52 protein-coding genes, 4 tRNA genes and 1 pseudogene (1 of these 57 running past the window's edge) are annotated in these 57,671 nt (G+C 61.9%); 14 read left to right on the forward strand and 43 right to left on the reverse strand.

The genetic code is table 11. The features are described 5' to 3' along the window. From JNK74_20360 to JNK74_20385, 6 genes and pseudogenes are all read right to left on the reverse strand, one after another. Nucleotides 1-61 (reverse strand): elongation factor Tu (locus JNK74_20360; protein ID MBL7648540.1); only part of this gene is annotated, 61 nt, incomplete at its 3' end. Nucleotides 62-134: 73 nt separating this feature from the next. Further along, nucleotides 135-210, reverse strand: a tRNA-Thr gene (locus tag JNK74_20365). Between the two features lie 15 nt (nt 211-225). Then, nucleotides 226-301: transfer RNA gene (locus JNK74_20370), tRNA-Gly, on the reverse strand. Between the two features lie 42 nt (nt 302-343). Then, nucleotides 344-429, reverse strand: a tRNA-Tyr gene (locus JNK74_20375). A 20-nt stretch (nt 430-449) separates the two neighbouring features. Beyond that, nucleotides 450-525: transfer RNA gene (locus tag JNK74_20380), tRNA-Thr, on the reverse strand. A gap of 2,000 nt (nt 526-2,525) precedes the next feature. Then, a pseudogene (locus JNK74_20385) lies at nt 2,526-2,846 on the reverse strand (PKD domain-containing protein). Nucleotides 2,847-3,249: 403 nt separating this feature from the next. On the opposite strand from JNK74_20385, the gene JNK74_20390 reads away from it, so the two are divergent. Beyond that, nucleotides 3,250-4,521, forward strand: coding sequence for a tyrosine--tRNA ligase (locus JNK74_20390; GenBank protein MBL7648541.1), 1,272 nt, complete (start codon nt 3,250-3,252; stop codon nt 4,519-4,521). 116 nt (nt 4,522-4,637) lie between these two features. Here the strand turns inward: JNK74_20390 and JNK74_20395 are convergent, their stop codons facing one another. Next, nucleotides 4,638-5,510 (reverse strand): AraC family transcriptional regulator, encoded by an 873-nt coding sequence (locus JNK74_20395; GenBank protein ID MBL7648542.1) that lies wholly within the window; start codon nt 5,508-5,510, stop codon nt 4,638-4,640. 845 nt (nt 5,511-6,355) lie between these two features. Between JNK74_20395 and JNK74_20400 the strand changes: the two genes are divergently transcribed. Then, nucleotides 6,356-6,553, forward strand: coding sequence for a hypothetical protein (locus JNK74_20400; protein MBL7648543.1), 198 nt, complete (start codon nt 6,356-6,358; stop codon nt 6,551-6,553). A gap of 67 nt (nt 6,554-6,620) precedes the next feature. Here the strand turns inward: JNK74_20400 and JNK74_20405 are convergent, their stop codons facing one another. The 4 genes from JNK74_20405 to JNK74_20420 form a co-directional block, all read right to left on the reverse strand. Further along, on the reverse strand, nt 6,621-8,810 hold the full coding sequence (locus tag JNK74_20405) for a DUF1343 domain-containing protein (GenBank protein ID MBL7648544.1): 2,190 nt from the start codon (nt 8,808-8,810) through the stop codon (nt 6,621-6,623). Nucleotides 8,811-9,066: 256 nt separating this feature from the next. Further along, nucleotides 9,067-9,339, reverse strand: coding sequence for a histone H1-like repetitive region-containing protein (locus JNK74_20410; protein MBL7648545.1), 273 nt, complete (start codon nt 9,337-9,339; stop codon nt 9,067-9,069). A gap of 1,362 nt (nt 9,340-10,701) precedes the next feature. Further along, a complete protein-coding gene (locus tag JNK74_20415; protein ID MBL7648546.1) occupies nt 10,702-11,688 on the reverse strand; it encodes an endonuclease/exonuclease/phosphatase family protein in 987 nt (328 codons plus the stop codon). Next, a complete protein-coding gene (locus JNK74_20420) occupies nt 11,685-12,155 on the reverse strand; it encodes a hypothetical protein (protein ID MBL7648547.1) in 471 nt (156 codons plus the stop codon). Before JNK74_20420 ends, JNK74_20415 begins: the two co-directional genes overlap by 4 nt. 156 nt (nt 12,156-12,311) lie before the next feature. Here JNK74_20420 and hslV point away from each other — a divergent pair, with 156 nt between their 5' ends. After that, nucleotides 12,312-12,854, forward strand: a complete 543-nt coding sequence (gene hslV, locus JNK74_20425) for an ATP-dependent protease subunit HslV (protein ID MBL7648548.1) — start codon at nt 12,312-12,314, stop codon at nt 12,852-12,854. Nucleotides 12,855-12,936: 82 nt separating this feature from the next. Here the strand turns inward: hslV and JNK74_20430 are convergent, their stop codons facing one another. The 3 genes from JNK74_20430 to JNK74_20440 form a co-directional block, all read right to left on the reverse strand. Continuing rightward, entirely contained in the window at nt 12,937-13,656 is a 720-nt protein-coding gene (locus tag JNK74_20430) for an SDR family oxidoreductase (protein MBL7648549.1), read from the reverse strand. A 2-nt stretch (nt 13,657-13,658) separates the two neighbouring features. Continuing rightward, on the reverse strand, nt 13,659-15,191 hold the full coding sequence (locus tag JNK74_20435) for a YihY/virulence factor BrkB family protein (protein MBL7648550.1): 1,533 nt from the start codon (nt 15,189-15,191) through the stop codon (nt 13,659-13,661). 71 nt (nt 15,192-15,262) lie between these two features. After that, the gene (locus tag JNK74_20440) at nt 15,263-16,789 is read right to left on the reverse strand and encodes a L,D-transpeptidase family protein (protein ID MBL7648551.1); all 1,527 of its coding nucleotides are present in this window, start codon (nt 16,787-16,789) and stop codon (nt 15,263-15,265) included. 146 nt (nt 16,790-16,935) lie between these two features. Here JNK74_20440 and JNK74_20445 point away from each other — a divergent pair, with 146 nt between their 5' ends. Then, the gene (locus JNK74_20445) at nt 16,936-18,036 is read left to right on the forward strand and encodes a hypothetical protein (protein ID MBL7648552.1); all 1,101 of its coding nucleotides are present in this window, start codon (nt 16,936-16,938) and stop codon (nt 18,034-18,036) included. A 163-nt stretch (nt 18,037-18,199) separates the two neighbouring features. Then, nucleotides 18,200-19,123 (forward strand): hypothetical protein, encoded by a 924-nt coding sequence (locus JNK74_20450; protein ID MBL7648553.1) that lies wholly within the window; start codon nt 18,200-18,202, stop codon nt 19,121-19,123. Here the strand turns inward: JNK74_20450 and JNK74_20455 are convergent. The 16 genes from JNK74_20455 to JNK74_20530 all read right to left on the reverse strand — a co-directional run bounded on the left by JNK74_20455 (nt 19,120) and on the right by JNK74_20530 (nt 37,058). Continuing rightward, complete coding sequence (locus JNK74_20455) at nt 19,120-20,436, reverse strand: glycosyltransferase (protein MBL7648554.1); 1,317 nt, start codon at nt 20,434-20,436, stop codon at nt 19,120-19,122. The genes JNK74_20450 and JNK74_20455 overlap by 4 nt on opposite strands. A 30-nt stretch (nt 20,437-20,466) precedes the next feature. After that, nucleotides 20,467-21,162 (reverse strand): metal-dependent transcriptional regulator, encoded by a 696-nt coding sequence (locus tag JNK74_20460; GenBank protein MBL7648555.1) that lies wholly within the window; start codon nt 21,160-21,162, stop codon nt 20,467-20,469. Nucleotides 21,163-21,360: 198 nt separating this feature from the next. After that, the gene (locus tag JNK74_20465; protein MBL7648556.1) at nt 21,361-21,678 is read right to left on the reverse strand and encodes a flagellar biosynthesis anti-sigma factor FlgM; all 318 of its coding nucleotides are present in this window, start codon (nt 21,676-21,678) and stop codon (nt 21,361-21,363) included. A 204-nt stretch (nt 21,679-21,882) separates the two neighbouring features. Beyond that, nucleotides 21,883-23,034: an iron-containing alcohol dehydrogenase gene (locus JNK74_20470; protein MBL7648557.1), complete on the reverse strand. Its 1,152-nt coding sequence runs from the start codon at nt 23,032-23,034 to the stop codon at nt 21,883-21,885. A 40-nt stretch (nt 23,035-23,074) separates the two neighbouring features. Next, nucleotides 23,075-23,446, reverse strand: coding sequence for a PilZ domain-containing protein (locus tag JNK74_20475; protein ID MBL7648558.1), 372 nt, complete (start codon nt 23,444-23,446; stop codon nt 23,075-23,077). A gap of 80 nt (nt 23,447-23,526) precedes the next feature. Next, nucleotides 23,527-24,456, reverse strand: a complete 930-nt coding sequence (locus tag JNK74_20480; GenBank protein MBL7648559.1) for a radical SAM protein — start codon at nt 24,454-24,456, stop codon at nt 23,527-23,529. A gap of 841 nt (nt 24,457-25,297) precedes the next feature. Continuing rightward, the gene (gene nadE, locus JNK74_20485; protein ID MBL7648560.1) at nt 25,298-27,220 is read right to left on the reverse strand and encodes an NAD(+) synthase; all 1,923 of its coding nucleotides are present in this window, start codon (nt 27,218-27,220) and stop codon (nt 25,298-25,300) included. A 39-nt stretch (nt 27,221-27,259) separates the two neighbouring features. Next, on the reverse strand, nt 27,260-27,787 hold the full coding sequence (locus JNK74_20490; GenBank protein MBL7648561.1) for a hypothetical protein: 528 nt from the start codon (nt 27,785-27,787) through the stop codon (nt 27,260-27,262). A 239-nt stretch (nt 27,788-28,026) separates the two neighbouring features. Then, nucleotides 28,027-29,421, reverse strand: coding sequence for a nicotinate phosphoribosyltransferase (locus JNK74_20495; protein ID MBL7648562.1), 1,395 nt, complete (start codon nt 29,419-29,421; stop codon nt 28,027-28,029). Nucleotides 29,422-29,486: 65 nt separating this feature from the next. Continuing rightward, complete coding sequence (locus JNK74_20500; protein ID MBL7648563.1) at nt 29,487-30,059, reverse strand: nicotinamidase; 573 nt, start codon at nt 30,057-30,059, stop codon at nt 29,487-29,489. 331 nt (nt 30,060-30,390) lie between these two features. After that, nucleotides 30,391-31,185: a prolyl oligopeptidase family serine peptidase gene (locus tag JNK74_20505; GenBank protein MBL7648564.1), complete on the reverse strand. Its 795-nt coding sequence runs from the start codon at nt 31,183-31,185 to the stop codon at nt 30,391-30,393. Nucleotides 31,186-31,190: 5 nt separating this feature from the next. Further along, nucleotides 31,191-32,096 (reverse strand): metallophosphoesterase, encoded by a 906-nt coding sequence (locus JNK74_20510; GenBank protein MBL7648565.1) that lies wholly within the window; start codon nt 32,094-32,096, stop codon nt 31,191-31,193. A gap of 155 nt (nt 32,097-32,251) precedes the next feature. Then, on the reverse strand, nt 32,252-33,205 hold the full coding sequence (locus tag JNK74_20515) for an amidohydrolase family protein (GenBank protein ID MBL7648566.1): 954 nt from the start codon (nt 33,203-33,205) through the stop codon (nt 32,252-32,254). Nucleotides 33,206-33,243: 38 nt separating this feature from the next. Beyond that, nucleotides 33,244-33,576, reverse strand: coding sequence for an XRE family transcriptional regulator (locus JNK74_20520; protein MBL7648567.1), 333 nt, complete (start codon nt 33,574-33,576; stop codon nt 33,244-33,246). Then, the gene (locus tag JNK74_20525) at nt 33,563-33,928 is read right to left on the reverse strand and encodes a type II toxin-antitoxin system RelE/ParE family toxin (GenBank protein ID MBL7648568.1); all 366 of its coding nucleotides are present in this window, start codon (nt 33,926-33,928) and stop codon (nt 33,563-33,565) included. Before JNK74_20525 ends, JNK74_20520 begins: the two co-directional genes overlap by 14 nt. A 112-nt stretch (nt 33,929-34,040) precedes the next feature. Then, on the reverse strand, nt 34,041-37,058 hold the full coding sequence (locus JNK74_20530; GenBank protein ID MBL7648569.1) for a c-type cytochrome: 3,018 nt from the start codon (nt 37,056-37,058) through the stop codon (nt 34,041-34,043). A gap of 431 nt (nt 37,059-37,489) precedes the next feature. Here JNK74_20530 and JNK74_20535 point away from each other — a divergent pair, with 431 nt between their 5' ends. The 7 genes from JNK74_20535 (at nt 37,490) to JNK74_20565 (ending at nt 44,225) form a co-directional block, all read left to right on the forward strand. Beyond that, a complete protein-coding gene (locus JNK74_20535; protein MBL7648570.1) occupies nt 37,490-38,206 on the forward strand; it encodes a hypothetical protein in 717 nt (238 codons plus the stop codon). Between the two features lie 134 nt (nt 38,207-38,340). Continuing rightward, nucleotides 38,341-40,080 (forward strand): cbb3-type cytochrome c oxidase subunit I, encoded by a 1,740-nt coding sequence (locus tag JNK74_20540; protein ID MBL7648571.1) that lies wholly within the window; start codon nt 38,341-38,343, stop codon nt 40,078-40,080. Then, the gene (locus tag JNK74_20545; protein ID MBL7648572.1) at nt 40,080-40,667 is read left to right on the forward strand and encodes a hypothetical protein; all 588 of its coding nucleotides are present in this window, start codon (nt 40,080-40,082) and stop codon (nt 40,665-40,667) included. The genes JNK74_20540 and JNK74_20545 overlap by 1 nt, the downstream gene beginning before the upstream one ends. Before the next feature lie 13 nt (nt 40,668-40,680). Further along, on the forward strand, nt 40,681-40,884 hold the full coding sequence (locus JNK74_20550) for a hypothetical protein (GenBank protein ID MBL7648573.1): 204 nt from the start codon (nt 40,681-40,683) through the stop codon (nt 40,882-40,884). Beyond that, complete coding sequence (locus tag JNK74_20555) at nt 40,881-41,141, forward strand: hypothetical protein (GenBank protein MBL7648574.1); 261 nt, start codon at nt 40,881-40,883, stop codon at nt 41,139-41,141. Before JNK74_20550 ends, JNK74_20555 begins: the two co-directional genes overlap by 4 nt. Beyond that, nucleotides 41,138-41,962 (forward strand): hypothetical protein, encoded by an 825-nt coding sequence (locus tag JNK74_20560; protein MBL7648575.1) that lies wholly within the window; start codon nt 41,138-41,140, stop codon nt 41,960-41,962. Before JNK74_20555 ends, JNK74_20560 begins: the two co-directional genes overlap by 4 nt. A gap of 112 nt (nt 41,963-42,074) precedes the next feature. Further along, on the forward strand, nt 42,075-44,225 hold the full coding sequence (locus JNK74_20565; protein MBL7648576.1) for a hypothetical protein: 2,151 nt from the start codon (nt 42,075-42,077) through the stop codon (nt 44,223-44,225). A 72-nt stretch (nt 44,226-44,297) separates the two neighbouring features. On the opposite strand, the gene JNK74_20570 is transcribed toward JNK74_20565, so the two are convergent. From JNK74_20570 to JNK74_20630, 13 genes are all read right to left on the reverse strand, one after another. Continuing rightward, nucleotides 44,298-45,290 carry a prepilin-type N-terminal cleavage/methylation domain-containing protein gene (locus tag JNK74_20570; protein ID MBL7648577.1) on the reverse strand — a complete coding sequence of 331 codons (993 nt, stop codon included), beginning with the start codon at nt 45,288-45,290 and terminating at the stop codon, nt 44,298-44,300. An 80-nt stretch (nt 45,291-45,370) separates the two neighbouring features. Continuing rightward, a complete protein-coding gene (locus tag JNK74_20575) occupies nt 45,371-45,889 on the reverse strand; it encodes a hypothetical protein (protein ID MBL7648578.1) in 519 nt (172 codons plus the stop codon). A 355-nt stretch (nt 45,890-46,244) separates the two neighbouring features. Then, nucleotides 46,245-47,144: a DUF1559 domain-containing protein gene (locus JNK74_20580; protein ID MBL7648579.1), complete on the reverse strand. Its 900-nt coding sequence runs from the start codon at nt 47,142-47,144 to the stop codon at nt 46,245-46,247. A gap of 69 nt (nt 47,145-47,213) precedes the next feature. Beyond that, nucleotides 47,214-47,552, reverse strand: coding sequence for a hypothetical protein (locus tag JNK74_20585; protein ID MBL7648580.1), 339 nt, complete (start codon nt 47,550-47,552; stop codon nt 47,214-47,216). A 130-nt stretch (nt 47,553-47,682) separates the two neighbouring features. Beyond that, nucleotides 47,683-48,687, reverse strand: a complete 1,005-nt coding sequence (locus tag JNK74_20590) for a hypothetical protein (protein MBL7648581.1) — start codon at nt 48,685-48,687, stop codon at nt 47,683-47,685. A gap of 12 nt (nt 48,688-48,699) precedes the next feature. Then, complete coding sequence (locus JNK74_20595) at nt 48,700-49,467, reverse strand: ABC transporter permease subunit (GenBank protein ID MBL7648582.1); 768 nt, start codon at nt 49,465-49,467, stop codon at nt 48,700-48,702. Between the two features lie 57 nt (nt 49,468-49,524). Further along, nucleotides 49,525-50,454: an ABC transporter ATP-binding protein gene (locus JNK74_20600; GenBank protein MBL7648583.1), complete on the reverse strand. Its 930-nt coding sequence runs from the start codon at nt 50,452-50,454 to the stop codon at nt 49,525-49,527. Continuing rightward, nucleotides 50,451-51,194: a hypothetical protein gene (locus tag JNK74_20605; GenBank protein MBL7648584.1), complete on the reverse strand. Its 744-nt coding sequence runs from the start codon at nt 51,192-51,194 to the stop codon at nt 50,451-50,453. Before JNK74_20605 ends, JNK74_20600 begins: the two co-directional genes overlap by 4 nt. 110 nt (nt 51,195-51,304) lie before the next feature. After that, nucleotides 51,305-51,697: a hypothetical protein gene (locus JNK74_20610; GenBank protein ID MBL7648585.1), complete on the reverse strand. Its 393-nt coding sequence runs from the start codon at nt 51,695-51,697 to the stop codon at nt 51,305-51,307. Between the two features lie 115 nt (nt 51,698-51,812). After that, the gene (locus tag JNK74_20615; GenBank protein ID MBL7648586.1) at nt 51,813-52,172 is read right to left on the reverse strand and encodes a hypothetical protein; all 360 of its coding nucleotides are present in this window, start codon (nt 52,170-52,172) and stop codon (nt 51,813-51,815) included. 131 nt (nt 52,173-52,303) lie between these two features. Next, nucleotides 52,304-52,849, reverse strand: coding sequence for a hypothetical protein (locus JNK74_20620; GenBank protein MBL7648587.1), 546 nt, complete (start codon nt 52,847-52,849; stop codon nt 52,304-52,306). A 38-nt stretch (nt 52,850-52,887) separates the two neighbouring features. Continuing rightward, a complete protein-coding gene (locus tag JNK74_20625) occupies nt 52,888-54,045 on the reverse strand; it encodes an AAA family ATPase (protein ID MBL7648588.1) in 1,158 nt (385 codons plus the stop codon). Between the two features lie 180 nt (nt 54,046-54,225). Further along, nucleotides 54,226-55,944: a VWA domain-containing protein gene (locus JNK74_20630; protein MBL7648589.1), complete on the reverse strand. Its 1,719-nt coding sequence runs from the start codon at nt 55,942-55,944 to the stop codon at nt 54,226-54,228. A gap of 413 nt (nt 55,945-56,357) precedes the next feature. On the opposite strand from JNK74_20630, the gene aroF reads away from it, so the two are divergent. Beyond that, on the forward strand, nt 56,358-57,374 hold the full coding sequence (aroF, locus tag JNK74_20635; protein ID MBL7648590.1) for a 3-deoxy-7-phosphoheptulonate synthase: 1,017 nt from the start codon (nt 56,358-56,360) through the stop codon (nt 57,372-57,374). Nucleotide 57,375: 1 nt separating this feature from the next. Next, on the forward strand, nt 57,376-57,671 hold the start of the coding sequence (scpB, locus tag JNK74_20640; GenBank protein MBL7648591.1) for an SMC-Scp complex subunit ScpB. 343 nt of this gene lie beyond the right edge of the window; the window shows 296 of its 639 coding nt (coding positions 1-296); its start codon is at nt 57,376-57,378; the stop codon falls past the right edge of the window.

Consider the following 57,671-nt stretch of genomic DNA (forward strand, 5'->3'; position numbering starts at 1 on the left):
CGTGACCGATGGTGCCCACGTTCACGTGCGGCTTGTTGCGCTCGAATTTTGCCTTCGCCATGTCTTCGTTTCTCCTTGCGCACACACCGGTGCTGCGACAACTTGGTCTTGCTGGGATATTGTAAGAGAAAAAATGGAGCCCACATCCGGATTCGAACCGGAGACCCCTTCCTTACCATGGAAGTGCTCTACCTACTGAGCTATGCGGGCGAACTGAAACTTTAATGGAGCGGGAAACGAGGTTCGAACTCGCGACCCTCAGCTTGGAAGGCTGATGCTCTACCAACTGAGCTATTCCCGCCCACGAATACGGCGGCACGCCGCCGGATACGATCAATTTAAATGGTGGTGGGTGCTGGATTTGAACCAGCGTAGGCGCAAGCCAACGGGTTTACAGCCCGTCCCCTTTAGCCACTCGGGCAACCCACCACAAAAGCTATTCAACTATATGGAGCTGGTGAAGGGATTCGAACCCCCGACCGGCTGATTACAAATCAGCTGCTCTACCAACTGAGCTACACCAGCTTGTCGTCGGTCAAAAAGACAGCCGCCTCAACCGAGGCGGCTGCACGTAGACTAACAAACACCGGCGGGCCATGTCAACCTCCGAACCACTTTTTTTCGGTGGTCCGGCAACTTTTTTCTCAGTTGGCCTCTTCCGCGAGCGCGGCCTCGGCGACCATGGAGACGCTATTGGTCACGCTGAAGCTGTTATTGACGACGACGATGTAGAAAATGGCGCTATCGGAGCCGAGATCGGCCTCGTAGTTTTCGAAGACCAGGGTGGAGCCGTTGGACGGCAGCACGGTGCCGGGAAGGCCCTCGCGATAGACGACCACGGTGATGCTCTGGTTGCGGCTGTCCGCAGTCCACTCGTCCCGGTTGAAGGTGAGGGTCAGCGAATCGGAGGTGGGCGCGACGGCCAGACGGGCGACGCGCGTGCTCAGCGGCGGGATGGCGGTCAGTTCCACATCGGCGCCGCCGGTCGCGCCGGCGATGGCGGCGTCTTCAATGGCTTCCGGCGCGAAGCGGTCTTCGTCCAGGACCAGGGGGAGTCTTCCCTCGTCGGAGGAGCGCAGTACGCCGCTGGGCCCGTGCTCGAAGGCGAGGTCCAGGGCGTAGTTGAGGTAGGCCTCGCCGAGGGGCACATTCAAGTGGGCGAAGAAGGCATTGTCGACCGCGCCGGCGGTAAGGCGGGCGGCGGCGTCATAGGTGAGGAGATTGACCGAATCGAGGGCGAGCCGGATTTCTTCGAGCATACCTTTCACCGGTCCGGTACCCTGGGCCACATAGGCGAGTGCGGGTTCGGGCTCATAGTAATTGAGCACGAAGCGGAAGAAGTCCTGGCTTGCGGCGGCGTAACCGGCCACTTCGGCGTCGACGGGGGCCAACACGGGGGTGGAAAGGAGCGCGACGTCGCCTTCGAGTTGGGTGCGATTTGCGCCGACACCGCCGATTTCCTGGCCGACGTGGAGTGCGAGGCCCTCGGTGATACCGGCGATGAAGGAGACGGCGGCATCATCGGCTTCGCTGTTGGCGGTCACTTCGGGGTAGTCGTAGCCGGCCACCACGGCGCGGGTGACGACTTCGGCGACCGCTTGATTTGCGCCGAGGATCTGGGCGATATCCGTATTTTCGGGATTGGCGGCCAGGCGGTCGGCGTTCCAGGTGGATATTGCGAGGAGCTGGCGGGGATCGACGACGACGCTGCCGAAGGGGCTGCCGGCGTAGAAGACGCTGTCGATGCTGCCGATGGCGGCGGGATAGAGCTCAACGGTATTGAAGAAGGTGACGGTGTGGGCGCCGTTGAGGGTGACGAGTCGGGGGCTCCGGGAGAGGACGCTCTCGAAGGCGCTCTGGGTGGCCCGCAGTCCGTTCTGGAGGGCTTCAAGGGTCTCGTCGATCTGTTCCTGGGTGAATTCCCGCTCGCCGAAGGAGGCGGCGTTCATAATATTGCCGAGGCGCAGGGCGGTAAGCTGGCGGAGCAGTTCCGGGCTCAGGCTGAGGTCCCAGGCGTCGTTCCAGTTGGTTCCGGTGGCGGCTTTTCCGGCCTGAGCGGTGGTGACGCGCTCCAGGGCGGCATCGGGCCGGTAGACGACGGTATAGAGGGCGGAGGCGGGCAGGCCGGTCACGCTGGCGACGACGCTGCCGGAGCGGATCTCGCCGAGAATCGGAATGACGAGACCATCCTGAAGCTGGGCGAGGATGTGTACTTTGGCGGGGATACGGCTGCCCGTGGGCACGACGTCCTCGGCATAGGGAATGGCGAGGAGCACGGGTTCGCCCGTGGCGGACATGTCGTTGCGGTCGTTGTCGTGGGTGATGGTGAAGGAATCGCCGACGCGGTTGATCGTTTCAAACACGTTGAAATTGATCTCGCGGTCGACGCGGGTGATGCCGAAGTTCACGTCGCCTTCCAGCGCGCCGGCGGCGACGGTAATGCTGACGCCGTTGGCCGTTGCGGTGCCGCCCGCCTCATCGAGCTGGGCCGAACCCTGGGGCGACTCGACGCGGATGTAGCCGGCGCGGGTGCGGGTGTGGCTGCCGCCGCTGCTGGTGACGGTGAGGGAGACGTTGAAGTTTCCCGCCGCCAGATAGGTGTGCACGGGGTTGGGCTCGTTGCTTCTGCCGCCGTCGCCGAAGTTCCACTGCCAACTCGTGATGGCGCCGTCGGAAACGGTGGAGGAAAGATCGGTGAAGGTGACCCGTAGTCCCGTATTTCCCGAGCGGGGCGTGGCGGAAAAGTTCGCCACCGGCTCGGGGTCGGGGGTGACCGGAGGACACCCTACGAGGGCCAGAGCGGCTGCGAACACAGTCATCATATGAGTAAAGGACCAGCGAGGCATGGCGGTTAAGTCTCTCCTGAGTTTGTTCCTCTACGGATTTGAATCGATCCAGGGATATAGATTCCCTGCCCGGAGCATATACAAATCCCCAATTCGTTCACCAGTTTGCGGGAATGTAAAGAAAAAGTCAACTAAATACCCGCAGTGCCTGCAAGTCAATTCTGGAATTTCGAAGTTTGGCCCCCTGGGCGGGGCGGCGGGGCGACTTGCGCCCCCTTTTTGGTCTTTGTTAAAGTAGGCTCATGAACCCTTTCCCCGCCAGAATTCTGTCGTATCGGCGCCTCGATTGTGCCGGTCGATACGGTCGCCTCGCCGACTTCGCCCCCGTTCCGGCCGCCGTCTGAATCCGGCCCCCCCCATCCCCTTGTACCCGGCCCCGGCTGTTATCTGTGGAGCATATCCCATGACATTGATTGAAGAACTATCCTGGCGCGGCCTGCTCCACCAGCAGACCCATGAGACGATCGGGGCGGAACTGGAAAAGGGCCCGATGACCCTTTACTGCGGGTTTGACCCCACGGCGGACAGCCTTCACGTGGGCAGTCTGGTGCCGATCATGGGTCTGGCCCATTTTCAGCGGGCGGGTCATCGCCCGATTGCGCTGGTGGGCGGCGGCACGGGCCTCATCGGCGATCCGAGCTTCAAGGCGACGGAACGGGCGCTTTTGACGAAGGAGCAGGTGGAGATCAACGCGGCGGGTATCCAGAAGCAACTGGCGCTGGTGCTGGACTTTGAGGGGCCCAACGGCGCGATTCTGCTCAATAACATCGACTGGCTTGGGAAGCTGGGCTTCATCGATTTTCTGCGCGATGTGGGCAAGCATTTCAGTGTGAACGTGATGCTGGGGAAGGAGTCGGTTCGCCAGCGTCTTGAAGACCGGGATCACGGGATTTCCTACACGGAATTCACCTACAGCCTGCTCCAGGCCTATGATTTCATGCAACTGAACGCGCACCATGGTTGCCGGCTGCAGATCGGGGGCAGCGATCAGTGGGGCAATATCGTGGCGGGGATGGACCTGACGCGGCGGGTGCTTAATGCGGAGACCTTCGGGCTGACGCTGCCGCTGGTGACAAAATCGGACGGTTCCAAGTTTGGCAAGTCGGAGTCGGGCAATATCTGGCTGGATGCGGCGCGGACTTCGCCCTATAAGTTTTACCAGTTCTGGTTGAATCAGGCGGATGCGGATGCGGCGCGGTATTTGAAATATTTCACCTTCCTCAGCCAGGAGGAGGTTGTGGATTATGAGCGCCAGATTTCGGAGGAGCCCCATAAGCGGGCCGCCCAGCAGCGCCTTGCGGAAGAGGTCACGCGCATGATTCATGGCGAGGATGCGCTGACCAACGCGGTGAAGGCGTCACAAGCCATGTTTGGCGGCGATCTGCGCGGTCTGGATGAGGCGACGCTGGCGGACCTGTTCAGCGAGGTGCCGAGCAGCACCCTCTCCCCCACTCTGCTTTCCGCGGGGCGGAACCTTCTGGAGGTTCTGGTGGAGGCGGGCGTTTTCCCGAGCAAGGGCGAGGGACGTCGCACGGTTAAGAATGGCGGACTTTACTTGAACAGCGCGCGCGTTGAAGATGAGGGCGCGGTGCTGGGCGTGGATTCACTGCTTACGGGCACGATGGCCGTGGTGCGTGTTGGCAAGAAGAATTACCACCTGCTGCGATTCGAGTGACCGTAGAAACAGTTTTGCAGGCCGCATTCCATCCGTGCCACGCGAACCCGCCTTTTGGCGAGGTCGTGTGGCACGTTTCGTATACCAGCGCCTCGGACGCTCTCTTGCACTTCTCGCTACCGCTGCTTGCGAAATTCGCCGGGGGTAACGCCGCAGAAACGCTTGAAGGCGACGGAGAAGGCGAACTCGTTGTGGTAGCCCACCATCTCCGCGACGTTGCGGATTTTGCAGTCGAGGATGATGAGCAGATCCTGGGCGCGTTCCATGCGCAGGCGGGTGACCATGCGCATGGGCGAGGTGCCCGTGGCGGCCTGTACCATGCGGTGGAGGTGGGCCACCGACACGTGCAACTCTTCGGCCATGTGCTCGACTTCCCACTGGTGGTCGAGACTGGCGTTTACCTTTTCCCAGAGCTTGTCGAGGCGCACGTGCAGGTCGCTGCCTTCGGATTCGACACCGTGACCGAATTCGCGCTCCAGATAGAGGGCGATCAACTCAGCGTGGAGACGCGCGGCCCGGGGCGATGAGCGGCTGATGCCATGAGATTCCCGCAGGAATTCCGCCATGGACTTCTCCAACTGGGAGGTGAGGGCGGTGCCCCGGACGACGATGGTCTCCTCTCTCAGGTGGCGCCAGCGGCCGGTGTCGGTCAGGTGGAACCAGAGAAAGGACCAGGGTCCGCGGTAGGGCCGGTAGTTAAAGGCGGTTCCGGCGGGAATGAGGAGGGCCTGGTCGCGTCCGACGCGTCGGACGGGGTACTTGCTGAAGACCTGCCCATGTCCCTTAAAGGGATAGAGCAAAAGGTGAAAACCCGGATTGGTGCGTCCGATTTCGTAGCCGGGATGGGCCTCGGTGATTCCGCCTTCCGCGATGCCTTTTTTTTCCACGACGGCGGCCCGCTCGGAGCGGCGGGGAAAGTAGTGTTCCCGGCAGTAGGGCGACCACTTTTTCAAGTCTTGAATCACCAGATCCGGTACGATGTCTGACATGGCGCATCACCTCATGATTCCGTAGTGCACGCGGGATTTTCACAGAATTTCCCGCAGTCCCGTGGTGCGAGATTGCTGGAGAAATCAGGGGATTCTCCGATCCCCCGCCAGTATACCCCATGAGATTCCGACAAATAAACTTGATAGATACAACCATGGATAGCGGGGACGGAGTTCGGTACTATTAGGCGTTGTCACTGAGAGTAGACTGATTGGACGTCGTCAATTCTCTTGTCTAGCCGGGGTGTGGCTCTGCTACACCCCGGTACTTTTTTTGGGGCCCATCCGGTTTGAGGAGACTTTGCGGTATCTCAGCGAGACCTTCCAGACTTTCCTCCGGCGGCCTCCCCGAGCATTTTGAACCAATTGGCGGTTGTGAGGGATCTGGAGATCTGCCAATCCGCGAAGCGGATAGCAGATTACCGTGACTGCGTTTTCCACCGTCCGCTACGTGGATTCAACCCCAGGCAAACCCAAAGTCTGGGGCTTACGCCCCGGGGCACTGACTCCCGTCTACTTCGTGGACTAAGACAAACGTACGGACGCACTTCCACCCCTTGCCATCCCTCTTGCACGTTCAAAGGTCATCGTTAGCTCCGCCAACGCCGTTCCCATTCGTGCCTGGGCTGGGCGGCCGAACAGCGTCTGATTTTTCTGCGCGGGGCGAACGGCTGTTCGAGATTCGGCGCATCCCGCTCTTGGGTGGCGTTGGGGCACGGTCTTATCCCCGGCGGGTCGCGGTTGCGGGTGGCGCCCCGCACACTTTCGCTGGTGTTTTTTTTGCCGCCGCCTTCCTGCTACACTGTCGGGAACAAAAAATTCACCAGCAGAAGGAGCTCTCCGGCATGATCTTTGTGAAGACGTTCAAGGGATACGAGGACAAGATTTTCGATCTGGATACCGCGGTCAACCAGTGGTTACTGCAGGCGCGGGTGGAAGTGGTTGACATCAAGACCGTACTGGCCCACGAGATCGACGGGCGCGCGGGCTCCGGGGATTTGATCTACACCGTGCTTTACAAGGCCGACGCCCCTCTCGACTGAGGCGTTGCGGCAGCGTCCTTGCCTATATCTGAGATCTTCGGCCGCCGGCATGCGCCGGCGGCTATTTTTATGTCTCGTAGCGCCGTGGTCGCGCGGCGTCGAAGCGCGCGAGTTCCGCGTCCAGCGATTGCACATAGTCTTCGGTTTTGATTCCGGATTGAATCGCCCGGCGCAGCGCCTCGCCGCCTGCGAGGGTATCGAAGAAGGGCTTCCACTCCAGGTTTTTTTCGTGGGTTTGTTGGATGGCGCGAAGGAGGGCGCAGGCCAGCCGGAAGGGGCGCGCGTCGGCGGCACGCTCCAGATGGATCCGGATCCCGTTGCAGTTCTGATCGCGATAGACGGGTGAACTTGCCTTGCCGGGAATGGCGCGAGGGGTGTAGGTGATGGCCTCCAGCCGGCAGCCGCGCTGGTCTTCCTTTTTGATTCCGCCGATGACTTTTCCCGCGTCGAGCCAGGGCGCGCCCAGGACCTGGAAGGGCGTATCGGTGCCCCTTCCCTCATTGAGATTGACGCCCTCGAAGAGGCAGGTCCCGATGTAGAGGAGTGCGGACTCGAAGGTGGGAATATTGGGTGAGGGCGGCACCCAGGGCAGGGCGCACTGGGGCGCCAGGAAGGATCGGGGCCAGGCGTTGAGTTCGCTTACGGAGAGATCGACGGCGGCGCAGGACGTGAAGGTGCTTTTGAAGAACATGGCAAGTTCGCCGAGGGTCATGCCATGGCGCACGGGGATGGGCGCGCAGCAGACGAGGGAACCCACGCTGGTGGCGATGGGTCCTTCGAGTATGGCGCCGCCGAGTGGGTTGGGCCGGTCCAGCACCATGACCGGTACGGCGGCCTCGGCACAGACTTCCATGCAGTCTTTCATGGTGGCCATGTAGGTGTAGTACCGTGCGCCGATATCGGGAAGGTCGACGAGGAGCAGGTCCACATCGCGCAACTGGTCGCGGGTGGGCTTCTTCTGATCGCCGTAGAGGCTGACGAGGGGAATGGGGGCGCGCTGCACACCGACGTTCTCCCCCGCTTCCGCCTGGCCGCTGAACCCGTGCTCCGGACTGAAGACGCGCACCACGGTGACCTCGGACGCCAGTGCGAGGACGTCGAGGAGGGGGCGCCCGGCGAGGTCGATTGCGCCGTGATTGGCGAGGACGGCGACACGCTTCCCCTTTAACGCGTCGAAGGCGTCCCAGGTGATTCGATCCAGGCCGGTATGTGCGTTGGTGGTGACGGGATGGCAGGCCGCGGCCACGGGTTCGTGAAAGGTGCGACGCAGTGTGGCGTTGTCCCGCAGGTCACGGGTCGGGTGGGGCGTGTTGCTCAGGAGTATCACGAAATGGTGGGAGTCGAGGTCCAACCAGAGGCTTGTGCCGGTCCAACCGGTGTGACCAATGGCGCGCCGCGAGCGCAAGTGCCCTTCGGAGCCCTCGGCCCAGGGATCGATCTTCCAGCCGAGCACCTGCCATGGGTAGCGGGCTACGGCGCCCGGCCGCGCCATCATGGCGATGGTCTCGGGCTTGAGTAGCTTTCCGCCCAGGAGCCCGCGACAGAATCGCGCCAGGTCGCCCGCGGGCGCGAAGAGCCCGGCATGGCCGGAGACGCCACCGACGGCGTAGGCGTTTTCATCATGAACTTCGCCCCGCATCAATTTGCCGCGCCAGGGGCATTGCTCGGTTGCGGCGCAGCGCTCCCGCCAGGCCGCGGGAATATTGAAGCCGGTGTGTTCCATGCCGAGGGGCTTGAAGATATTCTCTTGGGCGAACGAATCCAGCGCATTCTTCCCGATGATTTCCACGATGCGCCCGAGCATCATGAATCCGAGATCGGAATAGACACGCTGTTCGCCGGGCGCCGATTCGAGGGGCAGGGCGGCGATGCGCTGGATATACTCATCGACGGAGCCGGCTTCCTTGTGCCAGGTCTTGAACGGAGGCAGGCCCGCGGTATGGGTGAGCAGATGGCGCGGGGTGATGGTCTTGAATGCGGGCAGGGGAAGTATTTCCGAGACCGGCCGATCGAGATCGAGCAGGCCCCGCTCGTGGAGGAGGAGGACGGAAGTGGCCGTCGCGATGACTTTGGTGAGAGAGGCCAGGTCGTAGATAGTGTCGCGTCGGGCCGCTTCGGGCTCGGGCAGAAGGGTGCGCATGCCGACGGCCTCGTGAAAGAGCGTCTCGCCCCCATGGCCGACGTAGCCCACGGCTCCCGGCGCACCGGAGTCCTTGACGGCCCGCTCCAGCGCCTCGTTGAATTCGCTTGCTCCCATAACCATCCTTGTCGCGTGTGCATTGGGCCAAGGGCGCCGCGTCGGGCGCCACCGAGCCCCAAGCATAGCGTTCGCGGCATTCAAATTAAAGGGCGGCATGCCCGAGGTACCGCGCGGGCATGTGATCGCGGCACGCGAGATCGCCCGCGTAGACGAAAAAAGGCCCGCAGGAATCCTGCGGGCCTCCACAACTCAGCGCGGAAGAGCGCCAGCCACCATGGTCTCGGGGCTGGTGCCCTGGTGTATGTGGGGTAACTTACTTTGCGGCGGCTTTCTTGGCGGCCGGCTTTTTCGCAGCGGGCTTCTTTGCGGCGGCTTTTTTCGCAGCAGGCTTCTTCGCGGCGGGCTTCTTCGCAGCAGGCTTCTTGGCGGCCGGCTTCTTCGCGGCGGGCTTCTTCGCGGCCGGCTTCTTCGCAGCAGGCTTCTTCGCGGCGGCCTTCTTCGCAGCGGGTTTCTTCACAGCGGCCTTCTTGGCGGCGGGTTTCTTTGCAGCCGGCTTCTTAGCGGCAGGCTTCTTTGCAGCGACCATGTCATTTCTCCTTTTGTATTCCATCGTTGTACCACTTCGAACACACACAGCATTGAATCACGGCAACAGGCCGTGTGCTGCCGGCCTCCCGCCTTCCGCGGGGCGAGGGGCCTACCAAGCGGGTTGCAGCCCGCGAATTGGCAGTTTAAACCGGGGCGCCACAACGGCGCCCATTCAACTTTACTCCGGCGATATCCCGCTGGGAACACGCCATCAAACGAATGCGACCCGCACCTGCGCGGGCGCATGAATACCCTTTATCGATACCTGGAGGATTCCGCGCGCCCAATTTCGCGCGGTATCGCCGCCGTGAGCGGCACGGTGTAGTGATTGACGGGCCTTCGTTGGGCCATCGTCGGCGGAGCGCAACTACTTCTTTGCGGCCGGTTTCTTGGCGACCGGCTTTTTCGCAGCGGGCTTCGCGGCGGCCGCCGTTTTCGCGGCGGGCTTCTTTTTGTCAGCGGCCATGTCATTTCTCCTGTTGCATTTTCACCTTCGAACACTTCACCCGCAGCCCGGCGCCTGGCAAGAGGCCACGAACCGGCCGCCTTTCGCGTTCCGCGGGGCGAAAGGCCAGCTCAGCGGGAACAGCCCGCATGAGCGCATGGATGGTGTAGCGTGCCCGGACCGAATCCGGCGCGGGCGGGCGCGTTCAAGGCGGAGGGGAAAGCGAAGCGTTCTAGGGCACTAATCGCGCCGCTGTCACATGAGCGACCTCCTGTACGAAAGCGCTTCTGTGTCCTTTGCTTCATCCGATCCGTGCGAACCTCGCTCCGGGAAGTGCAGCCTGCGCTTCATTGAGAGGTGGTTCACGCGCCGTCGAAATTTTTGATTCAAATTTTCTCTACCGATTGTGTAACAGACAAACAAGAAAAAGGCAAGTATTTTTTTGTGCTTTTTTAAAATTTTTTTTGGTTTGATCCACGCTCTCGCACAGGCATGCGCGCCTTGATCGCGCGAAGGTGCGCGCGACTTCGACGCACTTCGCGCCTTAACGTCGCGCGGCGACGGCGCTTCACCGCGGCCATTCGCGGGGATAGAGCATGCATTTCACCCTTATAAACAAAGGGTAAAATAGAACTCACTCACCACACCAGGAGCGGGCGCGCATGCGCGGCGGGTGCGGCGACGCGACGTTTCCCGGTGACGCCCAACACGCCAACGAAGCATTGATCGGAGTCAACACGGCGCGGCGACCATCAGAAAAAAAATTTCGTTACGGCGATCTTTGCGACGCTTCGCCGCAGTGAAATCGATCGCGCGCGCGATGGAACGCGACGACGTTGCGGCGCGAACGTGTTGATCGCGAATGGATGGGGAGAGCCGTCGCGGTGCTTTCGCGTGTGCGGCGGCGTCATCGCATCATGCGGGTGGGACGAAGAGATCGACGATGATGGGCAGATGATCGGAGCCGATATCCGGACCCGTCGCGAAGGATGTGACGTCGATGTCGCCCCGGATCAGACATTGATCGAGCGGCAGACGCGCGAAAGGCACCCAAGTGGGCCAGGTGCCCCGCGGCCCGAAGCCCTGCCGCGCGTTGCGCAGGTCCATCCCTTGCACAAATCGCCGGTATTCCGGCGAGAACATGGTGAGATTGAGGTCTCCGAGCAGTACAGCGGGGCCGGATTGTTCCTCGAACCAGTTTCGGATCGATTTGAGGTGTCGATTTCGATGATCGGCCATGAGCTTTCCAATAGGGGGCAATGCGTGCACATCGAGGATGGACAGTGTGCGTCCCGCGACTTCAACGGTGGCCGCGAGCGCGGGCACGTCGTGCTCCCGTTGAAACAATACGCCGCTCATGCCGCCCGGCAGGCGGCTGTAGAAGGCGATACCGAAATTGTCGGCGCGGGGCACGATGGAATTGACTGGAAATCGGACATGGAGCGCTTCGAGGGCCTCCGCCCAGGCGTCATCCGCCTCCTGCACGCAGATCACATCGGGGTCCACGGCGTCCACGAGGGCGAGGAATCGATCTTTGTCCATGTTGGAGGTAAGCACGTTGGCCAGCAGGAGGCGCAGGTTGGGCTGTTGGGATGTTGATGGGGTGGGCAGATACCACGATAGAGGCTGCATGAGCTGGAGCGCGAGCACGATAGCCGCGGCTCCGGCCCATCGCCATCGCCTTATCAGCGAAAATTGCAGGAGTGCCGCGGCGGTTAGCATCCCATGCCAGGCGACGAAGTGGCTGAGTATTTCCAGAAGCCAGTGGAGCGTTCCCAACGCGCCCAGAAGCGTGGCGAGGCCCGACACGACGAGGAGAATCTTTGCGCGCAGGAAAATTCCACGCGCGAGGCCGCTTTCCGGCGTCGCCAGTGCGGTCAAGGTCGTCCCGATCCGACTCATGGCAACTCCAGCAGCGCGAAGTCCGGGCTTTCGCGGAAGTCTCGGAGGCGGGGATCGCTCTGGATACGCTGGGCGGCGTCCGGGTCGGCAGCGACGGCGTCCCTCAGTAGCGCGACGCCTTCCTTGATGCTGCGGGCGGCCGTGATGTAGAAGATGCCGAGTTCAATCATTCCTTCGGCCTCGCGCGGCTGGAGCGCCTGGGCCATCTTGAACTGGCTTTCGGCTTCGCCGAGGCGGCCCAGCCGGGCCAGGAGCGCGCCGAGTGCGAAGCGGGGCGGAAGCCACAGGGGCATGATGCGAATGCATTCTTCCAGGTGGGCCGCGCTTGCTTCGTGATTGCCGCGGGCGAGTTCGGCCTGGGCCTTTTCCCAGGCGTCGACCATCCGTCGCTGGCTCCGCTGGCGCATGGCCATCTGGAAGACCACAAGTCCGCCGAGGCTGCAAATTCCGATCAATAATTCCGTCATGGTACTTCCGACTTTCCGCGCGATCGTTGTCCCGGCGCGCTGAATCTTAGCGCGGGGCAACCCGCATTTTGTACAATGGCGCGGCCCGCTCATTGCAGGGCCTCACAGTCTCAATTTCGGCACCACCGGTCGGCGCCTCGCCGCGGGAGCACAGGTATGCATGAATTCCACGCCACCACGGTCATCTCTGTCCGCAAGAATGGCATCGTAGCCATTGGCGGCGACGGTCAGGTCACCCTCGGCAACACGGTGATGAAGGGCAACGCGATGAAAGTGCGCCGCCTGGCCGACGGCGCGGTGCTCGCGGGCTTTGCCGGGGCGGTGTCCGACGCCTTCGCATTGTTCGAGCGCTTTGAAGGCAAGTTGCAGGAGTATAACAAGAATCTTGCCCGCGCCGCCGTTGAACTGGGCAAGGAGTGGCGCACGGACAAGTACTTGCGCCAGCTCAACGCCTTGCTTGCGGTCTGCGACAAAGATCAGTCGCTCCTTATCGCCGGTACGGGGGAGATTATCGAGCCTGAGGATGGCATCCTCGCCATCGGTTCGGGCGGATCATTCGCCCTGGCGGCGGCGCGCAGCCTGATCAAGCACACGGACATGAGCGCGGAGGACGTGGTGCGCGAGTCGCTGCTGACGGCGGCGGAGATCTGCATCTACACCAACACGAATATCAATATCGAGACCCTTAAGTCGAATTGACCGGTACGGGTTTCGGGATTCAGGATGAATGATCGGGCCGATCTGATCTGGGTGATCGACCCTACTCCAGACTCCAGGCTTTTCAAAGCGGCGCGCTGTCGAATCGACGGAGGTGCACGATGTCCGTGGCGGCGCGGGGGCTCTGGGTCGCCAGGAAGAGGGCCGCGTGGGCGATATCCTCGGGCAGCATCCATCCGGTCTTGTCGCGATGGGGCATGGCCTCTTCCGACAATCGCGTGACGACGCCGCCGGGGCACAAGGCGTGGACGCCGATGCCGAATTCGCTCAATTCGAGGGCGAGGGTCTTGGTCAATCCATTCACGGCGTGCTTCGCGGCACAATAGGCGCTCTGCTCTGCGATGGGTTTCAGGCCGGACACGCTTGAGACGTTGATGATGCGTCCCGCGCGCCGGGCCATCATGGCGGGCAGCACGCGCCGGGTGCAGAGAAAAACGCTGGTGAGGTTTGCCGCGAGGGTTTCGTTCCAATCGTCCAGCGAGAGGTCCGCAAAGGGCTTGAAGCGCGCCATCCCTGCGTTGTTAACGAGGATGTCGGTGGGTCCGAGTACGGATTCAGCGGCGGCAAAGGCCTGGTTTACCGAGTCTTCGCGGGTCACGTCGCAGACGATTGCTTCGGCGCGCGCGCCCAGGCCTCGGACGATGGACGCGGTCTCCTCGATCTCGTCCTTACTGCGCGCCAGGGCGGCGATGTTGCAGCCCTGCGCCGCGAAGGCTTCCGCGATGGCCCTCCCTATTCCGCGGCCGGCTCCCGTGATAATTGCATTCTTTCCCTTCAACAACAAGGCTATCCTTCCTTTGTGGCGAGGTCGGCCAGGCTGATGGCCGCCGCGCATCCATCCGCGGCCCCGAGGCCCGCGTATATTTCTCGATACAACTCTTCCCCCCGCAACTGGGAGGGCTCTTCCCCATGTTCGCGCTGGGCCCGGACCACGTCGATCACGTGTATGGTGTCCGCCGCGCGCGCCGGTTGATAGGTTACGGGCTGGGTGGCGCAGGCGGTCGCGAGGCGGGCCGCGAGCAGCACGTTGAGGGCCTCGTTGACGAGGCGGAGGGGAACGTTCCAGGCGTTGGCTACTTCTCCCGCGGACAGGGCGGGCTTGCCGTGGGCGAAGCGGCGGACCATTTCGACCATGAGTCGCAACGCGACGGACTCGCGGTAGGCGTAGCTTGCTCTGTCCGCGAGACGTTCCAGGGCGAAGGTTTTTTCATTCTGGTATGCGAAGGTAACGAGCGCGCCGAAGAGGAGGATGACCCAGCTTGTGTATATCCAGGCGAGGAGCATGGGGAACAGGGCGAAGGTTGAGAAGAAGAAGGTGTATTGCGCGAGGCCCACATTGAAGGCCACATAGGCCCAGGAGGTCAGGGTCCAGAGAATGCCGGCGAAGAGCCCGCCGACGAAGGCGCAGCGGGCGCTCACGGAGGTGTTGGGCACGAAGTAGTAGAGGGCCGCGAAGGTGCATGAGATGATGAGCACCTGGGAGCCGCGGAGGACCACGGACAGATTGCCGAGCGAATCGTTGGTGCCGAGCGCGGCGGCGAGTCCGAAGACGGCGGCGGCCACGATGGGCAGGAGCAGCGTGATCATGACGTAGTCGCTGAGGCTGTGGAAGATACTCCGGGTTTCTTTCACGCCCCAGATCCGATTAAAGGCCCATTCCACGTTGCGCATGAGTCCGAGGACGGTGATGAGGATGTACATGAGGCCGGTCAGCCCCAGGGTGCGCACGTCGGTGGCCTTTGATTCTACGATATCCACGATGAACTCTACGGGATCGGCGAGCCCGTTTTCATCGGCCTCCTGAGAAATGGTGGGCAGGAAAATTCGGAGGATGTCGGTCACCAGCTCCTGGCTTGCATCGCTCGCTTCGGGCGGCGTCGCGGCGGGCGCCACGGCTACGGTGGCGGCCTCATGCGCGGCGGGCACGACCTCTTCGCCGACGTCGTCGCGGGGCGTTTCCTCGCCTCCGATGGAGGAGCGGACGACGTGTACGACCTGCTCGATGCGATGGTTGACCCAGTCGGAGATCTGGCCATAGATATGGTCGCCCAGATTGAAGGTCTGGATGAAGGAGAACATGAACACGAGAAAGGGAACGAGGAAGAGCAGCGTGGTGAAGGAGAGTGCGGAGGCGCGCAGCAGCAGCGTCTCCTCCACGATGCCGCGGAAGAGGAGGATACCCACGCGGACCTGGCGGATGACAAAGCCCGAGGGAACGGCCTCGCCCGGCTTGCCGATATACCAGATATCGTGGCGCAGGAATCGTTCGCCCCGTTCGAGCGCCGCGGAGGCGCGCGCGATGTAGTTTCTAACGTTCATACTTCATGCTATCGCCCGCTGTGGGTGGAAGGCAAACCGGGAAAGGATGCCGGAGTGGGGGCTGCCGTCTTCTAGAGGGCCCGTATGCTGACGGGCGTGCCAACTTCGACGAAGGTGAACAGTTCTTCCACGTCCGCCGGTCGCATGCGGATGCACCCCCGGCTCATGTTTGCGCCGATGGAGGCGAGATCGTCCGTGGCGTGAATGCCGAGGGGCGTGGGGCCGGAAGCGTCGCCGAGGCCTATCCATCGCGAGCCGAGTTCATTGCCCGGCGCGCCGGCCGGTATGGGATTGCCCCGGTTGTACCACTCGGGGTCTTCAATCTTGTTTACGATCTCAAATTCCCCTTCCGGGGTTTTGCCCGGCGCGCCGAGGCCGATGGGATAGACCGCCCGTATGGCGTTGTTGTCCAGCACGCTCAAGATGTGCCGCGTGGTGTCGATTTCGATGCGCATGCGCGCGGCCGATGGATCGGCTCCCCCCTCTTCCGCGGTCTTTTCGGGTGGTTGAAAGGCGAAGGCATTGACGAGGGGCGCTTGGGCCTCGGGACTATCGGGGGAGGCGCTCAAGGCGGCCAGAAACTCTTGCCGCAGCGCCCGCCACGATTCGGGAATGGCTTGCGCCTCTTCCCAGGGCCGTTTCAGGATGTTGAGGGCCTCATCCGTGTCGCCTTCGCCCGCGAGGGCCTGGGCCTCGCCCAGTTCCGCGATGAATCGCTCCAGCGGTGTTCCCTCGGGGCGGCTCTGGGCCGTGTTGAAGGCTTGTGCGGCGGCGGGGAATCGCCCTTGAATGAGAAAGAGGCTCCCCCGGTTCAAATAGTAGGATGGGCCCGATTCCAATATATGTTCGATGCGCGCATTGATTCTGGCGGAGGGATCGGCGCCCGGGGAGTCGCCGGAGGCTTTCGCCGTTGGTACCGCCGCCGGCACGGAGATGGAGGCTGGGGTCGGCCGCGGGGTTTGGATACTTGTTGTTCCTGGCGACTGTTCGTAGAAGCCGAGTCGCCAGAGCGCCAGCATGGTCAACGTGGAAACGGTCGCGCCGAAGCACAGCATCAACAGGAGCAGCCAGAGCCATCGGTAGGAGCGCCTTCGGGTCGTGTCCGGGTCGGGCAGTCCGTCTTGTGCCTCGGCCGCGCCCTTGCGGCGGGCGGCGTCACTGATTTCGACGCGGACGGCGGGCTCCATGGCGGCGAGCCGCCGCTGAATCGAGGCGGCCAGCTCGGCGGATTCGTCGCGGGTGGCGGGCCGGTAGCCCGCGCCGGTCATATCGGTTGCGGGAAAGGACTGGAGGAAGCGAACGCCCATGGCATAGTCTCCCCGGCCCTGTAGCGGGCGCGTCCATACGACTTCGCCGCGCACCATGATCACGTCGCCGGGTTCGGCGGCGCCGTCGGGATGGAGCTCGAGCTCCAGGTGGCGACCGGCGAGGTCGGGCTGGGAGGTGTGAACGAGGAGGCCGCTGGCGCTGATATCCACAGCCATCCCCTGGCGCAGCAATCCCTCGCCGCGCACCCCGGCAAAGACCACGCGTCTGCTGATGGGCTCCCGACGCGCCGTTCGGCGTTCCTGTCCTTTGCCGGAGAGTTCTACCGACATTGTGTTTCCTTGCAGTGTGATGGAGCCGAGATTGCGCTACCGGTGGGAAGTATATCATGAAATGCGGCGCACCCTTGAAGGCAAGGCGGAGCCGCTCCTATAATGGGTTCTGATCGGCAACCCGAGTATCAAGAACGAACAGCACAATGCGCAACAGCACCTTCAAAGCGCCCACGGCGCTGAGCGCGGCCGTCGCCGCCTGGAACAACAAGGCGCGCGGGACTTCGGCTCCGGTGCTGCGCCACATCTTTGCGACCATCCGCAATCTCCAGCGTCTTCGATCGGGCATACGGCACTTTGGCGCCGTGGACGAGGCGAACTTGAAGGTTGAGGGGGCCGGGCCGGTCGACGCGCTGCGGGTGTTGTGCGCGCGGCTGGACGACTTTGAGCAGTCTCTGGCGGACCTGAGCCAGCAGGCCCATGGCGTGACCCAGCAGGGGGAGTCCCTTGTTCAGGACTTCCTGGCGCTTTCGCTTCACGGCGCGGGGGCGGGCGATGGTTCGGCCGGAGAATTTCAGGTCCCTGTGGCGAATTGGGACGAGGGCGGCGCGGAGCGTTTGCTGGAGGCGGATGTGCGCGCGCTGGATCACCTTATCGAGATGCAGCGGGCGGAGATCGACGCCTTGAACCGGCAACTGTCCGATGCGGAGCACTGGCTGACGCCGCGTGAAGCATCCGCGCCGGAAGAGCCGCCCCGATTCAGCGGCCAGATCGAGCTCCAGAGTGTGCGGGAGTTTGTTCAGAACTCGCCGATTGCCTCGATACCGATCAACGCTTCGTATTACGAGCGGATACTTGAGGCCGCGAGCAACCCCGAGGGACACAAGGTCCCGATGGGCCGGATTCTGACGGGCGCCGGCGTGGTGACGGAGCGGCAACTCCAGAGCGCTCTGGAATACCAGCGCGAGGGACGTCGCCAGGCCCTGGGCGGGCTGCTGGTCGATCTGGGCTATACCACGGAGGACGCGATTGCGCAGGCGCTGGCCGCGCAGTTGGCCCTGCCCTATGTGGTGCTGGCGAACGAAGCGGTGGACTCGGCCGCCGTTTCCGCGGTACCCGCGCATCTGGCCCGGCGTCACACCGCCTTTCCCCTGCGCTTCCATGGCCACGCGCTGTGCGTCGCCATGGCCAATCCCCTGGATCTTATCGCGCTGGAGGACCTTCGGATCGCCTCGGACAAGCACATCCGGCCCGTTGTGGCCGCGCGGGGCGCGATCACGGGTCTGATCGAGCGCTACTGCGTTTAGGGGGTGGTCGCATTTCCGCCACCGTGCGTTTCGAATCGCGCGCGCTTCGATGTCGGGGCCTTTCACAATTTTCGCGGCGGCCTTGACGCTGTACACCAGCGTTTCTATAATCTATAGAGGGTGGCTGGCGTTTGCCACAGTACGTTGCAGGAAAGGATGAGCCGTGTCGAGTACCAGCGAAGATGTTTTCTCGCGGCTGAGTCTGGTCATCGAGGACTGGAACGCGCAGATCGTCCGTTCCCACGAGGAACTTTCCCAGCAGGTGGGTGTGGCCCGAGGGCATCTGGAGCGGCTGCATGGAACCGGGGACCCGGGGCCCGCCACCGAACTGGAAGAGGCGCTGGCGCTGGCGCGTGAAGAGCTTGCGGAGCGGGCCGCCGCGAAGGCGTGCCTGGAACGGGAGTTGCAGGAGGCGACTGCCGAGATCGAAGCCCTGGCCGCGGCGCTGGAAGCGGCGCGGGCTGCGGAGAATGCCGCGACGGACAGCAGCGCGGATGTGGAATCGCTGCGCTCCAGTCTCGAATTGCTCCAACTCGAACATGCCCAGGCCCAGGATCAGATCCGCACGCTGAAGCAGGCGCTGAACTCGGCCGCATCCGGGCCCTCCGCCCCGCCCCGCCCCACGGGAATCGAAGCGTTTGACGCCAACGGGCACAAGAAGCGCATGGGTGAAATTCTTGTGGAGCTGGGCCTCCTCACCGAGGTGCAGTTGAAGTCGGTGCTGAAGGAGCAGAATGCCGATCCGCAGCGCAGGCTCGGCCAGCTCGTGGTTGACCATGGTTTCACGGGCGAGGATATTGTGGCCAAGATTGTGGCGGCCCAGTTGCGTCTCCCCTACCAGGAAATCGTGGATACCGATGTGGAGCCGAGGGCCGTCGCGGCGGTCAGCCCCCACGTGGTGCGCCTCCATCGTTCCCTTCCCCTGCGTCTGGAAGATGGTGTTCTCACGGTGGCCATGATCAATCCGCTCGATCTCATCGCGATTGAGGATTTGGAGCTTGCGAGCCGTTACCGGGTCAGTCCGGTGGTTTCGACGCCTTCCAATATCGACAGTCTGATCGCCCTCTTCTACCCGGCGCTGGATTAACAGGCGTCGAGGTTTGCCTGGGCATCGTGGAGGGCGGGCGCCAGTTTCAGCGCGCGAATGAAGGCTTCCCGCGCGCGATCCGGCGCCCCGAGCCGGTGAAGCACCACGCCCACGTTATTGTGGGCGAGCGGATCTTCTGAGTCGGCCTCCAGGGCGCCCACGAAGTATCGCAGGGCCTCTTCCAACTGCCCGGCGGCGAAGTGCGCCTCGCCCTGACGACGCAATTCCAAGGCTCGGATTCGCCGCGCCACTTCCTCCAGCGCGGGCAGGGCGCTCGCCAGTTCACTCAGGCATGTCAGGGCTTCGTCTCCCCTGCCTTGCGCGTCGAGTGCGCGGGCCAGGTAGAGCGTGGCGAGGGGCGCGGGGGGCGCTTCGGAGCGCGCCGCTTCGAGCCGGGCGTAGGCCTCTTCCCACAGGCCGCGCCGCACGGCGATGGCCCCGAGGGCGGTCTGCACGTGGGGCAGGGCGCAGCCACCGCCCGCGAGCGTGCAAAGCAGTTCGTGGGCCTCGTCCAGATCACCCCGATTGAGACAGATATTGGCCAGGGTCGTTGCGGCGGCGACGTGCAGGGGGTTGTCCGCCAGGATCCGGCGGCATGCGGATTCGGCGACGTCGGCCTCGCCGCAGGCGAGGGCCTGTTCGGCGAGATCGTGGAGGCATTTGGCGTCGCCGGGATTTGTTCTTACCTTGTCCCGAGCCAGGGCGTAGTAGAAGCGGGCCTTTTCCGGGCGGCGTTCCGGGGGAGCGTCGTAGCCGTAGTGGTGGATAACGATGTTTGAGCGCCAGATGTGTCCGCCGCGCTCCAGCACGCTCGCGGTGATGTTCTCATGGACCGCTTCACGGTATTCGATGCCCCGGTGATTGCGGAAGAGGCGCAGGAGGCCGACGGGCAGATAGCCGGCGTAGCCCCTCGCCAGGGGTGCGCCGGGCGGCACCGCCACCCAGCGCCAGGCGCGGGGATCGTTGCAATAGTTGGCGAGGATGACCTCCACGGCATCGGCGTCGGAGTTGGTATCAACGATTTCCCGCAGTGCGGGCGCATCCAGGGGGTCGAGCACTTCATCGGCGTCCATGTGGAGCAGCCAATCGCCGGAGGCGCGGGCGATGGAGGCGTTGCGCGCCTTCGCAAAATCATTCTCCCAGGGGATGACATGCACCTGGGCGCCGAAGCTGCGCGCGACGTCCACCGTGTTGTCGGTAGAGCCCGTATCGCAGACCACAATCTCGTCGGCGATTGCGGCGACGCTTTCGAGGCATTGGGCGAGGACGGCCGATTCGTTTTTCACAATCAGGATGACACTGAGCGAGGGCATCGAATACTCCTGGCGGGAAACGGGGCGCCTTCAAAGGGCCGGGGGGCAGTCCGTCACGGGCGCGACGAAGACCTGGCTGGCCACCCGCTGCCCCAGGGCATGGATCTGGGCCTCGCCGTTGAGCATGACGCGGACGTAGATGGGCCCATCGAAGGGGGCCTTTTCCGCCAGGGTTATCCGTGCCTTGGGAATGATGCCGAGACTGGCCACGTAGCGCAGCACCTCGGAATCGTCGTCGCAGACGCGACGCACCACGCATTCCTGACCCTCGGGCATCTGTACCAGGTTCATCAGCGCGCCGCCTTCGGGCATGAGGCCGGACTTGGAGGGGATGGGGTCGCCGTGGGGGTCGAACTGGGGATGGCCGAGGACCTCGGCCATGCGATCGGCCAGGGTTTCGGACACCACGTGCTCCAGGCGCTCGGCTTCCCGATCAACTTCGTCCCAGCTCATGCCGAGCGCTTCCTGGAGGAAGAGTTCCACCAGTCGGTGGTGGCGGATGACTTCGAGAGCGATTTTCTCGCCGTGGGCGGTCAACTGTACGCCATGATGGCGCTTGTAGAGCACGAGTTTGGGTTTCATTTCCGCCAGCTTCTTGAGCATCTGGGTGACGGATGCCGGTGCGACGCCGAGTCGTGCGGCGATGGCCGATGTGCTGACGGGCTTATCGCCGTCGGCAATGGTATAGATGGCTTTGAGGTAGTCCTCAACGGCCTCAGAGAGCATGGCATCCTTTCGCGCGGGCCGCAAAGTCCGGACTCGATTCAGGCGGGGGCTGGCGGAAGGCCGGGCCCCTTTAGGCAACGGCTAAAACTACACGAATTGTCCGGGAAGTTCAAGTAGAAATCTGGGGAAGAAACAAAAAAAAACACGCTCAGGGAGCGTGTTGGAATGGTATGGATTCAGCACGTGACGCGGGGAGGCTCAGCCGAGATATTTGAGAATCTTGTCCGCCATTTGGCCGACGACTTCGGGATCCTTGTAGGAGCCTTGCTCGATACGGGCGCGGGCAGCTTCCACACGATCGGCGCGCACATCGGCTTCGGTGCGCGTGGCCTGCACCAGCCGGGCGACTTCCGCCGCGACCTGGGCTTCCGAACTGATGGATACGTTATCTTCCGAAGAGTTGCTGGCCGTTGTACTGTTGAGGGTTCGGGTCTCAGATTCCCGTTCGCTTCGTACTTTGGCCGGCCCACCAGACTTCGGCTCTGGTATGCCTCCAAGTCCTTGTATACCAACCATTTGTCAATCTCCTTAAGCGTCACATGCTTTGTGCTTATCTAAATCCTTGCTTCTCTTATCGGCAATATTAACCCAGACTTTAGCGGGAAAGCGAAAATAGTCTGAAGGATGAAGGATGAAGGATGAAGGGTGAAGGGTGAAGGGTGAAGGGTGAAGGGTGAAGGGTGGCGGTCAATTGTCAATTGTCAACTGTCAACTGTCCACTCACGTCACCTGGCCGGACCAGGCGGCCTCGAACAAGCCCTCTACGTCGGCGGCGGTGAACTCCCCGATCTGGTTCTTGAAGCGATAGGGGGCCTTGATGATGCGTTCGGCGAATCGGGCGTTGGCCTCTTGGGGGACGCCGTGGTCCCGGGCGGCGGATGGAAATTCGATCTCGGCGTAGAAATCGTAGAGGGCTGCGACGATGGCCCGTGCGGCGGAGTCGGATTTGGGCGGGCCCGGGTAGCCCAGGGTACCGGCGATGGACGCGACGGTTGCGGGCAGGAGGACGGCGTTCCAGGCGAATACCGGGGGCAGGAGGAGGGCGTTGGCCGCGCCGTGGGCGATGCCGTAGTCGAGGGTGTAGTGATAGCCCATGCCGTGGACAAGGGTGGTACCGCTTTGGGCGATGACCACGCCGCTGAGCATGGCGGCATAGAGCAGCAGTCCCCTTGCCTCCTCATCGTGGGGGGCGGTGAGGACCCAGGGGAGGGTGGCCCGAATGAGGCGGCAGGCTTCGAGGGCGAGTAAATCGCCCAAGGGGGTAGCCCGTTTTGAGACCATGCCCTCCATGGCCTGGCTGAGGGCGTCGAGGGCGGTGGCCACGGTGATATCGCGCGGCAGGGCCAGGGTGAGCCTGGAATCGAGGATGGCGGCGCGGGGATAGAGGGTGGGGTGGCGCAGGGTCTTTTTCTCGCGGAGCGCGGTATCCACCAGGACGGCGTAGGGCGTCACTTCGCTCCCGGTTCCGGCGGTGGTTGGTATGGCGAGGATTGGCAAGGCAGGGTTGCAGGCGCTGGAATCGTCGAGGTAGTCGGCGCAGTCTCCGTCGTTCGTCGCGAGGAGCGCGATGGCTTTTGCCGCATCGAGGGCGCTGCCGCCGCCGAGACCTATGATGCAATCAACCCCGGCCTGGCGACAGGCGCGGGCGTGTGCCTCACAGTGGCTTGTTTCGGGGTTTTCGGGGATACCATCGAGCACGAGCGCGCCGGGGAAAAACTCCATCACGCGATCCAGCGCGCCACTTGCGCGGGCGGAACGACGACCGCAAATGAGGGCGGGCCGCCGTCCCAGTTGGCGATATCGGGTTAGCTCGGCGAGGGCGCCGGGCCCGAAATGGATCTCTACGGGTAGTTGGAAGGCGAAGTTCTTCATCGGCTCGGAATCCGCGGCGAGTGTTTTGCTCCGGGAGATATCATGCGTCGCGGAGCAGGTGACCGCCCTGCATTTCTTCCCAGACGATATCCGGCTCCCGGGCATTGAAGGTAATGATGTTCCTCAGGTGCTCCACGCTCTCGATATCCACTTCGGTGAAGTGGACCCCGAGTCCCCCCTCTTCCCGTCGCACCACGGTGGCCCGCGCCTTGACTGGAATATCATCGATGCCCCCATGGAGGAGGATAGTGACTTCGACGGGCGTTCCGAGTTCCATGGCGGGTTCACAGATGATAAAGGCGCCCTGAACGGCGATATCCCGCAAGGTGCCCGCCAGGAAAATTCCATCGTCACGGGTGAGGCTCACGTCGAATATAGCCGTTACCCGGCTGAAGCGTCGCTTGTTGTCCATCGCTCGATTCCCTCCTGGTAGGTCACTCTATCCTACGCCAAAACGATATCCGGCGCAACGCGCGGGCTCCATCGGCCCTCTCAGGGTTCACTGCAACTCGCGCCGTAGCGGAAGCATGAAAAACAGCGGTGGTGGCGCATCATGACCCGCCGCGTCATGGCCCCGGCGAGGGAGCTCCCCTGATCGTAGTCGGGATCATCGTCAACGAGGGTGCAGGCGTAGACGCGCATCCGCCCGGCGGACTTGACGACCATCTTACTGAAATTGCACATGAAGGCCGCGCGGCTCTCGGCGGTCTGGTAGCGGGTCATGCAATCCTCGGTGATGTGTGGCACACCGGAGGGGTGGGTGCCGGGGCCGTGAAAATCGGGGAAGACCACCTGGTGTATATCCTCGGGAAGGCCCGCCTTGCGAAACCAGCCCCGGAAGGCTTCCTCGACGGCGGGTCGGTCCTCATCCCGTGTCATCTGCCTTGCGATGGACACGGAAAAACCGGCTTTGTGGAGGAGGGCCAGGCTTTCCAGGGCCAGGGCGAAGTTGCCTTCGCCCCGGGCCGCGTCGTGGCGCGCGGGATCGGGAAAATCGAGACTGATGCGAAAGCGCAGGGCATGGTCGGCGTCCCGCAGGGCGAGAACTTCGTTCCAGCGTTTGCGCAGGGGGCGGGTGCCGTTGGTCAGGACCATGCAGGGCCGCAGCGCGAGGGCATGCTGAAGGATTCCGAAAATTTCGCGGTTGATGAAGGGCTCACCGCCGGTGAAGGAGAACTGGTCAACGCCCAGACCGACGGCTTCCTCCATCCAGGGGACGGCATCGGCCAGGGTGATCTGCTCCAGGCGGTGGTCGCCGGGTTTGGAGCCTTCGAGGCAGAAAGGGCAAGCGAGATTGCACGCGGTGCCGGTGTGGAACCAGAGTTCCCGAAGCGATTGGGGCTGGATATAGCCGCGCGGGGTGCCATCGGGCGTGTACAACCAGTCGTTGAGTGGATCGTTCTCCTGTGTTGATTGAGCAATGACCAAGACGTACACCTGCTTCCCGTTGACTGTAGTTCCAAACACAAATTGAACCGGACCACGAATGGACACGAACTTACACGAATAAGATATTGGGATGAACTTCGGGAAATCGGCATGTTTGCCGGCCCGCTGTCCGTCGGAGAAACGAGGACGCGATCAACTTCAAATGACTCGACGCCTCACAGGAGGCCTTTTATGGTTGTATTTGAGTCCCTCGGGGTTAACTCCTTTTCCACAATACCCCGAACCAGGTTAATCGTAGCTCTTATTCGTACTACTAACTGCAATCTTGATGCATTTTTTCGTTGAAATTGAAAGACTGCAAAATCTGTATGCTTGCCTGGTGTCGCGCCCTTACAGGGCTTATATATTTCTTGAACGCGTTTAACCCTGGGCGTTGCCCAGGGCTAATATGTCGGTGGCCCTTCGGGCCGGAATACCATATTCCTATCAAACCCCAATTTTGATGTTCTCATTCGTGAAGATTTGTGTTCATTCGTGGTTCAAAACTTTGGTTGTGGCTACGCCACGCTGTACTACTACCTGCGATCTTGATGCATTTTTTCGTTGAAATTGAAAGACTGCAAAATCTGTATGCTTGCCTGGTGTCGCGCCCTTACAGGGCTTATATATTGTTTGAACGCACTTAACCCTGGGCGTTGCCCAGGGCTAATATGTCGGTGGCCCTTCGGGCCGGAATACCATATTCCTATCAAACCCCCATTTTGATGTTCTCATTCGTGAAGATTTGTGTTCATTCGTGGTTCAAAACTTTGGTTGTGGCTACGCCACGCTGTGTGAATTGGTTTTCGTTCGTGGTTCGACTTTCCTTCCGAACTCACCGAACTTTGGCGTCCTTCAAATCGTCCAGCTCATACTGAATACTCTGCATGACCGGGAAGCGGAAGCCGGTCTTGGGGTCGAGATCGAGATCCATGACCTTGAGCGCCACGGGGTGCTGATCGCGCTTCCACTGGTTCGAGGCGAAGCGCTGGGCAAAGTCCTTCGCCCACTTTCGGAGCTGCTCGGGATCGTGACCGGGATGGCGCTTGCAGACAATGCGCCAACAATCCACCAGGGGCATGCGGCGGCGCGCGTAGAGATAGAGGAGGTCATCCAGTACGACATAGGGCATGAGGTCGTCCTCGTCCCGCTGGTCCGGCGCCAGCTCGGCACTCGGCGGCATGGCGAGAATATCCTGCAGCGAGCGGATGTCGTCGCGCTCGGAGAGGTATTCGAGCAACTCGGAGACCAGGGTCTTGGGGACGTTGGCGATGGGCGAATAGCCGCCCTGGTTATCGCCGCCGGTGGTGCTGTAGCCCACGGCCATTTCGCTGAGGTTGGAGGTGACCAGCACGATGCCTCCGGCGCTGTTGGCCCAGTTCAGAATCATGTTGCCGCGGATGCGCGCCTGGAGGTTCTGTTTGGCCAGGGGGTGAATGGCGGAAGTGGAACCGAGGATTTCCGCCTGCTTCTTGAGGGCGATGGTGGCTTCTTCGTCGATGTTCACCACCTTGAAGGAGACCCCCAGTTCGGCGGCGAGGGCCCGGGCGGCTTTCTCCGTGCCTTTGGAGCTGTATTTCGCGGTGGGCAGATAGATGGTGCTGACGCGCCGGGCGAACTTTTCGGCTTCCAGGCCTTCCTTGAAGGACTTGGCGGCCTCCACGGCGAGCAGCAGGCACAGGGCGCTGTCGCGTCCGCCGGACAGGGCGACGATCATGCGTTCGAACACGCCGACCTTCTCCACATAGTCGCGCAGGCCCAGCACGAGGGCGTCGAAGAGATCGTCCAGATAGGGATTGCGCGATTTTTCTCTGGGCGAAACGTCGGGGATATAAAAGCTGCGGGGCAACTGATCCGCGAAATCATCGACGGGGGCCTGGGAATAGGTGAGGCCGGAAACGGTGATGGTTTTGACGTGGTCGACGGTGCTGGCAACGCCTTCGCGCCAGGTGGTGTTCTCGCTGCGGAGCCGGGTCAGATTGTCGAGATCCACGATACCCGTGGCGAGGGACCAGGACTGGCGGGAAAGGAGCGGCCCGGTGGCCACGATGCCCTCGGGATCGGCGATGATGCCGCCGCCGTCGAAAACGAGGCGGCTGTTGTCGCAACCGAGTAGGTTGGAATAGGCATAGACGGATTTGAGATTCGCGGCACTCTGGAGCACGAGGCGCTTTCGCTCTTCATTTTTTCCGGGGAGGAAAGGGGAGGCGCTGGGGTTGCAAATGATTTCGGCACCGGCGCGGACACGTTCGTGGGCGGGCGACGTGGGCGACCAGAGATCCTCGCAGATTTCGGCGGAGACCTTGCCGAAGGGGAGGTCGAAGACGAGATCGCCGGCGGGTACGCCGTTGATGGTGGTGGCGCCGCCCGGCCAGGCGCTGTAGTTCCGGCTTTCATAGAAGATACTGTACATGGGCAGGTATTTTTTCAGCACGAGGCCCTGGACACGGCCATCGGCTATGAGCGCGGCGGCGTTGTAGGTCTGGGCGCCTATGCGAACGGGCAGGCCCACGAAGGCCGCCATGTTTTTGCAGCACTCCGCCAATTCCACGAGGTTGGCCCAGCTCTGGCGCGTGATGTCGGCCCAGGTGATGCGATCTTCGAGGCTGTAACCGGAAATACCCAACTCGGGCGTTACGAGGAGGTGTACGCCCTGCTCTCGGGCCGCTTCGATGACGACGCGGAGGCGGCTGGCATTCCAGGGAAAGTCCCCCACCTTGACCGAGATCGCGGCGGTTCCAATCCGAACGAGGCGCATGGGCTTTTCCTTCCGGGGTTCAGGGGGTGCGTTTCAGCTTCAACGGGCGGCCATGCACTGGTCAACGGCCGCCTTCAATTCTTCGGGGTAACGGGTGCCAATGAGGAGATGGTAGCCGTTCTCATAGTCGATTCTCACGCCCAGATCTCCGGAGACGTTGTAGGCCATCCCGCGGCGTCCCCGGCGTATGCCCCAGCCGCCATACTCCATCGCGGGGCGATATTTTACCGAGGCGACGGAAGTCACGCCGGTGAGATCGATCTTGCGGGTCTTCCGGTGGATTGGCTTGAATCGCACGAAGAGGCCGGCCTCCGTGACCTCGGTCTGGAGTTTCATCGCGTGCAGCAGCCACAGGACGAAGGCGTTCAGGAGCACGATAGTCGCGCCGAGGGCGACCATCTGGTCGTTGGACATGGCGTCTTCACCGAAGGGGATGCCCTGGAGCACCTGGCGGCTGATCATCCAGGCGATGGTGCCGATGCAGAAGGCCGACACGCCCAGTAGTACGATCCAGAGGATGGGCTGTCGAAATTGCTGGTCTTCGCGAAACAGTATTTCCGGAGGCATGGAATCGTTGGCTCTCTAGCAGGGGGAATGGGAATTGACGCGTTAAGTATAGCGCGATTCGCCGGTTGATTTCCCGTGGCGAGTGCGCGCGGACAATGAGATGCGCCCTTGCCGGTTTCCAGGGACAACGGGGACGCCAGAGACAACAGCGACGGGTGTGGTTGTTACCCGCCGTCTCTGTCGTCGCTGGTGTTCCTGCGTGCTCGGCGGTTGCACCCGCGACTCCAACCGCAAGCCCTCTACGCCAGTTCCGGATTGCTCAGCATGTTGTCTTTGAGCTGGCCGAGTTCCTCGGAGAGCAGGGATTGGAAGATGTGGGGGTTTCGCATGCGCTTGAACTCTTCCGGGAGTGCGGCGATCTGGGCGAGGGCCCGTTCGCGGACGGCGGAGAGGCCTGGCGAATCCGCAGTGCGCTGGCCGCCGCGGAATACGGTTTGCAGGAGCGACTCGCCGCGGCTGGCCTGGCCCTGGGATACCTTGCGGTGGGGCCAGGTGCGATTGCGGCCGCGCACGACGCCCGACTCGATGGGGGTCTCGCCATCGAGGTACATGACGTCGCACATCGGGTGGCCTTCGTCGTCGAAATAGCGAAGCAGTTGCTTTCGGCCGGGGTCGGTGGCTTTTTCGATGTTGGAAGAAATCTTCATGCGGCTCTGCCAGGTCCCGTTTTCGTGGATGGCGACCAGCTTGTAAACGCCGCTGAGTGCGGGATTGTCATAAGCCGTGACCATGTGGGTGCCCACGCCCCACGCATTGATCTTTGCGCCCTGGCGCTTGAGGTCCACGATGAGTTCTTCGTCGAGATCATTGGACGCGACGATGAGGGGGTTTTCGAGGCCCGCCTCCATCATTTTCTGATACGCGATTTTGCTCAGACGTGAAAGGTCGCCGGAGTCCAGCCGGATCGCGGGGCGGATGTCGGTGCCCGCGTCGCGCAGCTCCTTGAAAACTTTGATGGCGTTGGGCACGCCGCTCTTTTCGGTATCATAGGTATCGACCAGCAACACGCAGCGATCAGGATAGTGGCGCGCAAAGGTGCGAAAAGCCTCCAGCTCGGAGGGGAAGCTCATCACCCAACTGTGGGCATGGGTGCCGCTGACGGGAATTCCGTAGACTTTGCCGGCGAGCACGTTGGAGGTCGTGTTGCAGCCGCCGATATGGGCCGCGCGGGAGGCGCTTACCGCGCCATCGGGGCCGTGGGCGCGGCGGAGGCCGAACTCCATGACGGGATCGCCGCTGGCCGCGAGACAAATGCGCGCGGCTTTGGTGGCGATGAGGGTCTGGTAATTGAGGATGTTCAGGAGCGCCGATTCGATGATCAGCGTCTCGAAGATATTACCTTCGATCTGGAGGATAGGCTCGTAGGGGTAGACGGGCGTACCTTCGGGCACGGCCTGCACCGTGCAGGTGGGACGGAAACCCTTGAGGTGCTCCAGGAAGTCCTCGCCGAAGATATTGAGCGAGCGCAGATAGTCAATATCGTCTTCCTCGAATTTCAGATTGGTGAGGTAATCGAGGAAGGGCTCCAGGCCCGCAAACACGGCGAAACCGGTGTGTGGCGGCAGGCTGCGGAAGAAGTAGTTGAAGGTGACGCGCTGGTCGGCTCGCCGCTCGCTCCACTGGCCGGCCATCATGGTCAGCTCATAGAAGTCGGTCAGCAGGGCGAGGCCCTCCCGCCGGAACCAGGGATTGGTGGCGTTCACGGGCTTACCTCCGCGCCGCGGCAGAACACGGCGCCGGCGGCGCGCATTTCGGAGAGGGCGCGCACGGTTCCCTCGTCGTCGACGCCGCGGCAGGCGTCTTCCACGAGTACGGCCTCGAAACCGAGGTGGATTGCATCGAGCACCGTGGCCTTGACGCAATAGTCGGTGGCGAGGCCCGCGACAAAGACGCGCGTCACGCCGGCCCTCTGAAGTTGCTGACCGAGGCTGGTGCCCTGGAAGCCGCTGTAGGCCTCTTCGTTCGGATCGGCGCCCTTGCTGATGACCACGGCATCGGAAGGCACGTGCAGGCTGCCATGAAACTCCGCACCGGGGGAATCCTGAACGCAGTGGACCGGCCAGCTCTGATCGGTGAAGGCGGGGGCGTCGCTGAAGCTGCAATGATCCTGGGGGTGCCAGTCGCGGGTGAAGTAGATCCGCTGAAATTTCATTTGCAACGGGTTGATCACTCGGACCACCCCCTCTCCCCCGCGTACGGGCAGCGCACCGCCGGGGCAGAAGTCGTTCTGGACATCTACGACTATGAGGGCATCGCTTTCGGTGAGGTTCATGGGGGGCAGTCCTTGGTTTTCAGGCTTCAGGCTTCAGGCTTGAGGCTTCAGGCTGGAGGCTGGAGGCTGGAGGAATGGGTCTTATGGGTCTTATGGGTCTTATGGGTCTTATGGGTCTTATGGGTCTTATGAGTCTTATGAGTCTTATGGGGCTTATGGGGCTTATGGGGCTTATGGGGCTTATGGCTTGGGGGACCATTTGCGTGGGTTTTCCGCTAAGTATTGTATGCTATCGAACTTGCCGAGTTTTGAATGCGTGCCAACCCATACGACCCATACGACCCATACGACCCATACGACCCATACGACCCATACGACCCATACGACTCCTTCATTCCTTCTTCTGCTTCAGTAGCCACGCGATCGTTTCTTCGCTCTGGTAGGCGGGATCCCAGGAGTTGTGATCCACGCCTTCGAATTCGGTGTACTGAATGTTGCCCCCGGCGGCCTTTATGGCTTCGACCATGGTCCGCGTGTTTTCCGGCGGCACGACGCTGTCACTGCCGCCGTGAAAAGCCCAGATGGGCAGGGTGGCCAGGGCGCGCACACGGGAGGCGTGGCTGCCGTAGGGGTTGGCGTGGGGCGCGCCGACGATCTTCTGGATATCGTCGGGATCGCCGCCGCCGCAGATCGGCACGAGGGCGGCGAACGTATCCGTCTTGATGGCGCCCCAGAGCCAGGTGCCGTAGCCGCCCATGGACAGCCCGGTCAGGTAGATGCGTTTCGGGTCGATCTTATATTCGGACAGGACGACTTCCAGTTCAGCATCGAGCAGATCGTGGTGGAAGGCCCAATCGGAGCCGATGGCGCACTGGGGAAAGAGTACGACGGTCGGAAAGCGTTCGGGGTTTTTCCGAATGGCGTTGCCAATTCCAGCCTGGGCCGGGGCGAGGCCATCGTCGCCCCGCTCCCCCGCGCCGTGCAGAAAGACGATGAGCGGCCAGGCACTATCGGGCGTGTAGCCCGGGGGCTCGTACACCAGGTATCGGTGGGATTTGCCGCCGACATCAATGCTCTTGGAAATCAGGCGCTTATCCACCTCGCTCTTTTCCTCCGCCGTTTGCTCGGCCCGCATCGCGGAGCAGGCGAGCACCGCGGCCACCAGCGCAAACCATCGAATCATCATGGTGATTACTTTCCTTCTAAAACTTTACTTTCCGCGCCGAGGCGGTCGTACGAGAACGGGTGTTGCGGGTCTTCCGGCGAGACCGTGATATGAACCGGCCGAGCTTTGGTTACCTGATCTACCTGTATGCGCAGTAGATTGGGAGCACGCCAGGAATCTTCATACTCCCATACGTGGCCGTCGCCGTGAAGATAGAGCACGGGCTTACCGAAGGCCTCCACGGCTGGCACAAATCGGCGGAAGAAATCCTCGTGATAGGCCTTGGGTGCGGCCTGGCCGATCACGACCACGGCATAGGCATTCCGGCCCCGTGTGTCCAGGTTGTGCTCGACCCAGTCGGCATTGGCCCGATGACGGTAGCCCCACTCCTCCACATCGTGCATGCGGCCGGAGACGATATTGATGCCGACGAACAATACCCCGCCGTCCATCCAGGCGATATTCTCCGGGCGACCCTCCTGGCGATTCAGCTTCGGGCTCTCGGGGAACTGCTCCGAGAAACGCAAGAAATGCTTCTCCCATAGCGCCCATGCGGCATCGGGATTGGCCTGATCGTTCCACTCGTTGTCCCCCGGCACGAGGATAACGGGGATGGAGGACTGGCGATAGAGATCGGCCACCTTCGCACTGTATGCGGCGTCAAAGAGCTGGGAACCCTTGCAGAGATCGCCCACGTGAATCAGGTAGCGGGCGCGACCATCCGCCTTTTCCGCTGCGAAATACTGGGGGAGGAGCGTCCAGTCCTCCTCGCCCCGGGGGCCATCGCCCGTCGCCGCGAAGGTGACGGGCCGGGGCGACGAAAGGGCGTCGTGGTCCACGGGAACGCCGCCGCAGGCGATACAGCCCGCCAGGCCGAGCGATGCAACAAGCACGAGCGAGAGCCGAAATCCGGCGCGCTGCATGGATAACATGGTTCAGGTCTCCTGGCGGGTTGGAAGCAAATTGGTAGCGACGAGATTATGGCAATCGCCGGGGAGGATTGCAACGCAGGGAAGGTATTGGGGCGAAGGGATCGGACGGATCAGACTGATCGGACGGATCGGACGGATCGGACGCGCCGCAATCTTCAGCCCAGCCGGAGCAGCTTCCGCGCGTTGTCGCAGAAGATCTTTGCCTCAACCTCGACCGGGAGCTTGAAGCTCTCGAAGATATCGAACTGACGTACGTCCTGGCCGGGTTCAAGGTAGTCCGTGCCGAAGAGAAGCCGATCGGCGTATTGGATGCAGAAGGCGCGGCCATGCTCGGGGTCGCGGCTGAGGGCGTTGGAGCCGCTGCCGGCCGACAGGTCGCCGTAAAGATTGGGGTAGGTGTCGAAGAGTCGCCCTACGGCGCCGCCGGGCGCGACCTTCCCTTCGGGATAGCCCTTCAGATCGCCCTCCTGGAGTCCGCCGCTGATGGAGGCCCACCAGCCGGTGGCATGGCCGATAAAAATACCGTTGGGCACTGCTTTGAGGACGGCTTCGAGCCCGGGTAGTCCGGGCCTGTCCGTGTTTCGAATGTTGTCGAGATGGAAGAGCATGGGAAAGCCCACATCGGCGCAGGCCTGAAAGAGTTCGATGTTGCGCGGATCGGCCATTTCCACGCCCGGCTTGTGCTCGCCGAAGCCTTTGCAGCCCGCGTCCTGATATTTCTTCATCTGATCACGCTTTTCCTGCGCGCCTAGCATGACCGCCCGGGGATCGATGGCGCAAAAGGGTATAAGACGATCCCGATGGGGCTTTGTTTCCCGCAGGACGTAGTCGGTGCTGATCGGGTAATCCCAGGACTCGGGATTTACCAGGGGCAGCACAACGGCCTGCGCGATCTCGTGGAGATCCATCCACTCGAGCAGGGACTTGGCGGTAAGCTTTTCCTTCGCCCCCCACTCCTGACCGATGTGGGTGTGGATGTCGAAGTATTGGCCGGGAGGAAAGGACTGTGCGCGGGCCGGACGCGTGAGGGCGGCGGCGCCGAGTACGACGGCGCCGGCAATGTGACGGTGGAATTCACGACGGGTGATGAAAGATTGATTATTCTGCAATGGGCTGCTCCCGTGGCGGCAATTGAGTCGGACGCCCGTCAGACTGCGACGGTGAGATGCGCGTCCTGATTCGGGACTGGCGCAACGGAAATCTGAACTCCATGTCCCAACGCGACGAGGTAGCGGCAGAGCTCATCGATTGTCACATCATCGAATTCAATTGCCCGTAGCTGCGCCATTCTGTTTTGCGTGCATCCAGCCAGCCTGGCAAGTTCCTTGTCGTTCAGATTCCTATCATCCGCGATGTGAAAGATCTTGCTGACCAGTTCGCATCGAGCCATTTCTTCTTCCGGATTGTCAAAGCCAAGTGCCACAAAGACATCATCTACGATCTCAGCCTCTATCCTGTTCGACTTGCTATCGACAGCCATTTCGCTCATCCTCCATTTGTATTGCTTTCGCCAGGCGACGCTGGATCAGCTCCAAATCGCGCGGGGGGATACCGATTCCGCTCTTGGACTTTTTGTGAAACACGTGCAGTAAGTATACCCTATCGCCCAAGTGGACCGTGTATACGGCACGGTAGGCTTCACGGTCATGTGACACACGAATCTCGTCCACGGCAACAGAAAACCCCTTCAACGCCTTCACACCTACAAGCCTGTTGCCCATTTGAATCACTGCAAGAAAGCGTCCAATCCTGTGCCTCACTGGAGCGGGAAGCTCATGGACTATCTCCCGCGTATCTCCAAGAAAAACAAGTTGCTTCCTCGACGTCCCCATCCTTCGCCCTCCTATGCTTTTGCGCTCAATTACCCCGCATTCCTATAATAAACCGCCCCGAACCGAAGGGTCCAGGGCGGTGTTTCAGTTTTCTGATGTTTGTCTTTTCGCCTCAGGAACTCAGCGACACGAGATAGGCAATCAGATCGGCCATGGCCTGTTGGTCGATGGCTGCTTCGAGGCCCTCGGGCATCAGGGACAGTTCCGCGCTCTCCACGGACTCGATGTTGACGCGCAGGATGGTGTCCGCTTCGCCGCTGGCACGGCTCAGGGTGATGCTGGTGGCGGTTTCGCCGGAGATGAGTCCGCTGTAAGTTTCCAGGTCGAGGGTTTCGACCGTGTAATTCACGTAGGCGGGGTTGATCTCGCGATTGGGATCGAGGACGTTGAGCAAAATGGCCTCCGCGCCGCGATTGCCGATGGCGGAGAGGTCGGGACCGACCGCGAAGCCCTGACCTTCAAGCTGGTGGCATTTGCTGCACTGCTCCATGAAGAGCGCGCGGCCCTTTTCTTTGTCACCGGTCAGGGAAAGGGCTGGGCGGTAGGCTTCCACGACTTGATCGCGGGCGGTGGGCGCCTGGGCGCCGAGGAGGGCGGCGGCCTTTTCCTTGATGGCGGCGTCGGAATGATTCAGCAGGAAGTGGATGCGATTGGAATCGAGATCCTTCGCGGAGAAGGTTCCTGCTTCGAGGGCGGCAAGGAGCCGGCTCACCCAGGACTTGCGGGAGAACAGGGTCTCCACGGCCTGAGCGCGGACGGCGGGGCTGAATGCGCTGAAGTGGGCCAGCAGGGCATCGGCGCCTGCTTCCGTGTCGTAACCGCTCAGGGTGCGGATGGCGGCCACCTGGACTTCGCTGGCGTTCTGCCCTGCGAGGATTTCATCCAACAGGGGCAAGGTTGCCTCGGCGGGCGCAAAGGCCAGATTGCCGATGGCGGCTATCCGTTTGGGGGCTTCCTGGGCGCTGTCCGCGGAGATGGTGCGGGCTTCGGCGATCATGCCCTCGAGCAGGGCCTTGGCCTGGGCGCTTCCGGCGAGGACTTCGGGGGCGAGGGTGCCTTGACCGCCCATCTGCATGCCGGTGATGATGCCGCGGACGGCGGCCTGAGCGAGGGCCTCGTCGGCCCCTTCCAATTGCTCAATATCGTTTACCGTGGAGGCGAGGGTCTCGCGGGAACCGGTGGCGCCGGCATATTTCGCCAGCTCTTCCACCAGCGCGGGGGCCTTGGCGTTGCCACGGAAGGCGTCGTTGGCCAGCACGATCTGGAGCACTTCACCGGCGCCCGTGTAGAGCGAACTTTTGGCGGCGAGCTGGATCCACTCGTCATCCAAATCGGCCAGGAGCAGTTGGGCCAGGGCTTCATTGCGTTTGGCACCCGTGGCCGCTCCAAGACTGAAGGCGAGCTGGTAGCGAACCTGGGGCGTGGGGTCGCTCAACTGGGCCACGACGGCGTCCATCACCGCTTCATCGCTGTCGAGGAAGGCTTCGGCATGGCGAATGGCGTGTTCGCGCACCTTGGGGGATGTATCCTTCAGGCCGGTGAGCACGTCTTTCGCCGTCAGCGCGCCGAGACTGTTCAACGCATAGAGGGCGCGGAGGCGGCCTTGGGGATTTTTGCCCTTGACCAGCAGCACGCGGAGGGCGGGGGCGGCGCTGGGGTCCTGCTGTTCATAGAGCAGGCGGGCGGCGGTGTCCTGATGCCAGCCATTGTCGTGATCGAGGGTCAATACCAATTCGTTCGTATCGGCTGCGTCCAGGCGGGGCAGTGGGCGCTGTTTGAAGCCCTCGGGCAGCACACGGTAGATACGGCCCCGGTCCCGGCCGCTGGTGAGGTCGAGGTGCTGCTTGATGATGGGCGGCAGGCTGGCGGGGTGCTCGATGACCTCGCGGTACATATCCATTATATAGAGTGTGCCGTCGGGCGCGTTGGCGTACTGGGCCGGGCGGAACCAGATGTCCTTTGAGCGGACAAACTCGGTGTTTTCATCGGCGCGGCTGGCTTTGAGCTGGATGGCGCTTTCGTCGATGGTCTTGCGGTGGATCAGGTTGCTGCCCACGTCGCCGACGAAGGCGTTGCCATAGAATTCCTTCGGCCAGGCATCGCCGCGATAGATGGTGACGCCGGTGGCGCCGGTGAAATAGCCCGCGGGCTGTCCACCGCCTTCCACGATGCCGGGGACGATACCCTTGGCGCGCAGGCGGGTGCGGACGATGCGCCAGGGCTCCACGGGGCTGATGCGATACACGGTGGCCGCGGGGCCGTCGGTGGCGATGCTCACATGGGCCGTTGGGGAGGCCAGGTAGGGATTGCGGGCGAGGTAGTTGTCGTCGAACATGATCTGCTGGATGTGATCGCTGTTGGAGCTGACATAGCGCCGGCCCCAGGCATCGAGGCTCATGCCGTGCTGGCCGCCGCCGCTTACGGGGGTCAGTTTGCGGGTCCTGGGCTCGATCTTGAAATCGCGACCGCGCAGGGAGATGGGCAGGGCCGCCGGATCATTCCCGGGCTTTACATCCGCGCCGGAGGTGCTGGTTGCGCCGACGATCTGATTGTCCAGGTCCCACTGGAAGGTGTTGAGCAGGCCCTGAACGTTTTTCAGGCTGAATCCGGTATAGACCACCTCGCGGATATCGGCCACCCCGTCGCCTGTGGTGTCTTTGCAGTAAAGAATGTCCGGCGGGACGCCGACAAAGACGCCGCCGTCGTAGCAGATAACGGCGGTGGGCCAGGCGAGATCGCTCACATAGGTGGAGCGCTTGTCGAAGTGTCCGTCCTCGTCTGTATCCTCAAGCATGGCGATGAGGCCGCGGCGCTCTTCGTATTCCTCGGAGTAGTCGCGCATTTCGACGACGAACATGCGGCCGCGTTCGTCGAAGGAGAGGGCGATGGGGTCGGCGACGAGGGGTTCGGCGGCGACCTGGTCCATCTTGAAGCCGGGCAGCACCTCGAAGGAGGCTATGGCGTCTTCGGGCATCAGCGGGGCGATGCGCGGCAGTTCGGCGGTGTAGTCCCGCTCCAGGCTGTCGTTTTCGGCGTTCTGTGCGGGGGCGCCGCCGGCGCCGAGGGTGGCCACACAGGCACAGACAAGGGCACGGCGAGCCCAGGGACGCATCCGGTTCGAATACTTCATCGAAATCTCCACGGGTTTGGAACAAACATTGGATCGTGCGCGTCGGCGCGAAAATCGGGGCGCGGACGGGCGCGGGAAATGCCTGGGCTGGCGCACAAGGCGGCAACTGTGACGGGCGGACGCCTAGTATCGGAGTTACCCGCGTGGAATTTCAACCTTGGCGGGCGCTTCATCCGGGAATGGCGCGGTTGAATGAATTGCGCGGCATTGCGTCTGACTGATCGGGTGTGTATAGGTTTACGGTTTGAAGGCGGTCGCGATTTCTGGTATTGTTAGGGTTCCGCGAGAGTTGGGGCGACCTTCAATATCCGCCCCGGAACGCCCGTTCCGCCTCGGCCGGTTTGCAGTCTACGAATTGCAGGCCGCTTGCCCACTTTGGTTTGTCGATGATCCAATTGTATGGTCCAACATCCGTCAGGAGTACCAAACTCATGTACCGTTCTCTCCGCAGCACCGCCCTGACCGCGGCCCTCATGGCCGCGACCGTCGCATCGGCCGGCTCCATAACCGGCAAGGTGGTCTACGAAGGCAATGTCCCCCAGTTCAAACCCGTAGACACGAGCGGCGATCCGTCGTGCGCGGCGCATTTTGGCGACAATCCGCCCGTGAGCGAGGTGCTGGTGCTGGGTGAAGGCAATTCCCTGGCCAACATTCTGGTGAAGGTGACCAAGGGCCTGCCCGAGAAGACCTGGGAGGCGCCCAAAGAGCCGGTGGTGATGACCCAGGCGGGTTGCCGTTACTCGCCCCATGTGGCGGTGGTGCAGTTGGGCCAGGTGCTGAAGGTGCAGAATCCGGACGGGATCCTGCACAACGTGAACTGCCAGCCCAAGGTGAACCAGCCGGCGAACAAGGCGATGCCGAAGAACCTGACGGAGATCGACTTCAACTTCGACAAGCCCGAAGAGACACCCTTCCGCTTCAAGTGCGACGTGCACCCCTGGATGATGGCGTTCTGCGCCGTGATCCCCCACCCCTTCTTTGATGTAACGGAGAAGGACGGCGTGTTCACGATTGAGAATCTTGATCCGGGCGAGTACGAGATTGAAGCGTGGCACGAGCGCCTGGGCGTGCAGAAGGCGACGGTGACGGTGGCCGCCGACAAGCCGGGCGAGGCCAACTTCAAGTTCTCCAAGCCGACGCGGGAATAGGGCGTCGATCCGACGCCTGTTGCGGCCGGGCCATCCCTCGCCGCTCCGCGCCTAGACTGTCTTGAGCAATTGACGGACCCGGTCAGCCCCGGCTGGCCGGGACCTTTCACCAACAGGGGGTAAGGTTCGCACTCATGGACGCATCAACCGGCAATCGGACCGGGCGCGGGGGAATCGCGCGACTTCTATTTTCCACGGACCACAAAGTAGTCGCGCTACTTTACGTGGTGACGGCGCTGACCATGCTCATGACGGGGTTTCTCTTCATGTTGCTGATGCGCTGGCAGCTTGCCTACCCCCTCCAGCCCCTTCCCTGGGTCGGGAGCTGGTTTGCGGCGGATCACCCCTCCATGCCGGGCGGCGTGATCACCGCGAATTTCTACAACCAGTTGGGGGCGATGCACGGGACCATCATGGTGTTCCTGGCGGTGGTGCCCCTGGTCGTGGGCGGGTTTGGCACCTATCTCGTGCCGCTGATGCTGGGTGCGTCGGGTCTGGCCTTTCCGCGTCTGAGCCGGGCGGGCTACTGGTTTTATCTCGGGGGTGTCGTGGTGCTTCTGGGCAGTTTCTTCTCCCCCGGTGGCGCGGCCAACTCCGGCTGGACGGCCTATGCGCCGCTGGCGGTTATTGAGAACGCGGGCCAGTCCATCTGGCTTGTGGGCATGGCGCTGGTGTATCTGTCTTCGCTCCTGCTGAGCATCAACATGCTGGTTACGATTGTGCAGCTTCGGGCCGAGGGCATGCACTTCATGCGCCTGCCCTATTTCGTGTGGGCGCAACTGGTCACGGCGGTGCTACTGATTCTGGCTTTCCCGCCGCTGGCGGCGGCGGCCGTGATGCAGCTCATGGACCGGTTGATGGGATCGAGCTTTTTCCTCCCCAGCGGTCTGGTCGTGAGCGGCGAGGCGCTGGACGTGAGCGGCGGCGGCAGCGCCCTGCTGTGGCAGCATCTGTTCTGGTTCCTGGGCCATCCCGAGGTCTACGTGCTGCTGCTGCCTTCCTTCGGCATCATCGCGGAGATTATCGCCAACAACACGCGCAAGCCCCTTTTCGGCTACCGGGGCATGGTGTACGCCAGCCTGGGACTGGGCGCGCTTTCGCTGCTGGTCTGGGCCCACCACATGTATCTCACGGGTATGGGCGCGGCGCTGAGCGAATTTTTCCAATTGACAACCATCATGATCTCCGTGCCGTCGGTGATTATTGTCACGTCCCTTGTGGTTTCCCTCTGGGGCGGCTCCATCCGCTTTAATGTGCCCATGCTCTACGCCCTGGCCTTTCTGCCCATGTTCGGCATCGGCGGTCTCACGGGACTTCCCCTGGCGATGTCGGCCACCAATATTGTGCTGCACGACACGTATTACGTGATCGGCCACTTCCACTACGTGGTGGCGCCGGGCATACTTTTCGCCGTCTTCGCGGGGATCTATTACTGGTATCCCAAGGCCACGGGGCGGCAGATGAACACGCTGCTGGGCCACCTCCATTTCTGGCCTACGCTCATCTGCATGAACGGTATTTTCTCCCACCTTATCCTGCAAGGTTTCGCGGGGGTTTCCCGGCGCCTCTATGACGGCGGCGAGACCTACGCCCATGGTCTGGAAAACTTCGGGCTGAACTCCGCCGCGACCTGGTCCGCCTTTGGCCTGGGCGTCGTGCAGATCTTCTTCATTATCAATTTCTTCGGCAGCCTCAAGTGGGGCAGCAAGGTCGACAGCAATCCGTGGCGCGCGACGTCGATGGAGTGGGCGGCGCCGTCGCCCCCCCTGCCCGACATCAATTTTGACGCGCCGCCGAAGGCGTACCGAGGCTCGATGACCTACAGCCAGCCGGGCGCCGCGACCGATTTCACGCCCCAATGGGAGGAAGCGTAATGTCCACACCCTATTCCACGGGCATTCGACCCGATACCGGCCTGTATAACAGCAAGCTCGGCATGTGGCTTTTCCTCGCGGCGGAAGCCATGTTCTTTGGCGCGCTCTTTTCCAGCTATGCGTTCCTGCGCACGGCGTCGGCGTCCTGGCCCGATGGGTCAGACATCCTGCCCACCATCCCTGCACTGATCGCGGTGGTGGCGTGCGCGGTTGCCGCGGCCGCGGCAACCTACGCGTGGCGGGGAGCATCGAGGTCGGGCGGTTTCCCCGCGCGGGCACTCTGGATCGTGGCGGCCGCAAGTTTGGCCTCCGCCGTATTCATGGGACTGGGGCTCCGCCTGGAGTTTTCCGAGGGCATGACACCGGCCACGAACACGTTTTACGCCTGCTGGTACCTGATCACGGCGATGACCGCGGCCCATGCGGCGCCGGCGGGCGGATACGCCCTTTTTCTTTTGTGGCCCCGCCCCGAGGGGGATGAGGTTGGCTGCCAGTGCCTTCGGAACCGCATCGAGTGCCTGGGACTGTTGCTGCAATTCGTTGCCCTCGTTTGGGTGGCGGCGTTTGCCTGTTTTTACGTATTCTAGGGACCTTCAGGTCATGTCGCTCAAGGCATTTCACTGCTTCTTTGTCGCAATCGGCGTACTCGTCTGCAGCGCCTATGGCATGTGGCGGCTCGTGGCGGCGATGCGCGAGGGCGCGGGAGAGCTTGGCCCGGCTGTGCTTTCGCTAGCCACCGGCGCGGTCCTGCTGGTACACGGCATCCACTTTTACAAACAAACCGAGAAGGAGCCCTGGCTGTGAAGTATCTCGCTCTGATTTGCACCGTGCTCGCCTCCCCGCTTGCCATGGCCTGCGCGACCTGTTCCGGGCCGGCGGACGCCCCCCAGAGCCAGGGCATGAACGCCGCCATCCTTACACTGTTTTTCGTGCTGGGTTTTGTGGCGCTCACGGTCCTCTCCTTTGTCATCGCCATCGCCCTGCGCATCGCGCGGCACCGGCCCGAAGAGGCCACCGAGGCCGCAATTCAACCCCAAACCCTGGCAGGTTCCGTGTCATGAACTTCTATCCGTTTTCCTATTTTCCGGTTCTGGCCTCGGCCCACGGTGGCGCGATCGACCGTCTGATGGTGATCATTTTCAGCTTCATGCTGGTGGTGTTTACGGGATGGCTCGTCTTTTTCATCTGTGCCCTGTTCAAATTTCGTCAAGGCAAGAATCCCCAGGCCGTCAGCGAGGGTGTGAAAGGCAAGTGGGTCTATGGCCTCGCCGCTGGACTCTTCGTCGCGGAGATGATCATCCACTTCGGTCTTGGCGGCGGCATCAGCGCGGCTCAGCTCTCCGCCATCAGCCCGACGGAAGACACGCTCCAGGTGCGCGTGCTCGCCCAGCAGTTTGCCTGGAACATCCACTATCCCGGGGCCGATGGGATTTTTGGCACAACCGCGCCAAAGTTCTATAACGATCAGGGCAATCCCGTTGGCCTCGATCCGGACGACCCCCACGGCAAGGACGACATCGTCACTTTCAAGCAGCTTTTTCTGCCGGTGAATAAGCCGGTCCGTATCGAGGTGTCGTCGAAGGACGTGGTGCACGGCTTTTATCTGCCGGAGTTTCGCGTCAAGCAGGACGTGATCCCCGGAATGACAATCCCGGTTACCTTTGTACCCACGATGACCACGGATGAATTCCGGAAACTCAAAGGCAATGATACGCGGGATTTTGAGATTGCCTGCGCGCAGCTTTGTGGCATCACGCACTACACCATGAAGGGCATGGTGCGCGTGCTTGAGCCCGAGGCTTTTGACGCGTGGCTCCAGGAAAAGGCGCCGGCCGCGGACGAAGGCGGCGAGGACGAGTTCTGGTCCGAGGATGCTCAATGACGACGAAGCGCCTTGGCGCATTCGAAGCATAATCAAAACTGGCCGCGGTCGGGCGCGGTCCAAGCGTAGTACACCGCAAGGTGCTGATTAATCCGCGAAGGAACCCCTGCCCATGCTTAAGAGAATTGCCGCACACGGCGTATTGTCCGTGCTCGCCCTCACGTCCATTGCCGAGGAAGATCTTTCCAAGCTTCCCTTTCCCCTGCACAACGTGGTGCCGCCCCTTTTCGACACGGACGACCCGAAGGCCAGCTTCAAGCATCCCGAGGGGCGCCTGCCCATCGTGGTGCCGCCCTTCGAAGAGCAGGTGCGGCGCTGGCTGCCGGAGTCGGTGGGCCAGGAGCCCCTGCAGGCGGTGCGCCTGGCCGACGGCGCCGTCGAGGTCGGCGCGAGCAATTTACTGACCACCTACAATCCTGTGGATTGGACCACCACCTCGAGAGCCGAACTGGAACGCGATGGCTTCTTTCACCTTCGCACCGGAAAAAAGTTGGGCGAGTCGGCCCGCGCGCTCATCGATGCCAACCGAGCAAAACTGACGGCGGCTTCGGTGGAGCAAATACAGGATATTGCGGAGGGTGCGGGCGAAGTCTGGCTGGCGACGGCCAAAGGATTATTTCGCGCCACCGCCGATTCCCTGGAGCGCCACGAGTCCTACGGTGTTGACGGCCCTCTCGCGACGAACGTGACCGCCGTGGCTTTGGACAGCAAGGGTGCGCTCTGGACCGGATCGCCTGCGGGAATCGCCGTGCGTAACCCGGATGGCACGTGGCGCGCGATTCGGGGACGGGATGGACTTCCGGTGGAAAGTATTACGGCGATTGCCATCGACGCCGCCGACCGCCTCTGGATCGGCACGGTGGAGGGCCTGATTCACTATCGCCCTTACGAGGAGGGCCGCCAGTGGTTCTACCGCGAGGGCGAGCGCTATCTGCCGAACAATCATGTCAACGATATCGCCATCACGGCCGACGGCAAGACGATCTACACGGCAACCGAGGGCGGCCTTGGCCAGCTCGACTTCACGGAGACCACGCTGCTCGCCAAGGCGGAGGCGATTGAGTCCCTGCTCAACAAGCGCCACCGCCGATTCGGCATGGTGGGGGCTTGCGTGCTGGACGACGCGGTGAATCCCACGTCCTATGAAATCGGCGATAACGACAACGACGGGCTCTGGACTTCGTACCACGTGGCGGCCATGTCGCTGGCCTACAGCGTCACGGGCGACCCCGCCATGAAGGCCTCGGCCAAGGAGAGCATGGACGCGATCTATATGCTGCAGAACGCCTCGGGTGTTCCGGGCCTGGTCGCGCGCAGCGTGGTGCCGCTGGAGAAGGCCAAAGAGATTGGCAAAGACAAGGACCCCCAGTGGCGCCTGACCCCCGACGGCAAGTTCTACTGGAAGAGCGACACGTCGTCCGACGAGATCGACGGCCACTATTTTGCTTTCTTCACCTACTGGGAGCACATTGCAAAGAACGATCCGGCGGAGCGCGAGAAGTGCATTGCGCAGGTGCGCGCGCTGACCGATTATCTCGTGGACAACGGCTACCGGCTGCTGGACTGGGATGGCGAGCAGACCCGCTGGGGCTTCTGGGATCCGGAACAACTGAACAACCGCCCGAGACATTTCCTGGAGAGCGGCCTCAATTCGCTGCAGATGCTTTCCTTCCTCAAGACGACCTGGTACATCACGGGCGACGAGAAGTACCAGCAGCATTACATGAACCTCATCACGGAGCACCATTACCTCGCGAACGTGCTGCTGGAGAAGAAGGTTTTTCCCGATTCGAACAACCACTCCGACAACCAGCTCGGTTATGTGGCCTGGTACCCCATTCTCCAGATCGAGCAGGATCCCGATATCCGTCTCCAGCTTCACAAGGCGGTGCGGCGGCACTACAAGACCATCAACCGCGACCGCAGCAGTTTCTTCTACTACGTCACGGCTACCATCGATCCCGACTATGTGGATCTGGAGTCGGCGGCGGAGAATCTGAAAGGGATTCCCACCGACCGACGTCAGTGGCGGCAGCGCAACAGCCACCGGGCTGATCTGATCTTCGATCCGCGGGTGGACCGCTTCGGCAAGAAGCAGTTGATGACCGTGCTGCCGGAGGATGAGCGCGCCTGGGACCGCTGGAACGGCAATCCCTATCTGCCGGACGACGGCAGCAGCGGGACAGTGGAAGACGCGGGCGCGGACTACCTCCTGCCCTACTGGATGGGCCGTTTCCACGGGTTTATCACGGAAGCCAACTAATCGCGCACGGGGGGCAGGCTCCTTCAGGGAACCTGCCCCCCTTTTCCGCTCGCTATCTCACTCCGATCTGTTTCACGGGAAATCGCTGCCCGGCCACGGCACGCTCTGGTAGAAGCCACTGTCGATTCCCTCTTCCCCCGGCGCGAAGATATGGTTCGCGATGTGAATCGCGATACCCGCCGCGTTCATTGGGAATTGCCCGCCCACCGGCAGGGGCGCGCTTTCAAAGACAACCGTTTCGGTCGTTTTCTCCGCGAATTTGGAATAGGCCACGTGTCCGTCCGCGAATAGCAGATTGGCACCGCCGGGAACGTGATTAAAGCTCTCGGCCGCATCGGCGATGTTGTCCAGCATCACCACGAGCCGGGATTGCGCCACGGCGGAGGCACCGGCGTTATTGATGTCGGTGATGAAGAAACGCTCGATGCCTTCGCGCAACCGAAGCGCCCGTGTATAGTTGCCGGGCAGCGGGGTTGAGAAAACCCAGTCCTCCTGCACGCGATACGAGTTTTCATAGATGCGCGCGCCGAAATCCTGGACGCTGGCGTAGAAGGCCGACGCCTGGGCCGCCGTCTGGAGCATTTCGTCGCTGAAGGCCCAGCCGAGATACGTGTAGGGATGGCCCAGGAATTCGCAGGGCTCGATCTTCCCGCTGTTTGTGAACCCCGGCGTATCGACGAAGTTATCCGAACCCACGTGGCCCGCGTCGTATGTGTTCAACGCGTCGCCATCCGCGGACATGGCGCTCGGGCAGATCAGGATATCCGGATCGTTCATGTATTCCGGAAACACCAGTTCGCCGTCGAACACGGTGTCGAAGGACGACACCGTGCCGTCACAACGCTTTGTCTTCATGTACGGGTAGCTCTGCCCCTTGCTCTCGCTCGCATACATTTTGAAGACGAGCCCGAATTGCTTCAGGTTGTTCTGGCAGCTTGCGCGACGCGCGGCTTCCCTGGCGCGCGCCAGGGCGGGCAGCAGAACGGCCGCCAGAATGCCGATGATGGCAATCACCACCAGGAGTTCGATCAGGGTAAATCCCCGTTGGGAATGCTTTTTTTTCATTGGATGCACCTTTTGTGTTTCCGTACGCGGGCACACGACCCCACGGGCCGCCACGGCCACGCCGCACGGAATGGATTTAATTAAGTGAAAGCAAGACCTGTGGAACCCGCCTTCGGCGGCGGGCCGCGAGGACTCCAGGCGCGCCGATGGGCGCGTTGCTTCACCGGGGTGCATGCATAGAACACACCCGCCAGGCGGGCGGGTGCAGGGAGAGGCGAAAGGGATTCTGCCGCCAGCAAAGACATGGCCGCGGCGCAATAGTAATTTTCCGGCGCCCTTTCCCGGTCCGGCCCGCGATGATGATTGCCGCGCTCATCACCGGACGGACGGGATGACTGATTGCCGCGCGCTGGGGCGGGATGGGCGTGTCCCCCGGAAGAACCGTGGGTGTGAACGTGCTCCCAATCGGCCGGGCGGGTGCGCACCGCGATGCGAATTGGGTAGTTGGTGCGGTCCGCGCGGTCCCCCGAAAGGTGCTGATGGATAACCCCGCCCGATGCATGGGTGTGGGTTGCGCCGCCGTGAGTGTGGGGCGTGTAGACCCCCGGAAAACCTGCCACGAGGCGCAGCCCGAGGAGGGCCAGCATGAGAAAAGCCACAGGAAGATTTCGGCCGCCGGGCGATCCGCGCCTGCGGCCAGGTTCTGCGATACGAAAACTGGACCCGCGATCGAAAGTCAATGTGGTGGTCTGCCGACTGGAGAAATGCCCCGTTTAGTGCCGCAGGTGAAGGTTGGAAAAGGCCTTCCGGCCAGCGCGTCACCCTTTAGACGCGCCCCGGAATTATTACATTGGAACCCGGCAAGATTCAACGCGCGCAATAGTATCAAGTGGCGCACAAGGGGAGTCCGGGGCGCGGGTTGTGGTCGGGTACCCGCGCCCCGGTGGAGCAGGATGCGATTGGCGGCGCATCCGTGGGAGGCGTGATGATAGCGATGAACTTCGGATTCAGGATCTACACGCCGTTGAAGGGCCGGTTGTAGCGACCAAAGGTCCGGGCGCTGTCGACGCTCATGGGAAATTCCTCATGAGGATATTTCATGAAATCGACATGGCCGTCCATGTAGAGAACGTTGCCACCTCCAGGAATGTGGCTGAAGTCGGCCGGGTTCGTGGTGACGTGGTCCCACATGACCGCCACGTCGCTTTGGGCCCTGGCTGTGGCGCCCGCATTGTTTATGTCTGTAATGAGGAATCGCTCGATACCTTCGCGCAGTCGGTACAGCACGTTTCCGCCGTTCGCCTGGGTGCCGGCGTAGGCGCCGCTCACGGTGAAATCACGATCGCTCTGGGCGCCGGACGAGGCCACATTGGCGCGGGCCAATTCTCCCCAGGGCGTGCTGGTGTCGAACTGGCCCTCCGAGAAGCGACCTCCGGTGTCGGTGCCGACCGTGCCCGTGAGTGGCCCAACAATGTTCACATCTTTCAGAATCAACCAACCGATGTAGTTGTAGGGTTCTTTGAGAAACTCGCAGGGATCGACTCGGCCATTGGCATTGGCGTCATAACGCTCCACCGCGCTTTTGTGTTTTCCCCAGGAGGGACACATCACGATTTCGGCGTCGGTAAGATATTCGGGCATGAGGAGGGTACCGTCGAAGATCATGGTGTCGCTCAACGTGGCGCCGTCGCAATTGTAGGTCTTGCGCCGCGGCAGCTTCTCTCCATCGGACTCGTTGGCGTACATTTTGAAAATGACGCCCAGTTGTTTCAAATTGTTCTGGCAGGAGGCTCTTCGGGCGGCCTCCCGTGCGCGCGCCAATGCCGGAAGCAAGATGGCCGCGAGTATGCCAATGATGGCTATCACCACCAGCAGCTCGATCAGGGTAAAACCCCGTCGTGGTGCTTCATTCATATTCGGTACTCCACTATTTGATGCAGCCGAAGCGGCGGGAAAGGACGGCATCTTGCCGCGGATTGAAAACTACACGAGTTCTGTCCTTTCCGGTTGAGGTGGAGCCCGTGCCTGGAGGTCCTCCACCCCATCTTGCGACTCGGGCACCCGCACCCACAGGGGATGAGGCCACCCGGCCGCTTGTTCCATCGGTACCGTCTGCGAAGCGTCCGCATCTTCTACAGCCGCACTGTTGGGCGAGTAGTAGCCCGCGGCGACTGGGAAGTGTCCGTCCGGCTGCGGACCGTCACCCGATTGATCCCCGTGTTCGTGGGGCAGCCCACCACCGGCGTGGGTGTGGAAGCGCCCATCGGTACCATGCCAATGCAGCACCGGCACGCCCGGCACGGCGCTCAGCAGCCGAATCACTACGGCCGCCACCATGACAGGCAAGGCCCATGAGACCGCAGCGCAATACCTGGCTCCCGAGGGGCGGCAACCGATGGTGCGGCCACCCGAGCTCCGGACTTTCCGTTTCACGCGCATGCCGCAGCTCGCGCTAACTGACCGGTTCGGCGGTTTCGCCGTTCTTCAGGCGCTCCGCGACGCGGCGCTGCGAGCGCAGGAGATTGTGCCGGGAGTACTCAAGACCTTCATCGCAGACGGCCATGGCCTTGTCATATTCACCCAGCTCGGTGAGGGCGCGCGCCAGGAAGAGATAGGTTTCGCCGTGGACCTGGTCCTGAAACTCATCGAAAACCTCGCGCTTGTCGCGCATGGCGAGTTTGAGCTTCAGCGCGTCCCGTGCGCCCTCGGTCAGTACTTCGACCGCGACGCGGTAGGCCTCGGTGGCGTTGCTGGGGTGAAACCGCTTCAGATCTTCCGGAATTTCGATTTCCTTTCCCCGGTTCTCCTCGTGGATGAGCAACTCAAGACGGTCGGCATACTCAAAGAAGAGGCGACCCAGCGCGGCCTTGACTTCGAAACTGTTGGGGTTCGCTTTCAAACCGGCCACGAGCAAATCCTTCGCCTCGGCGGGATCACCGGCGAAGTCGGTGAGGTAGAAGGCGCCCAGGGTGTAGAGGCGCTCGAGCCGCGGATTGAGCTTGACGGCCAATTGGTACCACGGAATGATTTCTTTCGGGTCGTCGTGGACGTGCCCTTCCTGATAGCAGGTCACGTTGCGATGAATTTCGCCGAGCAGGCCGCGCCAGTCCCGATTTTTGTCCAGAACCATGTTCACACCTTCGGTGTGGCCCATGCCCACGGCGGTTCCGGTGGCGTCCTGCCGCATGAAGCCTTCTTCCTCCTCGCCTTTGGTGGGCATGCGCTGGACCATGCCGACGTGGAGGTATTCCATGCTCTTCAGCCACATCAGGTCGCCCACGGACATCTGGAGCTGGCCCATGAGGGACAGGGCGATAGACTCTTTGGCCGCTTCGATTTCACTGGGCTGGTAGGTGGCGTCGGAGACCACCACGGCGGCGGATAGCCGTCCCGGCATGGCGCCCGCGACGAGGGCGATGGCGACGAGGCCCAGAACCACCAGGGTATCTTTTTTCATCGGAAAAACTCCTTAGAGATCGACACGGTGGAAGCGGCGAACGCCCACGGCGATGAACACCGACGCGTAAACCAGGGCGTAGAGCGTCAGCGCCGCGAGCACCCAGAAGGGGGTGGGCAGGTAACCGTGGACCTCGCGCTTGGTGAGATCGAAGAGCTCGAGATGGGGCAGGACCCAGTAGAGGACTTCCATCAGCGTGCGCCCCCATCCTTCCAGGTCGGTGCGGACCGTGGTGAGGGTATTGGCGAAGGTCTGCATGGCCAGGGCCAGGAGCATGGACACGGTAACGTTGCCGCTGTGGGTCAGAAAGACCGACAGGCACAGGGTGAGTCCGGCGATGATCCACATGGCGAGGATGCGCAGGTAGACGGCCTGGAAGAAGACCGCCGATACGGGGACGCCGAGAATCTTGAAGAGCAGGAAGAGCTCGGCCGAGAAGAGCACGACCACGGCGGAGGCCATGGCGCAGACGCCCAGGTATTTGCCGAGAAAGACCTGCAGCCGGGAAACGGGCTTGGCCAGGAGGGGATAGAGGGTCCGGTTTTGTATTTCGTTGGGGAGCTGGCGGGCGGCGGTGACCACACAGATGAGTACCGCAAGCAGCCCGGTGGTGGTGAAGCCCACGTCCTTCACGAATTTCCCGAGCCCTTCGGTGCCGAAACGGCTGAAGAGCCCCGCGCCGAATACGATGAGCGCGGCGAGAATAAGGACGACGTAGGGATCTTTGCGCCGAAAGGAATCGATGATGGTGACTTGGGCGATGCCCAGAATTTTATCCATGGGAAATGGCTTTCCAAGAGTATGCGCGGCCCATCGGGGCCACGGCGATAGTTCCAATCAACTGACTTTGTGACCAATGCGCTGGACGAAGAAGTCTTCCAGGGAGCCGGGCTCCTCATAGGAGGATTTCGCCTCCACATTGAGTTCCCTGAGCAACTGGTCGATGGATTCCCGCGCCTCCACGCTGTCCGCGGAGAAGGTGGTCTGGCCGTTGCTCACGGCGTGGATATAGACGCCCGGCGGCAGCACCGGCGGCGAGAGCAGGCCGTCCACTTTCACAATATGGCGCCGGATGGCGTTCGACATGGCCGCAAGGTGATCTTCCGCCAGCACCTTGCCCTCGTCGATCAGGATCACCCGATCGCAGAGCATGGTGACCTCGGAGAGCTCGTGGGACGAGAAGAACACCGTCTTCCCCTTCGCCTTGAAGTCCATGAGGATGCGGCGAACGTCGTAGCGCGCCACGGGATCGAGCCCGGAAGTGACCTCGTCCAGGATCAGCAGGTCGGGTTCGCCCATGATGGCCTGGGCGATGCCCACGCGCTGGAGCATGCCCTTGGAGAAGCCGCGCACCGGCTCGCGATCGCGTCCCGTGAGCTTCACCTTCGCGAGCAACTCGTCGATCATGGCCTCGCGTTGTGGCTTTGGTATCTCCCGCAGTTTCGCAAACATGCGGAGGGTTTCCCGCGCGGTCAGAAAGGGATAGTACAGCGCGACTTCCGGCAGGAAGCCCACCTGGCGCCGACCATCCATGTGACCCGCGGGCAGGCCCATGACTTTCACGGTGCCTTTGGTGGGCTTCCTGAAGCCCATCAGCACTTTGATCGCGGTGGACTTTCCCGCGCCGTTGGGACCGATGAAACCCACGACCTCGCCGCGCTTCACGGAGAGATTGAGTCCGTCGACGGCGCGGATGAGCTTCCCGCTGTCGGTCGTGTACTCGACCATGAGATCCCGGATTTCGATAACATTCTCGTTGCTGATCATTGCGCTTCCATTCCGTCCGGCTGAATTTCCGTAGCTTCTTCCTGTTTCAATTTGCGCGCTTCCTTCCGGGCCTGCCGCTCGTCCCACATGCGATCCAATTGTTTCTCCCTTATCGTGGGGGTATGGGGGACGGCTTCACCTTCCGAAGACGCCGACACCGTCGATGCCGCGCCTTGCTCGACGGACTGGAGCGCCGGCTCGTCGTGGTCGTGCCCATCGTGTAATCCGCCGCCCTCATAGGGCCGGCCCTCCAGGTGCGCGCGGAGCTTCTCCACGTCAAACTCGATGCCCAGGGCATCGTCAAAAACGCGCTCCTCGATGCCCATGCCTTTCTCGAGGTAGGTTTCGAAGGCCCGGATGTGGTGCTCTTTCGCGGAGCACCCGGCACTGTCCCCCAGCTCCCACTCGTTGCCATCGTGCTTGTAGTAGTACTCGATGCCCTTGAAGGTCTTGCAATCCTTGTCGCCCTTCTCGCGGATGTAGACGTGCACCACGCCATAGGAAGGGCCAAAGAGTTCGTAGGGGCGCTCGGTGTCCACAATGGCCACATACTCGAAGTCTTCCCGCTTCACCTGCGGTGACTCCGTGTTGAACCATTCGTCCACGTGCCTGGATGCGAGCTCCCGCAGGCGAGCCTGCATGGAGCGATTTTCAAACTTGGCGTAGGCGACCCAGCATACAAAGAGGAAGAGGACGGTAAAAACAACATAGATGTCGCGGCGACGGATGATGATTTCCATGACAATTCTCCACGCGGAACGGGTGCGGTTTGGAATGGGGACCCGACCGGGCACACTACGGGCGCAGTTATCCGGATCGGGATGCATTCAGCGAGCAAAAAAAGGGGGAATCAGGCCCCGGTTACGGGGAAATCCTCCTGCGGAGGACCTCGCTGAAATTCGTGCCCCGCCGGGACACCGTGGAGGGTTCCGGGGCTGCCTGGCGCCCCGGTCGGCCCGGTCAGTTCGGGCGCTCTGGAAGAGATCGCGGGCAGGATACCGACGATTCGGGTCGCGCCCTGGCAGATAAGGCAGGCGTCTTCCCCGTGACGGTGCTCCCCGTGCCCTTCGTGGGGCGTGAGGAACGTTGCGCGCCCGCCGCAATCCAGGTGCCCATGGGCGACAAGCGCCGCGTTATGGGTAGCCTGGTGGAGGGGGACGGCGAGGTTCATGGCAAAAAGCAGGACGGCCAACGCCGCGGCGCTGAAATTCCATCCTGTCCTGCTGAATGCGCTGTTGACCACTGATCTGCTCCAATGCCCCCGCTGATTTCGGTAATGATAAGGCAGTATCATTACTTTGTCAAGTGGAAATTTCGCGCCGATTGGCGGCGGGAACGTTGAGGCGCGCCTGGTGTGGTTAGAAGAGAGAAAAGAACCCGCGAATCGCGAGGAAGACGAAAAGTATCAGGCCGGCGCAACCGAAGAGACAGCAGCCGGAGCCATCCCCGCCCCGGTCGATGCGGATGGTACGTCCCCACATGTTGCCCGACGGCGGACGCTGGTATTCCGGGTTGAAGAAGGGATCGTCTTCGTAGTTCGGTTCTTTTTCGGGCTCCGGGTCATTCAGGGCCACGGCGCGCACGTCTATCACCTCGGCGGAAACGGGTACGGGCACCCGGACGGCAGCGCCGCACGACGGGCAGTTGACGCCATTTCCGGCGAGGTCTGTCGGCGCTTCCAGCACGGTATTGCAATGGGGGCAACGAACTTCTATCACAAGTAAACTCTCTATACAGTAGGGACGGACACGGTCCCGAGACCAACTACTCAACACTTGGCAATTGTTGAGCCCTGAGTCCAGTACACTCAACTCTTCACGCTTATTCTATACAAAGCCCCGCGTGCGCGTCAGGTTGCGGCGAGGGACTTCAAGCGCGCGATGGCATAGGCCGCACTCGGGCACGCGGGATGTGCCGCGGCGCGGGTAAGGTCGAAGCCATGACGCTGGATAAACTTCTCGGCGAACTTGGGCTTGCTTGCCCCCGGGCCTCGACCTGTATGCTCAACGAGCACGGACTTCAGTCTTTCCCATGCATTCGCATAAACCTCGGGCATCGCTTCGAAGAATTCGTTATTGCCCATGTAACTTCGCATGGCTTCGGTATCTCCAAGAAACCACGATTCCACCGATGTTCTGGCGATCAGCACGAGATCCACACCATCTGCGAAAATCAATTGCTTTCTGCCGGTGATGCAAGGTACGACCGCGCTTGGATCGAGATCGGCAAGGATAACGACCTTGTCGGGCCGCGCCTCCTTGACGAAGGCTGGAAATTGTAAAGATAGTCGGTGTGACCTCAAATTGTCGATGCTCGACACGTTCAGGACAGGATCAGCCACCTCCAGACCGAGGTCTCCGTGCATCCAGTTGCGAAAGCAACTGCTTTCGACCAAGAGTTTCTCTGTGTCGCCTTCGACTATGAAACCCACCCTCACCAAGGCAGTCCCGCACCCAGAAGATTGGACAGCCAGGCCTCATCCATGCCGAACGGGCGAATATCCTCATCGGTCAGATTGCCATCGGAAGCATGTTTCATTATCGTGGCGCCCTCCTTTCGGTCTACAAGCCACAACTCTTCCAGCTTCGTGTGCCTCACGACGGACTCGGAATGGGTCGTGATCCAAATCGCGTGCTCCGGCGTCGCGGTTTCCCGCATCAACTCGATCAACTCGCCTATTGCTTTTGGATGCAATCCCCGCTCCGGCTCCTCGATGAGTGTTAGGCTGAGAGGGGCGGGTTTGTCGAGAATAGCGACAAGAAGAGACAGTGCAAACATGGTACCTTGGGATACAAAGCCTGCGGGAAACGCGCGCGCCGCATGCTTTTCCTTGAACGTGATCTCAGATCTTTGATCAAGATGCCTGCGCTCGATATTTACCGATTCGACCGTCGGCACTAAGAACTCCATCCATTCGCGAATGTCTTCCCGCACATTGGGATCTTTCCCCATGCGGGACAGTACCGCCGCCAGATTGCGACCGCTCACGTCGAGGAATGTGTCATCGCCATCTGGCTCAAAGGCCCCCGTCGCCGCGCCAGGATCGATTCTGTACAGACGGATATTTCGTGCGAGTTCACCGACGGCAATACCCTCAAACATTGATAAGTTTGAATAGTCGTCGCGGATTCTTGGACTAATTGGATGCCCCGTAATTGTGGTGTATTCAAGCCCCGACTTTCCACGAGGTCGGTTGTACGTCTTGCCGGATTGTGTCAGACCCTCCTCCAACTGGGGCCCAGATTCTCCGCCATGGATTGTCATGGAATAACTTGTTGGTACAAACACCCCGGCTTGCGCCTCGGAGCTATCTAAAAGGACACCGTCCAGCTCAATGCCAAAATTAGTTTCATCAGACGACTTAAGCGCGGTCGCATTTCGGACAAATTCAGAGCCCCCCGAAGAACGAATCGCTTCTACCGCGCCACTGACCACCACCCTCTGAAAAAACGCCAATGCATCAAAAAAATTGCTCTTACCCGTCCCGTTGGCCCCGGCAAATACTGAAAAGGGGCCAACATCGTGCAATTCGAGCGTATCGATGCTCTTGAAGTTTGAAATCTTGAGTCGCTTGATGAACGGCTTACTCATGGTGGCACCTGTGGGTCGATTCCCATGGAAAAAACGCGCGCGGCTGTCTCGCCGTTGGCACCAGCATAGCACATTCGCGCGGGGCTTCGACCCTGCCTTTCCGCGCCATCCGTGGTAGGCCAAGAGGGCGGACCCCGGCGCACCCGGGTCCGCCCTTGCAATTCCATTCATGCCATCGGCTTACTTCACCGGCGGTGTGTTGTCGTAGCCCTCCACCACGAAGCTCTGGCCTCCGCCGCCCTCGTAGAGGGTGTTGTCCACGTAGACCTGGGAGAAGAGGGGTTCGCCCTCGGGTATGAGCGCGTCAAAGCTGATGCGCAGCATGGGACCGAAGGCGCCAAAGGGCATGGGGTCATCGGGCGACTGGAAATCGAGGGTGATGCCGTTGCCCTCGGGGTCGTCGGTGCTGGCGAGGGTCCAGCCGCTCAGCAGACCGTCATTTGACGCGTCCACCACGTCGATCGTGAAACCCGTGTCGCTCGCGAGATAGATGCTGAATCGGCTGATCAGCCGGGGGATATAATCCGCGCGGAGGAAGACGGTGGTGGCGTTTTCGCTGTCGGAGGAGACGAAGCGGAGCTTCCCTTCCAGTGGACCATTGCCCGCGTGCTGGGTGGGGACGAAGTTGGTCTCCGCGGTATAGCTGGTTGAGTCGTCGCCGAGGATCAGCGTGAAGCCCGGCAGGAAGGGGGTATTGCTTCGGGCAACGGAGGCCCAGCGAAGGGTGTACTGGCCGTCGAGGTCCTGCACGATTTGCATGAAGGAATCATCCAGATCGGCCACGGTTTCGGCGGTGAAGAGGGTGCCGTCGGTGCGCTCCGTGAGTTCATCGAGATCGGTGGAGACTGCATCCGTGCCAAAGTCGATGGCATAGATCCGGATGCCCCGGGCTTTCGCGAGATTCACCACGGCGTTGGTGTCGGCGGTGCTGGAGGTATCGTCGCCATCGGTAAAGAGCAGGATATACCGCGACTCCTCGTCTTGACTGGCGGACTCGAAGGCGCCCGCGGCGTCGAGCACGGCGTCGAGCATGCGCGATGCGGAATAGAATCCGCGAACGAACTCGCTCTGGATTGCGTCGATCCGGTCGCGGGTAAAGGCGCGATCCACGGTGAAGGGCGTCACGATTTCCGCCTCGGCATCGTCCCGGTGAAACTCGGTGACGCTGACCAGGGCATCGTCGTTGAGGGCGGGCAGAAGAATATTTTTCGCGGCATCCTCCATGGCCGCGATGGCGCCACCGGACTCCTGCATGGACTGGGTGTAGTCCAGCACGAGTGCGACCTTCAATTGGCGGGCCGCGCCGCGCTGGAGGTAGACGTCGGTTTCATTGGGGATGACCTGTGCGCCTTCCCTCGCGAGGACGGCGAAGAGATCGGGATCCCGCACGACGCCGTGCCCGTCGCTGTCGTGGAGGGAGAAGGAGAAATCGATGAGGTAGGGCGAGGAATAGGTGGTCACGGGGTTTATGACGTTCAGCGCGCCGGAGCCGCCCGTTTCATCCTGGGTAACGGTCACCTGGACGGAGCGGGTGATGATGCCGGGCGCACTGAAGATGATGCTGCCCGTGTGCTGGCCGGCCGATAACCGGGTGCGATCAATGGAGACCTGGAGGGTCTGCTTGTTGAAGGGGCCCGAGGTCTGTGCGGGCGCGTTGCTTGCCACCGTGCGGACGTTGACCACGATCCACGAGTTGGAGGGTGTCACGGCGAGCGTGAGTCGCTCGACGTCGGGATTGTTGTTCCACACTTCGAGAAAGCGCGGCAATTCGCTGCGCTCGAAATCGAGGGTGGCATTGGAAAAGGAAATGGCTTCCACGGGATCGGGGGGACAGCCCGTTCCCAGCAGGCCAAGCGCCGCCATGAGGAATACGCCGAGGATTTGAAGTGAGACGCGCATTGTGACCCCTTTCCTGTATCGTTTTACCCATCGCGCAAGCCGGTTACTCGATCATGGTACCACGTGGGGCCGGAAACCGACCCGACAGGTTGCATTGCACCCTTCCACAATACCACGGCGCGGCCATTTCGTTGCTTTCCGAAGGCGGCGGCAGGTATACTTTTCCATTCCGGGCCAGTGCTTTTCCCCATCCATTGACGACCTATACCCAACGGGTTCAAGGGGATAAGTCCAACCCGGCCCGCCTGTGAATACCTGTCTCCCGGAAAGTCGGAAGGGCCTGTCCGTGGAGACTCCGGGAGCGACGGCTCCCCGGCGGCGTGACAGGAAATTGTAACTATTCAGCCAGATGCGGCCTGAAGGCCAGGGGCCCACCGCGTCGCCAATGATTCAATTCACGGAAGGTTTTCGCCATGATTATCATAATGGCCTCCCGAAGCAAGGAAGATGTCGACTACGTAATCCAGAAGGTCGAAGACCTGGGTTATCGCCCCCACGTCATCGAGGGTGTGGAACGCACCGTCATCGCGGCGGTGGGCGACGAGCGGGGCAAGGAACGCCTCGCCGCGCTGGAAAGCCTGCCGCACGTGGAGAAGGTGGTTCCCATCCTTAAGCCCTTCAAGCTGGCCGGTCTGGAGGTGAAGCAGGAGCGCTCCGTCGTTGAATGCGGCAACGTGAAAATCGGCAATGGCAACTTCTGCATTGTGGGTGGCCCCTGCTCTGTGGAATCCCGTGACCAGATCTTCGAGACGGCCAAGGTCTGCAAGGAAGCGGGTGCGAACATGCTCCGCGGCGGCGCTTACAAGCCCCGCACCTCGCCTTACAGCTTCCAGGGCATGGAAGAAGAGGGCCTGATTCTCCTGGAAGAGGCGGGCAAGGAATACGGCATGCCGGTGGTCACGGAAGTCATGACGACGGAGCAGGTTCCCCTTGTGGAGAAGCACGCCGACATGTTCCAGATCGGCGCGCGCAACATGCAGAACTTCGGTCTGCTCAAGGCCGTGGGCAAGGCCCGCAAGCCGGTCTTCCTCAAGCGCGGCATGATGTCCACCATCCAGGAACTGCTCATGTCCGCCGAGTACATCATGTCCGAGGGTAATCCGAACGTGGTGCTGTGCGAACGCGGCATCCGCACCTTTGAAACCGAGACGCGCAACACGCTGGACATCCAGGCGGTGCCGGTGCTCCAGAAATACACGCACCTGCCCGTGGTCATCGATCCGAGCCACGCCGCCGGCATGTGGGACCTCGTGCGCCCCATGTCCCGCGCTTCCGTGGCCGCTGGTGCCGATGGTCTGATGATCGAAGTACACCCCCGCCCGGCGGAAGCCTTCTCCGATGGTCCCCAGTCCCTGAAGCCCCACAAGTTCGCGGCGCTGGTCGAAGAATTGCGGCCCTTCCTGGAACTGATGGGGCAGAAGGTGAGCTGAGGTGGCCGAGAACGAGGAACATAAGGGCATCGAAGGCAGCCAGGTCGAGGGCGAAGCCCCCGGCGAGGACGAGGATTACGACGAGGAGATCGTCTCCATCGAGTCCATGGGCCGCGAAGAGACGCGCCAGGCGCTTTACGCGCTTTTGTTTGCCAGCGACCGGCCCATGAACGCCACGCGCCTCGCCGAGGCCATCAGCGAGCACATGGACCCGGAAATCGTGGGTATGCTGCTGGAAGAGCTGCGCGAGGACTTGAACAAGCGCCCGGAGATCCCCTATTTCCTGAAGGAAATCGG

This window comes from Candidatus Hydrogenedentota bacterium (assembly GCA_016791475.1).
GTDB lineage: Bacteria > Hydrogenedentota > Hydrogenedentia > Hydrogenedentales > JAEUWI01 > JAEUWI01.

Bases quoted from the DNA above. Each gene is read 5' to 3' on its own strand.
- JNK74_20535 (MBL7648570.1), top strand. From the start codon at position 37,490: ATGTACCGTTCTCTCCGCAGCACCGCCCTGACCGCGGCCCTCATGGCC.
- nadE (MBL7648560.1), bottom strand. From the start codon at position 27,220: ATGCGCCTCGTTCGGATTGGAACCGCCGCGATCTCGGTCAAGGTGGGG.
- JNK74_20395 (MBL7648542.1), bottom strand. From the start codon at position 5,510: ATGTCAGACATCGTACCGGATCTGGTGATTCAAGACTTGAAAAAGTGG.
- JNK74_20520 (MBL7648567.1), bottom strand. From the start codon at position 33,576: ATGGCTGTCGATAGCAAGTCGAACAGGATAGAGGCTGAGATCGTAGAT.
- JNK74_20565 (MBL7648576.1), top strand. From the start codon at position 42,075: ATGCTTAAGAGAATTGCCGCACACGGCGTATTGTCCGTGCTCGCCCTC.
- JNK74_20435 (MBL7648550.1), bottom strand. From the start codon at position 15,191: ATGAACGTTAGAAACTACATCGCGCGCGCCTCCGCGGCGCTCGAACGG.
- JNK74_20465 (MBL7648556.1), bottom strand. From the start codon at position 21,678: ATGGTTGGTATACAAGGACTTGGAGGCATACCAGAGCCGAAGTCTGGT.
- JNK74_20460 (MBL7648555.1), bottom strand. From the start codon at position 21,162: ATGCTCTCTGAGGCCGTTGAGGACTACCTCAAAGCCATCTATACCATT.
- JNK74_20445 (MBL7648552.1), top strand. From the start codon at position 16,936: ATGCGCAACAGCACCTTCAAAGCGCCCACGGCGCTGAGCGCGGCCGTC.
- JNK74_20475 (MBL7648558.1), bottom strand. From the start codon at position 23,446: ATGGACAACAAGCGACGCTTCAGCCGGGTAACGGCTATATTCGACGTG.
- aroF (MBL7648590.1), top strand. From the start codon at position 56,358: ATGATTATCATAATGGCCTCCCGAAGCAAGGAAGATGTCGACTACGTA.
- JNK74_20490 (MBL7648561.1), bottom strand. From the start codon at position 27,787: ATGCCTCCGGAAATACTGTTTCGCGAAGACCAGCAATTTCGACAGCCC.
- JNK74_20590 (MBL7648581.1), bottom strand. From the start codon at position 48,687: ATGAAAAAAGATACCCTGGTGGTTCTGGGCCTCGTCGCCATCGCCCTC.
- JNK74_20405 (MBL7648544.1), bottom strand. From the start codon at position 8,810: ATGGGAGCAAGCGAATTCAACGAGGCGCTGGAGCGGGCCGTCAAGGAC.
- JNK74_20550 (MBL7648573.1), top strand. From the start codon at position 40,681: ATGTCGCTCAAGGCATTTCACTGCTTCTTTGTCGCAATCGGCGTACTC.
- JNK74_20455 (MBL7648554.1), bottom strand. From the start codon at position 20,436: ATGCCCTCGCTCAGTGTCATCCTGATTGTGAAAAACGAATCGGCCGTC.
- JNK74_20570 (MBL7648577.1), bottom strand. From the start codon at position 45,290: ATGAAAAAAAAGCATTCCCAACGGGGATTTACCCTGATCGAACTCCTG.
- JNK74_20595 (MBL7648582.1), bottom strand. From the start codon at position 49,467: ATGGATAAAATTCTGGGCATCGCCCAAGTCACCATCATCGATTCCTTT.
- JNK74_20440 (MBL7648551.1), bottom strand. From the start codon at position 16,789: ATGTCGGTAGAACTCTCCGGCAAAGGACAGGAACGCCGAACGGCGCGT.
- hslV (MBL7648548.1), top strand. From the start codon at position 12,312: ATGCATGAATTCCACGCCACCACGGTCATCTCTGTCCGCAAGAATGGC.
- JNK74_20545 (MBL7648572.1), top strand. From the start codon at position 40,080: ATGTCCACACCCTATTCCACGGGCATTCGACCCGATACCGGCCTGTAT.
- JNK74_20625 (MBL7648588.1), bottom strand. From the start codon at position 54,045: ATGAGTAAGCCGTTCATCAAGCGACTCAAGATTTCAAACTTCAAGAGC.
- JNK74_20600 (MBL7648583.1), bottom strand. From the start codon at position 50,454: ATGATCAGCAACGAGAATGTTATCGAAATCCGGGATCTCATGGTCGAG.
- JNK74_20530 (MBL7648569.1), bottom strand. From the start codon at position 37,058: ATGAAGTATTCGAACCGGATGCGTCCCTGGGCTCGCCGTGCCCTTGTC.
- JNK74_20505 (MBL7648564.1), bottom strand. From the start codon at position 31,185: ATGATGATTCGATGGTTTGCGCTGGTGGCCGCGGTGCTCGCCTGCTCC.
- JNK74_20540 (MBL7648571.1), top strand. From the start codon at position 38,341: ATGGACGCATCAACCGGCAATCGGACCGGGCGCGGGGGAATCGCGCGA.
- JNK74_20525 (MBL7648568.1), bottom strand. From the start codon at position 33,928: ATGGGGACGTCGAGGAAGCAACTTGTTTTTCTTGGAGATACGCGGGAG.
- JNK74_20415 (MBL7648546.1), bottom strand. From the start codon at position 11,688: ATGAGTCGGATCGGGACGACCTTGACCGCACTGGCGACGCCGGAAAGC.
- JNK74_20470 (MBL7648557.1), bottom strand. From the start codon at position 23,034: ATGAAGAACTTCGCCTTCCAACTACCCGTAGAGATCCATTTCGGGCCC.
- JNK74_20400 (MBL7648543.1), top strand. From the start codon at position 6,356: ATGATCTTTGTGAAGACGTTCAAGGGATACGAGGACAAGATTTTCGAT.
- JNK74_20390 (MBL7648541.1), top strand. From the start codon at position 3,250: ATGACATTGATTGAAGAACTATCCTGGCGCGGCCTGCTCCACCAGCAG.
- JNK74_20500 (MBL7648563.1), bottom strand. From the start codon at position 30,059: ATGAACCTCACCGAAAGCGATGCCCTCATAGTCGTAGATGTCCAGAAC.
- JNK74_20495 (MBL7648562.1), bottom strand. From the start codon at position 29,421: ATGATGGCCGGCCAGTGGAGCGAGCGGCGAGCCGACCAGCGCGTCACC.
- JNK74_20510 (MBL7648565.1), bottom strand. From the start codon at position 32,096: ATGTTATCCATGCAGCGCGCCGGATTTCGGCTCTCGCTCGTGCTTGTT.
- JNK74_20580 (MBL7648579.1), bottom strand. From the start codon at position 47,144: ATGAATGAAGCACCACGACGGGGTTTTACCCTGATCGAGCTGCTGGTG.
- JNK74_20410 (MBL7648545.1), bottom strand. From the start codon at position 9,339: ATGGTCGCTGCAAAGAAGCCTGCCGCTAAGAAGCCGGCTGCAAAGAAA.
- JNK74_20605 (MBL7648584.1), bottom strand. From the start codon at position 51,194: ATGGAAATCATCATCCGTCGCCGCGACATCTATGTTGTTTTTACCGTC.
- JNK74_20420 (MBL7648547.1), bottom strand. From the start codon at position 12,155: ATGACGGAATTATTGATCGGAATTTGCAGCCTCGGCGGACTTGTGGTC.
- JNK74_20560 (MBL7648575.1), top strand. From the start codon at position 41,138: ATGAACTTCTATCCGTTTTCCTATTTTCCGGTTCTGGCCTCGGCCCAC.
- JNK74_20630 (MBL7648589.1), bottom strand. From the start codon at position 55,944: ATGCGCGTCTCACTTCAAATCCTCGGCGTATTCCTCATGGCGGCGCTT.